At 41.1% G+C, this 57,671-nt stretch carries 49 protein-coding genes (1 of these 49 running past the window's edge); 24 read left to right on the top strand and 25 right to left on the bottom strand.

Annotation, left to right across the window (positions count from 1 at the left end):
- From QTN47_RS25830 to QTN47_RS25790, 9 genes are all read right to left on the bottom strand, one after another.
- Positions 1–1,378 carry the 5' portion of a GMC oxidoreductase gene (locus tag QTN47_RS25830; RefSeq protein ID WP_369332347.1) on the bottom strand. The gene continues 362 nt to the left of window position 1, outside the view, so only the first 1,378 of its 1,740 coding nucleotides appear in the window; it begins with the start codon at positions 1,376–1,378; the stop codon falls past the left edge of the window.
- 661 nt (positions 1,379–2,039) lie between these two features.
- Positions 2,040–3,788: a purple acid phosphatase family protein gene (locus QTN47_RS25825; RefSeq protein ID WP_369332346.1), complete on the bottom strand. Its 1,749-nt coding sequence runs from the start codon at positions 3,786–3,788 to the stop codon at positions 2,040–2,042.
- A gap of 151 nt (positions 3,789–3,939) precedes the next feature.
- Positions 3,940–6,177 carry a DUF7133 domain-containing protein gene (locus QTN47_RS25820; protein WP_369332345.1) on the bottom strand — a complete coding sequence of 746 codons (2,238 nt, stop codon included), beginning with the start codon at positions 6,175–6,177 and terminating at the stop codon, positions 3,940–3,942.
- A gap of 20 nt (positions 6,178–6,197) precedes the next feature.
- Positions 6,198–7,346, bottom strand: a complete 1,149-nt coding sequence (locus QTN47_RS25815) for an acyltransferase family protein (protein ID WP_369332344.1) — start codon at positions 7,344–7,346, stop codon at positions 6,198–6,200.
- Positions 7,347–7,510: 164 nt separating this feature from the next.
- Complete coding sequence (locus tag QTN47_RS25810) at positions 7,511–11,980, bottom strand: ligand-binding sensor domain-containing protein (protein WP_369332343.1); 4,470 nt, start codon at positions 11,978–11,980, stop codon at positions 7,511–7,513.
- A 111-nt stretch (positions 11,981–12,091) separates the two neighbouring features.
- Entirely contained in the window at positions 12,092–14,128 is a 2,037-nt protein-coding gene (locus QTN47_RS25805; protein WP_369332342.1) for a beta-N-acetylhexosaminidase, read from the bottom strand.
- Positions 14,129–14,148: 20 nt separating this feature from the next.
- Positions 14,149–15,924 carry a SusD/RagB family nutrient-binding outer membrane lipoprotein gene (locus QTN47_RS25800; RefSeq protein WP_369332341.1) on the bottom strand — a complete coding sequence of 592 codons (1,776 nt, stop codon included), beginning with the start codon at positions 15,922–15,924 and terminating at the stop codon, positions 14,149–14,151.
- A gap of 32 nt (positions 15,925–15,956) precedes the next feature.
- Positions 15,957–19,481, bottom strand: a complete 3,525-nt coding sequence (locus tag QTN47_RS25795) for a SusC/RagA family TonB-linked outer membrane protein (protein WP_369332340.1) — start codon at positions 19,479–19,481, stop codon at positions 15,957–15,959.
- A 415-nt stretch (positions 19,482–19,896) separates the two neighbouring features.
- Positions 19,897–20,649, bottom strand: coding sequence for a DeoR/GlpR family DNA-binding transcription regulator (locus QTN47_RS25790; protein WP_369332339.1), 753 nt, complete (start codon positions 20,647–20,649; stop codon positions 19,897–19,899).
- A gap of 96 nt (positions 20,650–20,745) precedes the next feature.
- On the opposite strand from QTN47_RS25790, the gene QTN47_RS25785 reads away from it, so the two are divergent.
- From QTN47_RS25785 to QTN47_RS25770, 4 genes are all read left to right on the top strand, one after another.
- Complete coding sequence (locus tag QTN47_RS25785) at positions 20,746–21,552, top strand: N-acetylmuramic acid 6-phosphate etherase (RefSeq protein WP_369332338.1); 807 nt, start codon at positions 20,746–20,748, stop codon at positions 21,550–21,552.
- A 287-nt stretch (positions 21,553–21,839) separates the two neighbouring features.
- Positions 21,840–23,099 carry a sugar MFS transporter gene (locus QTN47_RS25780; RefSeq protein WP_369332337.1) on the top strand — a complete coding sequence of 420 codons (1,260 nt, stop codon included), beginning with the start codon at positions 21,840–21,842 and terminating at the stop codon, positions 23,097–23,099.
- Positions 23,096–23,974: an N-acetylglucosamine kinase gene (locus QTN47_RS25775; protein WP_369332336.1), complete on the top strand. Its 879-nt coding sequence runs from the start codon at positions 23,096–23,098 to the stop codon at positions 23,972–23,974. The genes QTN47_RS25780 and QTN47_RS25775 overlap by 4 nt, the downstream gene beginning before the upstream one ends.
- Before the next feature lie 78 nt (positions 23,975–24,052).
- Positions 24,053–25,153 carry an alkaline phosphatase family protein gene (locus QTN47_RS25770; protein ID WP_369332335.1) on the top strand — a complete coding sequence of 367 codons (1,101 nt, stop codon included), beginning with the start codon at positions 24,053–24,055 and terminating at the stop codon, positions 25,151–25,153.
- 185 nt (positions 25,154–25,338) lie between these two features.
- Here QTN47_RS25770 and QTN47_RS25765 read toward each other — a convergent pair whose 3' ends face one another.
- The 7 genes from QTN47_RS25765 to QTN47_RS25735 form a co-directional block, all read right to left on the bottom strand.
- A complete protein-coding gene (locus tag QTN47_RS25765) occupies positions 25,339–26,058 on the bottom strand; it encodes a VIT1/CCC1 transporter family protein (protein WP_369332334.1) in 720 nt (239 codons plus the stop codon).
- 32 nt (positions 26,059–26,090) lie between these two features.
- Entirely contained in the window at positions 26,091–27,284 is a 1,194-nt protein-coding gene (locus tag QTN47_RS25760) for a DUF3570 domain-containing protein (protein ID WP_369332333.1), read from the bottom strand.
- 20 nt (positions 27,285–27,304) lie between these two features.
- Entirely contained in the window at positions 27,305–27,529 is a 225-nt protein-coding gene (locus QTN47_RS25755; protein ID WP_369332332.1) for a DUF4266 domain-containing protein, read from the bottom strand.
- Entirely contained in the window at positions 27,526–28,479 is a 954-nt protein-coding gene (locus QTN47_RS25750) for an FAD:protein FMN transferase (RefSeq protein WP_369332331.1), read from the bottom strand. Before QTN47_RS25750 ends, QTN47_RS25755 begins: the two co-directional genes overlap by 4 nt.
- Positions 28,460–28,903: a thioredoxin family protein gene (locus tag QTN47_RS25745; protein WP_369332330.1), complete on the bottom strand. Its 444-nt coding sequence runs from the start codon at positions 28,901–28,903 to the stop codon at positions 28,460–28,462. Before QTN47_RS25745 ends, QTN47_RS25750 begins: the two co-directional genes overlap by 20 nt.
- 18 nt (positions 28,904–28,921) lie before the next feature.
- Positions 28,922–29,368 carry a heme-binding domain-containing protein gene (locus QTN47_RS25740; protein ID WP_369332329.1) on the bottom strand — a complete coding sequence of 149 codons (447 nt, stop codon included), beginning with the start codon at positions 29,366–29,368 and terminating at the stop codon, positions 28,922–28,924.
- Between the two features lie 466 nt (positions 29,369–29,834).
- Positions 29,835–30,230, bottom strand: coding sequence for a hypothetical protein (locus tag QTN47_RS25735; RefSeq protein ID WP_369332328.1), 396 nt, complete (start codon positions 30,228–30,230; stop codon positions 29,835–29,837).
- A gap of 619 nt (positions 30,231–30,849) precedes the next feature.
- Between QTN47_RS25735 and QTN47_RS25730 the strand changes: the two genes are divergently transcribed.
- The 4 genes from QTN47_RS25730 to QTN47_RS25715 all read left to right on the top strand — a co-directional run bounded on the left by QTN47_RS25730 (position 30,850) and on the right by QTN47_RS25715 (position 34,193).
- Positions 30,850–31,686 carry a universal stress protein gene (locus tag QTN47_RS25730; RefSeq protein WP_369332327.1) on the top strand — a complete coding sequence of 279 codons (837 nt, stop codon included), beginning with the start codon at positions 30,850–30,852 and terminating at the stop codon, positions 31,684–31,686.
- A 52-nt stretch (positions 31,687–31,738) separates the two neighbouring features.
- Positions 31,739–32,566 carry a universal stress protein gene (locus tag QTN47_RS25725; RefSeq protein ID WP_369332326.1) on the top strand — a complete coding sequence of 276 codons (828 nt, stop codon included), beginning with the start codon at positions 31,739–31,741 and terminating at the stop codon, positions 32,564–32,566.
- Between the two features lie 80 nt (positions 32,567–32,646).
- Positions 32,647–32,907 carry a putative PEP-binding protein gene (locus QTN47_RS25720; RefSeq protein WP_369332325.1) on the top strand — a complete coding sequence of 87 codons (261 nt, stop codon included), beginning with the start codon at positions 32,647–32,649 and terminating at the stop codon, positions 32,905–32,907.
- Positions 32,908–33,134: 227 nt separating this feature from the next.
- Positions 33,135–34,193, top strand: a complete 1,059-nt coding sequence (locus QTN47_RS25715; RefSeq protein WP_369332324.1) for a response regulator — start codon at positions 33,135–33,137, stop codon at positions 34,191–34,193.
- Positions 34,194–34,218: 25 nt separating this feature from the next.
- On the opposite strand, the gene QTN47_RS25710 is transcribed toward QTN47_RS25715, so the two are convergent.
- The 5 genes from QTN47_RS25710 to QTN47_RS25690 all read right to left on the bottom strand — a co-directional run bounded on the left by QTN47_RS25710 (position 34,219) and on the right by QTN47_RS25690 (position 37,951).
- The gene (locus QTN47_RS25710) at positions 34,219–34,650 is read right to left on the bottom strand and encodes a hypothetical protein (protein ID WP_369332323.1); all 432 of its coding nucleotides are present in this window, start codon (positions 34,648–34,650) and stop codon (positions 34,219–34,221) included.
- Positions 34,651–34,778: 128 nt separating this feature from the next.
- Positions 34,779–35,222, bottom strand: a complete 444-nt coding sequence (locus tag QTN47_RS25705; protein WP_369332322.1) for an Hsp20/alpha crystallin family protein — start codon at positions 35,220–35,222, stop codon at positions 34,779–34,781.
- Positions 35,223–35,303: 81 nt separating this feature from the next.
- The gene (locus tag QTN47_RS25700; RefSeq protein WP_369332321.1) at positions 35,304–36,575 is read right to left on the bottom strand and encodes a phospholipase D-like domain-containing protein; all 1,272 of its coding nucleotides are present in this window, start codon (positions 36,573–36,575) and stop codon (positions 35,304–35,306) included.
- 82 nt (positions 36,576–36,657) lie between these two features.
- Positions 36,658–37,071: an Hsp20/alpha crystallin family protein gene (locus tag QTN47_RS25695; RefSeq protein ID WP_369332320.1), complete on the bottom strand. Its 414-nt coding sequence runs from the start codon at positions 37,069–37,071 to the stop codon at positions 36,658–36,660.
- 277 nt (positions 37,072–37,348) lie between these two features.
- Positions 37,349–37,951 carry a DedA family protein gene (locus QTN47_RS25690; protein WP_369332319.1) on the bottom strand — a complete coding sequence of 201 codons (603 nt, stop codon included), beginning with the start codon at positions 37,949–37,951 and terminating at the stop codon, positions 37,349–37,351.
- A gap of 376 nt (positions 37,952–38,327) precedes the next feature.
- Between QTN47_RS25690 and QTN47_RS25685 the strand changes: the two genes are divergently transcribed.
- Positions 38,328–39,395, top strand: coding sequence for a baeRF3 domain-containing protein (locus QTN47_RS25685; RefSeq protein WP_369332318.1), 1,068 nt, complete (start codon positions 38,328–38,330; stop codon positions 39,393–39,395).
- A gap of 138 nt (positions 39,396–39,533) precedes the next feature.
- Here the strand turns inward: QTN47_RS25685 and QTN47_RS25680 are convergent, their stop codons facing one another.
- Positions 39,534–40,079 (bottom strand): DUF4468 domain-containing protein, encoded by a 546-nt coding sequence (locus tag QTN47_RS25680; protein WP_369332317.1) that lies wholly within the window; start codon positions 40,077–40,079, stop codon positions 39,534–39,536.
- Positions 40,080–40,187: 108 nt separating this feature from the next.
- Between QTN47_RS25680 and QTN47_RS25675 the strand changes: the two genes are divergently transcribed.
- Positions 40,188–40,463 carry a hypothetical protein gene (locus QTN47_RS25675; RefSeq protein WP_369332316.1) on the top strand — a complete coding sequence of 92 codons (276 nt, stop codon included), beginning with the start codon at positions 40,188–40,190 and terminating at the stop codon, positions 40,461–40,463.
- A gap of 254 nt (positions 40,464–40,717) precedes the next feature.
- Here QTN47_RS25675 and QTN47_RS25670 read toward each other — a convergent pair whose 3' ends face one another.
- Positions 40,718–42,889 (bottom strand): TonB-dependent receptor family protein, encoded by a 2,172-nt coding sequence (locus QTN47_RS25670; protein WP_369332315.1) that lies wholly within the window; start codon positions 42,887–42,889, stop codon positions 40,718–40,720.
- A 1,140-nt stretch (positions 42,890–44,029) separates the two neighbouring features.
- Between QTN47_RS25670 and QTN47_RS25665 the strand changes: the two genes are divergently transcribed.
- The 13 genes from QTN47_RS25665 to QTN47_RS25605 all read left to right on the top strand — a co-directional run bounded on the left by QTN47_RS25665 (position 44,030) and on the right by QTN47_RS25605 (position 54,403).
- Complete coding sequence (locus QTN47_RS25665; RefSeq protein ID WP_369332314.1) at positions 44,030–44,404, top strand: hypothetical protein; 375 nt, start codon at positions 44,030–44,032, stop codon at positions 44,402–44,404.
- 489 nt (positions 44,405–44,893) lie between these two features.
- A complete protein-coding gene (locus tag QTN47_RS25660) occupies positions 44,894–45,112 on the top strand; it encodes a SymE family type I addiction module toxin (protein WP_369332313.1) in 219 nt (72 codons plus the stop codon).
- Between the two features lie 294 nt (positions 45,113–45,406).
- The gene (locus QTN47_RS25655) at positions 45,407–45,928 is read left to right on the top strand and encodes a hypothetical protein (protein ID WP_369332312.1); all 522 of its coding nucleotides are present in this window, start codon (positions 45,407–45,409) and stop codon (positions 45,926–45,928) included.
- A 249-nt stretch (positions 45,929–46,177) separates the two neighbouring features.
- Complete coding sequence (locus QTN47_RS25650; RefSeq protein WP_369332311.1) at positions 46,178–46,675, top strand: hypothetical protein; 498 nt, start codon at positions 46,178–46,180, stop codon at positions 46,673–46,675.
- Between the two features lie 253 nt (positions 46,676–46,928).
- A complete protein-coding gene (locus QTN47_RS25645) occupies positions 46,929–47,438 on the top strand; it encodes a hypothetical protein (RefSeq protein ID WP_369332310.1) in 510 nt (169 codons plus the stop codon).
- 246 nt (positions 47,439–47,684) lie between these two features.
- The gene (locus QTN47_RS25640) at positions 47,685–48,284 is read left to right on the top strand and encodes a Crp/Fnr family transcriptional regulator (RefSeq protein ID WP_369332309.1); all 600 of its coding nucleotides are present in this window, start codon (positions 47,685–47,687) and stop codon (positions 48,282–48,284) included.
- Between the two features lie 111 nt (positions 48,285–48,395).
- Positions 48,396–48,863, top strand: coding sequence for a cupin domain-containing protein (locus QTN47_RS25635; RefSeq protein ID WP_369332308.1), 468 nt, complete (start codon positions 48,396–48,398; stop codon positions 48,861–48,863).
- Positions 48,864–49,531: 668 nt separating this feature from the next.
- Entirely contained in the window at positions 49,532–49,816 is a 285-nt protein-coding gene (locus tag QTN47_RS25630) for a hypothetical protein (protein ID WP_369332307.1), read from the top strand.
- Between the two features lie 228 nt (positions 49,817–50,044).
- The gene (locus QTN47_RS25625; protein WP_369332306.1) at positions 50,045–50,557 is read left to right on the top strand and encodes a DUF5063 domain-containing protein; all 513 of its coding nucleotides are present in this window, start codon (positions 50,045–50,047) and stop codon (positions 50,555–50,557) included.
- A gap of 174 nt (positions 50,558–50,731) precedes the next feature.
- Positions 50,732–51,397, top strand: a complete 666-nt coding sequence (locus QTN47_RS25620) for a hypothetical protein (RefSeq protein ID WP_369332305.1) — start codon at positions 50,732–50,734, stop codon at positions 51,395–51,397.
- 102 nt (positions 51,398–51,499) lie between these two features.
- Complete coding sequence (locus QTN47_RS25615) at positions 51,500–52,870, top strand: leucine-rich repeat domain-containing protein (RefSeq protein ID WP_369332304.1); 1,371 nt, start codon at positions 51,500–51,502, stop codon at positions 52,868–52,870.
- Positions 52,871–53,064: 194 nt separating this feature from the next.
- Positions 53,065–53,592: a hypothetical protein gene (locus tag QTN47_RS25610; RefSeq protein ID WP_369332303.1), complete on the top strand. Its 528-nt coding sequence runs from the start codon at positions 53,065–53,067 to the stop codon at positions 53,590–53,592.
- A gap of 241 nt (positions 53,593–53,833) precedes the next feature.
- Positions 53,834–54,403 (top strand): hypothetical protein, encoded by a 570-nt coding sequence (locus QTN47_RS25605; RefSeq protein ID WP_369332302.1) that lies wholly within the window; start codon positions 53,834–53,836, stop codon positions 54,401–54,403.
- A gap of 312 nt (positions 54,404–54,715) precedes the next feature.
- Here the strand turns inward: QTN47_RS25605 and QTN47_RS25600 are convergent, their stop codons facing one another.
- Positions 54,716–55,606, bottom strand: a complete 891-nt coding sequence (locus tag QTN47_RS25600) for a winged helix-turn-helix domain-containing protein (RefSeq protein ID WP_369332301.1) — start codon at positions 55,604–55,606, stop codon at positions 54,716–54,718.
- A gap of 182 nt (positions 55,607–55,788) precedes the next feature.
- Here QTN47_RS25600 and QTN47_RS25595 point away from each other — a divergent pair, with 182 nt between their 5' ends.
- Positions 55,789–56,349, top strand: coding sequence for a hypothetical protein (locus QTN47_RS25595; RefSeq protein ID WP_369332300.1), 561 nt, complete (start codon positions 55,789–55,791; stop codon positions 56,347–56,349).
- A gap of 336 nt (positions 56,350–56,685) precedes the next feature.
- Here QTN47_RS25595 and QTN47_RS25590 read toward each other — a convergent pair whose 3' ends face one another.
- Positions 56,686–57,108 carry a helix-turn-helix domain-containing protein gene (locus QTN47_RS25590; RefSeq protein WP_369332299.1) on the bottom strand — a complete coding sequence of 141 codons (423 nt, stop codon included), beginning with the start codon at positions 57,106–57,108 and terminating at the stop codon, positions 56,686–56,688.
- Between the last annotated feature and the right edge of the window lie 563 nt (positions 57,109–57,671).

Below are 57,671 nucleotides of genomic sequence, written 5' to 3'. Positions count from 1 at the left end.
AACGAAGAACAGGAATACCGTATTTATCAACAACATTCGGATCTATCTCGCAATAGTTATCGTAGCGGGCCATACCCACACCACGACCAGCCATGCCAAATGTGGTACCGTAAAACCGGCGGTAATCATCTTTCAGAGATGCACCGTATCCCCCGGCAGGTTTCATTTTACCATCCCTGCCAGGCACTTGTCCATTCATGGTAGGCACACCGCCACCGAATCCGTAACCCGGCATCCCCATGCCACCACCAAATTCAATATGATAGCCACGGGGGAAATCAAGCTTCTTATTGTCAAGCACCCAGGGCGCGAGGATATGTACCGATCCAACACCATCTTCATTATAACGTTTACGGTCCATCAGTTGCGGAAGGAAACCGCCCTGGGATGCACCGGTTGAATCCTGGAGGTAACGTCCCAATACACCGCTGCTGTTACCTATTCCACCCGGATGTGCTGCCGATTTGGAATTCAGCATGATACGGGTCGATTCACAGGCACTGGCACCAAGGATCACGCGTTTTCCAAGAACCTGGTATTCACTCATGTCTTCTTTGCTCACATAAGATACGCCGGTTGCCAATCCATTTTTGTCGGTTAGCACTTCACGCACCATCGCATTGGAGATCAATTCAAGGTTACCTGTTTTCAAGGCAGGAATAACCAGGCAGGATGAGGCGGAAAAGTCTCCATAAACTTTACAGCTACGGCCACACTGTCCGCAGAAGAAACATTGGCCACGGTCGTTATTACCCGGAAGTTTCTCCGTTAAAACAGATCCACGGCCAGGAATAACTTTTACACCGGCTTTAGCAGCGCCTTTCATGATGAATAATTCGGGCAGCCTCGGTTTTGGCGGCGTAAGGAAAATTCCATCCGGATCATTCTCCAGTCCTTCCTTTGTGCCATAAATACCAATCATCCGGTCTACTTTATCGTAATATGGCTTTACTTCATCGTAAGTAATTGGCCAGCGTTCGCTGATGCCATCATCGGGCTGGAAATCTTTTGGTCCGAAACGGAGCGAGATCCTTCCCCAATGGTTTGTTCTACCCCCCAGCATACGCGAGCGGAACCACTTAAATTCAGTATCATCCTTTTTGGTATACGGCTCTCCATCAAGCTCCCATCCACCAAACGCAGCATCAAAATCCCCGAAATTCCGGGTTTTGGTGCTGGCTCCGCGACGCGGGGATTCATAATTGAATTTAAGTTGAGCAGAATGTTTTGCAGGGTCGAAAAAGGGGCCTGCTTCAAGCATCAGGACCTTAAAACCCGCATGAGACAAAACGTAGGCAGCCATACCGCCACCCGCACCGGAACCTACAACGATCGCATCGTAAACTTTTCCGGATTTTTTAATTTGAAAATCACCCATAAACAGAGAATAAATGGCTTCTATAAATTGTTTAACATCGTTAGCTTGTCAATATTATCGATTCTTATCGAAATTTAGTGTAGACGAGTGCACTTCTTTTTAAATTAGTCCGGCAGTTGTCACTTTTTTTTCGGCAAACACTCAAATGCACCTTACAAAAGCAGGTGTTCATAGATACCGCCCTTGTGCAATTGTTCAGACAATTACTGTAATCTTTCCCATTTCTCTTTCCTGGCGCGAGTGTTCCGCAGGATCACTCGTGTCTACCAGTTTCGAGCCGATTGTATCGGCGGATGTTAAAAATATTGATAATTAATTTGTCATTTGACAATCTGTATAATAGTATCAAACAATAATTTATTTTATTATTCCCGATGCAATCGGGTTGAAATTAATGGACACGAGTGATCCTGCGGAACACTTGCACAAGAACCGATAATAGTTTCTCCTTTCATGATGCACCGTCTCTAATACCGCCGATGCAATCGGCCTGGAATTAATAGACACGAGTGATCCTGCGGAACACTCGCGCCAGATATTGCCAACCCGACATACGCAACAACGGCGGACAGCCTAAGTGTGCAATAGCAGCGGCGGCATAATCCTGCCCATCTCACAAAGTCCTTTACTTAATCTCAATCCATTTGCCTATTGCAAAAAACTACTTTTTAATCACAAATGAATCAATCACCCTGTTATCTGAATTCACTGTTCTGAAACTCATTTTCTTTCCTTCAATCTTCACATACTGATAAATATCTCCATTAAAATTCCTCACAACAGTATAAGGTTCTTCAGGGTGTTTTTCCGGCGTTGTTGGAATGGCAACAGACTCAACATAAGCAGTGCCTTCGTTATAGGAACCGACAACTTTTCCTCCTTTCATTGGCTTGGTACGCATATAGTAATGAATATGTCCGTTCATCACCATATCCACATGATACTTGTCGAAAATGGGTACCCATGCTGCCTGGATGTCGGGATACGGCTCATCCCAATTGTATGGTGCAAAATGGAACATAACAAATTTCCAGGTGGCATCACTTTTAGCAAGCTGATCTTCTATCCACACTTTCTGCGAGTCGACGGAAGCGGTGGATTCAATCATCAGGAACAAGGCATTTTTATACCTGAATGAATATGTATGTTCTGGGTTAACGCCAACCGGTGCATTTTTCGGATAGCTGAACAATGCACGATACATCCATGCGCCCAATCCCTGCCGTGTGTCGTGATTGCCGATTACGGCCATTAATGGCTTCCGGTAAATCACATCTTTGGTAAAATGAAAAAGGTCATCCCATTGATCGCGATACAGACCTTCTGTTACCATATCACCTGCAATGGAATAAAATGCAGCATCAGGATGAGACTGATCTGCCAGGTTATATAACTTTGTTATCGTAGGTGAATGATGGGTATCGCCGGTCCAGACAAACGAGAATGAACTATCCGGCGCTGGTGTTGAAAACGTACATTTTTTGTTCCAGTCAGCTTGCGGCGCAATTTGGTATTCATAGGTTGTTCCCGGCTTTAAGTTTTTTAATTGGGCTGTAAAACGGTTGATATACCTGTCATTCATTAAATTGCGATCTTCCATTTTAAATTTTTCGGCAGCCATCGACATTATTTTGGATGATCCTTTTTCCCGGTAGTTCACCTTTCCTTCTTTAACAGTGGTGTCAGTCCGCCACTGGATATCGATACTTGTTGACGGATCAGCACTCCAGGTAAGCATCACCTGGTCAGGCGTGGAAGAAGACGGGTAAGCTGTTTTACGAAATGCTCCAACCAAATGCGATTCTGTTCCCCTTCCCCTGATAGTTGTCAGCAATTTTTCTCCTTTCATATCGGCCGGGACATTCATCAAAACCAGTTCGGTCCAGTCGTGATAGGTAAATGCGCTATCGTTAAGTGTTCCCACATACTGATTTGCAGGAAAGAAATTACTTAGTTCAAGCTGATCCTTTTTATTTTGTGGGGTAACTGAAACAAAATAATGCAGCATATAATCTTCAAAACCATTTACGCCTAATCCAACATGTCCTGCGTTAAAATTTTTCTGCCAAACCTCATAAGTCACCTGTTCATTTTTCATGGTTTTGCTGGTCTTTACAAATCCGGCAGAAGCCAACCAAAATGGTACCGTTTTTTGTGCCGTGCTTCTCATTACAGACACTACTACCGGCACATTCACATCAAACATCCAGTGCTTAGTTGCCAGTACCTTTTTTTCGTCGTCATTAAACAAAGCCATAACCTGCTCGTTGGTCAGTGAATCCAATTGTTTTTGACTCATGGTTTTGTAAAGCTTAGTAACCGTTTGATCCATCACGTCTTTTACTGTTTGTTCCCGGATACTTTTATCTGCACATGAATTGAATGTTGTTACCACTAACAACATCAGCATGATTGAAAGAGTTGAAAATTTACTTTCCAATTAATGTTATTTTTTAATGATTTACTCAAGATATTTTTAAAACTATCACAGCCATCATATTCCGTCCGGTGTTCTTGCAAGAACATTCTCACAAGCCGGCGGAATTCCCAGAAAGTCCGGTCTATAACCCTTTTGTCTCCACACTATTCTTTACCTTATTCAATTCATCAAGCGTCCACGAAGTATTCCTGTCGCCAACTTCTTTTCGCACTCTTCTTATGTCGTCGCGGTGCACAACGCTGGCTTTGTTGCCCATACTGTTCCGGATGTAGCTTAATACTTCAGCAATATAATCGTCTTCATTGGCGCCTTGCGCAGGCATTACATCAGGATATTTTTTATTATCAACCGGCCCTTGCAAGCCATTTAGCAATATTCGTATAACAACATCCATATTGCCATTCACTCTTGCTGAACCTGCTAAAGGTGGCGCCACTTTTGATGGGAGCCCCTTGCCCTCAGGGCCATGGCAGGTAGCGCAAAGCTGCCTGAAATTCAGCGCGCCGTCCATTACAAGTTTCCTGTCCCGCCAGGGCATGTAAGCGATATCGGCTCTTAATTTATTTAGTGCCTCATCCCCTTCTTCCAGGCTTTTTGTTGTAGCGTGTACCACAAATTTGTTTGCTTTGTTATTAGTTGCAAGCTCATTAAGCAAAGCCTTTGCCTGTGCAGTTTTGCTGAACCGTAACGATAAAGCGAGCTGTATTTTAACATCGGCGGTTGTGTCATTCTTCAGCGGCTCCAGTTGCGTTAAAAGCGTTGAATCGCCCTTAGCCAGTAAAGGCTCAGTTATTCTTATGGCAGCGCAACGCATTTCAGGCGCCTTATCTGTAAACATTTTCTGCAAGAGCTGCGGGCTAAGCGCATGCAGGCCATCGAGCGTCCATAACGCGTGCAGCCTTGTATACAATGCTGCATCATTGCTCAACACAAGACTTTCAAGCTGCGGGGTCACAGATTTATCACCACGAATTACCAGCAGCCTTTGTGCGTTATCCCTCCACCAGCCGTTTGCGTTGCTAAGTGTTTTCACCAGCTCATCGCTGCCAGCCTTAAGCAGGTTTGGTTTGGGGCCGGGCTTGTAGCCATCATGCACCAGGCGGTATATGCGGCCGCGGCCAATATTTTTATCCAGGTTTTTACGCTGGATCTGTGGGCGCAGATAACTGCCTTCTTTTGTCCATGCACTTTCCTGTATAATGCCATGATACATATCAACTATATACATGCAGCCATCAGGACCGGTGGATGTATTTACCGGCCTGAAATTCATATCGGATGAGGTAAGAAATTCTGCTTTGTCGTAAGCGTTCTTCACAAATGTTTCTCCGTCCTTGTTAATCACTTTGGCTCTGCGGATCAGTCTGCCGACAGGCTCGCAAATAAACAGGTCGCCACGCATGGTTGCCGGCAGTTTATCGCCCCTGTAAACGGTTTGTCCGCATGATGCTGTAAAATGGTTCAGTGTGCTGTCTTTGCGCAACCGGTCTGCGCCACCCTGCACGTCGGGCGTAATGATGATCGGATAAACTGAATCAAAATCAGCTATGCGCTGGTCATCAAAATCAAGTCTGCCATATTTCGGGTTTTGCTGAAAGTTAACAGCAGGTTCTTCTCCGCCTGCTGATGAATAAAACAAGCGGCCGTAATCGTCACTGGTAAGTCCCCATTGCCCGCCGGGTGAATCATTGAGTGAATCTGCTACCAGCATGCCATTATCATACCTGTAACGTACGGGATTGTATGTTACATAAATATAGTTGTCTATATTCCAGATAAGGCCGCTTTTCTGGTGTTCAAGGTTGGCATTATCCGGTGCATCATTATGAAACACCATTGTTTTTTCATCTGCAACGCCATCTCCATTGGAATCGCGGTAGCTGTACAGGTTATAAGTATAGGTTTCACTAACCACCAGCTTGTCATCCAGCGGCAGCATCATGCGCGGTAAAACAAGGCTGTCGATAAACACCGAATGTTTATCCATTTTGCCGTCGCCGTTTGTATCTTCTAACAGCGAGATCCGGCAAACAGGCAAATGTTCACCGGTGCCGTTAATGTCCTGCATATAACTGCGCATTTCAGCCACATACATTTTACCGTTAGCATCCCACACAACGGCAACAGGCTCCTGCACCATTGGTTCACTTGCCACAAGTTCAAGATGGTAACCTTCCGGCAAGTGCATTGTCTTCATGCTTTCTTCCGGCGTAAGGAAGGCGAATGATGGGTTAGTGTCGGGCTTATCAGGTCTATAAGGAGGGGCTTCGCCCGGTTGTTTACAGGATGCTGCAACCAGCAACATACATGCAGCAATAATTTTGGTAAAGGCAAGCGTGGTTTGTGGCTTGTGTAACATAGCCCTTTCTGTTTAGTTGATTAAAGTTTTATAAATATTTTTTTACGGTAGAGCCACCATGCAGGTATGAAGTTGATACATACAAAAAGCAGTGCATACAAAAGACTTGCAAACCTTGCATCTGCACCGACGCTGGTTAACCCTTCCATAAATTTTTCATTAAGCGAAGTGCCTCCAAATTTAAATTCGTAAAATATCAGTGCCCACACATCTGCCAAAAAATAAATAGCAATAGCATTGGCCCCGAAAATTATACCGGGCTTTGTGCCCTTTGTTTTACCTTTTATATCAACCAAAAAATAAAAAGCGCCAAACAACAGGGCTGCAAAACCAGAAGTGACCAACACGAATGAACTTGTCCAAAGATTTTCGTTAACCGGAAAAGCAAGCCCCCAAAAATAACCGGCAATAGCTGAAAAAACACCAGCCGTCATAAGATAATTTACTTTTTCTTCCGGGCTTTTTTGACTCAACATGAGCTTGCCCGCAAGCATACCGGTTATACAGGTAGCCACTGATGTTACTGTGCTTAATATACTTTCAGGATCCCAGGTGCCACGCCACATGGTGCCGGGTAAAAACTTGCTGTCGAACCAGGCTACAATATTAACGCCGGGCTCCAGCATTACCTTACCAGCGCCTGGAGTGGGTATGCAGGTCAGGGCCAGCCAATATGAAATAAGCAGCGCGGCTGCAATCCATGCCTGTTGTTTCCAGTTGGTGTTGAGGTATAAAATGGCGCATATAAAAAACACAACTGCTATTCTTTGCAATGTGCCCGTCCAACGAATGGCATGAAAGTTAAAATCAGGCATCAGGTTTAAGATCATGCCAACGGCATATATTTTGAGCGAACGGAAAAAGATCTTTTTGTATAGCGTTGACCGTGAAATGCCTTCATCAAGTCTTTTAGCATAAGCAAATGCAATGGATGCCCCGACAAAAAACAGAAAATACGGTGCTACCTGATCGGTAAATGATAATCCGTTCCATATTGTATGCCGCAGTGTGAAATACACATGATCCTCACTACCTGGATAGTTTACTACGATCATTGCCGCAATAGTAAAACCCCTTAACGCATCAAGCGATACCAGGCGTTTAGTTTGTTGTTGCAATACGCCCTTAGTTTGCTGTTGCGATCCGGGGCGCTTAGTTTGTTGTAGCATTACATGTTTAATTTTCAATGACATTCATTAAGTGAAAAGTGAATAGTCAATAGTGAAAGGTGCCAGAGCGTCTCTATTTTGCAGCCACACATTTGCACATTCGCATATTTACACATTCGCACATTTACACATTCGCACATTTGCACATTCACACATTCGCACATTCACTCATTTACCGGTGCGCTTATTTTGCCGAAATAACGGCCCATCCAATAAGGCAATAAGTAAACATCACCTCCCCCTAATTCGGACTGACCATTGCCCTCGGCATCCAGTTTAAACAGGTTTCTGTTGTGTTTATTTTCAGGCCTTTCATCAGGCGGCAATACATCTTTAACAGGCCATTCCATTTTAGTGTTCTCTTCATATGTCAGATCCTGCCGGCTGCTGTTGTGTATGCGCCAGGTAGACAGGTCAAGCGGCATTCGTTGTAATTCCCAAATGGCCTCGGTCAGGTCAAAGTTTTTGGCACCTGTTATAGCACCATAGCAAAGGTTCCATAGTGCTTCCTTTTCAGGCCGGATGATATTCCAGTGGTCATGTATGGCTTCCCTGTATTTGCTTTTAAGTGTGTCGTTAAGTGCGTACGGATACAAACCCCAGTAAGCAAGAAAATACATTTCATCGTCTGAGGCATTCCATCCGCCTGACAACATCTGGCTCCATTTATCTGCTGTCGGCGGCGCGGGACCAATATCAGCAACAGGCCTTGCGAGGTTATCAAGATAATGATGCTTATACAGTAATTCTTCGGCCATAGCCTTGTATTGTTGCTTACCCGTAAAATGCCATGCTGTTTGCAAAAAGCTGATGATGTTGGATGAATACAGTTTCTTATCACCTACCATATCGGGAAACCTGTTTATGTGTTCCGGATTCCAGCGACCCCACAGTGAAGGTTTGCCGTTAAAATCAACCAGCGTTAAATTATTGATTACAATATAATGAGTGAGTTTATCAATAAGGTTAATGGCCCTCTTCTTCAAAATGGCATCATCCATATATTGTGCTACCATGGTAAGTGCGAAGTATTGTCCAACTGCCTGATCACTGCTGGCAGAGCCTCTCCAATCCCATTCACCGCCATCGGTATGCCGCCAGCTACTCGGCACATGATCATAACCAGGGTACCAGTAGTTTTTTACTTCTTCACGGATCTCATCATGAAAAGAGACGACGCCTGTACGCTCAATACAGCGGCCAAACAAACCCTCAATACCGCTTAGTGCAAAAAGCCTTTCCATGGCTGCGATTGATTCAATGCAATTTTGTTTAGCCTCATCGTCATGTGTAACAAGATAGCGAAACAGCTGGGATGCAAGGTACATGGATGTCCATAGATTATCGCTATCATGCGGCCCCATGATAACAGCAGCCGTATCGCCCTTTCTTACATTGGTATAATCACAGTAAAACCCATAACGTATATGCCTTTTACGAACTATATTTTCATAGTATGCGGCTTTTTCATCAAGGGTCATTTTATCAGCGCATATTTTTGCCAGTCCCTTCGTGGTTAATACAAGTACGATGTTGTTATCGCCTTTAGCAATGCTTGTTACAATATCCGATGGCAGCCATCTTTGCGAAGCATAGTAATCATACGTACTGTCTTTTTTTAGCATAAAGGCTCCTTTTGATGAGCCAAACCAAATACAGCTATCAATTTCTTCAATGACTGATATGTCTGCACAAGGCAATTTATGATTGATAACGCCTGCTTTATAAGATGGTGCTTCTATCTGCATAAAACCATCGTGTGTACCTATCAGCAGCCTGCCATCCAGGGCTTTAAAGCAGGTTAAACCTTCACCGTTAAAAACATTTACCAACTGTTTCTTTACTGGCGAAAAAGAAAAAATGCCCCTTGCTGATAGCACCCAAAAAAGGTTTTCATTATCCCTGAACTGGATAGCCACAACACTATCCGGTATTTCACCGGACCAGGCAATTTTACCGTTCTGTAGCAGGGATAAGCGCTTATCACCGGCAACAAGAAAACAACCATCTTTACCGGCGGCAACTACATTAGCTGCCGGCAAGAGATGAGGTGTGTACAACGTACCTGCCCAGGCATTGCTGAATACGGCCTTGTCATCAGTGTATACAAATTCATTTTTAGAAGTTGTAAGTGTTGCGATCTTTTTTTTAATAATGGACAGGTAAGCAACATCTTTAACAAGTGTGCCACTTTCTAATAATTCACCGCCACGTGGCTTTAATAAACCATTTGATGACAACACCTGTATATTACCGTTATGGTCTTGTGCAACACGGGTCAACTTAGCATCAGTATCATTCAAATAGTATTTAACGCTGTAGCGTTGTGTGAAAGGAACGTCTCTATGCGATGCCTTTGCGGCTGCCACGGGCTTTTCGGCTGCTTTGTTATTAACTGGTTCGCTTATCACTTTTAAATAACGGCCCATCCAATAAGGCAGCAGCCATATATCGCCGGCGCTTAGTTCTTCGCGCCCATGCTCATCCCCGCCGTCGAGATCAAACCTGTTTGCATTATGCCTGCTGATACGCAATTCATCCGGTGGCAGCACTTCTTTAGTGGTCTGGTTTCTAAAATTGGCAGGGATGGGATCAATATCTTTACGCTGACTGTTGCGTACTTTCCAGTTGATCATATCCATCGGGTATTTTTGCAAATACCATATTGCATTGTTAAGATCAAAATCATGCACATCTGTAAGAGCCGTAAATATGTTCCAGGCGCCTTCTTTCTCGGGTCTTTCAATCTGCCAGTGATCAATAATAGCCTCTTTATATTTAGCTTTCAGGGTGTCGTTAAATGCGTAACGGTAAAGTCCCCAATAGCCTACAAAATACATTTCATCATCAGAGTGGTTCCATCCGTCAGACAGCTCCTTACTTAATTCGTCTGCATCAGCAGGTGCATAGCCAATGTCTTTCATCGGCCGCATAAGGTTCTCCAGGAACCCATGTCTATTCATCAGCTCAAAAGCCTTGTCTTTATAAATACTTTTACCGGTAAAATGCCAGGCTGTCTGCAACATGGCGATAATGTTAGAGGAGGTGATCTTTCTGTCACCTACTATTTTTGGTCTTGCATTTACATACTCAGGATTCCACCTGCCCCAACGGGTTGGTTTGCCATCCCAGTCTATCATGTACAGGTCATGGTCCACAATATGCTGCATAAGCGCATCTATCAGCTTTATGGCTTTATTTTTCATGGCTGTGTCATCAACCAGCTCTGCAATGGCACCAAAAACAAATATGTGCCCAATAGCTTCATCACTGCTGGTGGTTGACTTCCAATCCCATTCCGGATGTTCTGCGCGCTTCCACACCTGCGTATCAGCAATAGCATATCCCCTTCTTTCGTAGGACCTTGCAGGAAAGCCTTTCAATGAAGTTACCGTATACAAACGCTCCATCGCATCGAGCGATTCTCTACAATTTTCAAGCGCCTCAGGCGATTTTGTTGCTGCATATCTAAATACTTCCGCACCCAGGTACATAGATGTCCATAGGCCGTCATTATCAGAATCCTCCAATGAGCCGGTGCTTACATCTCCGTCCTTCATTCTTGAGATGGTTGCATTAAAGCCCAGGCGGATATGTCTTGATCGCACCTGCTTTTCATAATACATTGCCTTGTCATGCAAGGTCATTTGTGTAAAACGAATTTCACTCAACCCTCCGGTGGTAAGCACCAACACAGTTCCGTTACTGCCAGTCGAGATATCAGTTACCATATTCGATGGCAGCCAGCGTTTAGAAGCGTAATATTTATATTTTCCGTCATCCTGCAGCATAAAGGCTCCATCCGTTGAGCCAAACCATAGTTTGCCATTGATCTCTTTAACAACGGTTAGGCTGGTAGCCGGAATACGACGCTGCATATTCCCAATGGGCCTTCCGTTACTGGCATCAAGCATGATGTAGCCATTATGTGTACCAACTACAAGCCTTGTGTTATTATTTGTCAGTGAAAAACAGGTTAAACTATCGCCTTTATATTTTGTTATGATCGAATTGTTTGCAGGTGAAAATACAGATACCGTATGCTCACCCAGCAGCCAAAACTGGTTGCGCTTTTTGTCGAATACAATATCGACTAGTTTATCATTGGTGTTTCCCTTCCACAATACTTTGGAATCTTTAATATATTGCAAGGATGTACCATCTGACAATAAAAAGTCAAAATCTTTGCCTCCACTAAATAAGCTTGCTGCAGACATGGTGTGGCGGCTGTAAAGGCTGCCTGCCCAGGCGTTGCTTAATACCGCTTTATCATCCAGGTACACAAACTGGTTTTGATAGATACCTATGTTGCTAATCTTTTTGTTTAGCATAGCCTGGTAGCTAACATCCTGCATCAATTGGCCGGGGTATAAAAACTGCCCGCCTGATACGGTTAAAAGTCCTTGCGAAGAATGTATTTGTATAACACCATTCCTGTCGCTGCATACTCTTTTAAGTACTACGCCGTTGTTATGGCTGAGCAAGTATTTTATACTGTAGGGTTGCCGGTAAGCAGTGTCTTTGTAAACAGGCTGTCCCTTGGAGTTAACTCCCGGTCCGGGCGAAGCCTGTAATCCACTCCATAAACAACACAGCAGTAACGGCAATTGTATGCGGTTTAATAATTTCATCATCAAAGTTTGTGTATAGATTACAGTTAAGTCAAAAATCAAAGGCCCGTTGGAACTTTGTTTATAAAGCATCCAACACGGGCGTTATGTATTCTTCTTATTAAAACTTGTTTATTATTCAGCAGCTTGTTTTATTAATTTTTCTATCGGGTCAACAACCTGCAATTCACACCGACCGCCTTGCTGTCTTGCCGCTGCAACTATCGTAAGGCTTTGCTTCAACCAATCAGCATTTACCTTTTGTTTGTCATGTATATGTTGCAATGCATCCAGGCCCGCAGAAGCCAGCAGCGAAAGATTTTCAGACAACCCGGCTCCCTCCCGCAAAACAGGTGCATTGCGAAGCACTATTTTAAATTGTACATCATTATTCTTCCAAACCGTTAACCACTCCCATATATTTTTTTCAAGCTCAGGAGAGGGCTTTGCTAAAAAGCTATCAACCTGCTTGTTAAATACGCGGGGCAGTTCCTGATCGGGTGTAGCCACATCCGCCAATTTTGTAAATGGTGAAAACACGGTGTACATAGTGTCACCCTGATTACGTTCGTATATTTTTAGTGGTTCGATCACATTTACCAAAACTTCCAGCGCCTTTGTATCGTAGCTATTAGCCAGTTGCCGCATCATTGGCTGTTTATAGGCTATATGTTGCAAACCCAGCGCCTCAAGGTTTAGGCTGGTAATATTGAGGCGTCGGTACATGTCATCAATATTATTTACTGTTGCGGGTGACCATAATCTTTCTGCTATGGCTGCAGTTCGCGGCCAGATCCTGCTGTCAACAGTTTCAGCAGTTACCATCTCGCTCCACATAGTAGCTTCTCCCCCTAAAATAAGTTTCTTTTGTTCGCCGGTTAGGCGGGCACTATCGGGTGTGGGATCATTTACGTAGTGATATGATGCAGGTTGAATTAAGTCGATATAATAACCGTAGGAAAGTATGGCTTTATATCCCTGCTTCACAGAATTATAAAATGCTTCATTACCGCGCCAAGACTGTATAACAATATCCTTCGGCACACCGGGTTGAAATATTTCATCCCAGCCCATCATTATCTTACCCGTCTTACGTATAATTGGAAGAAGACGCTGGTTGAAATAAGTTTGCAGTGCCATATAATTTTTCATACCGTGGGCCTGCATAAAACTTTTAATATGCGGCGTACTCTCCCAGTCTTTGCCGGTATTTTCATCACCGCCAATATGTACATACGCGTCAGGGAAAAGCGATGCCATTTCAGTGTACAGCTTTTCAAGAAAAGGGTAAAGCTTTTCGTTGGTAGGGTCCATTACAGGATTAAACACGCCAAAGTAACGCTGTAATGTATAATCTCTTTTAACGCTTGCAAATTCAGGATACGCAGTAAGTATAGCAGTGGTATGAGCAGGCACCACAAATTCAGGCACCACTCTTATACCCCGCTGACCTGCATATGCAACAATCTCTTTTATATCTTCCTGTGTATAGTATTGTCCATCCGATGCAACCTTTTGCAAACGAGGAAACACTTTCGATTCAACTCTAAAACCCTGGTCATTGCAAAGATGCATGTGCAGCACATTCATTTTAACAGCGGCCATCCCATCCAGGTTTCTTTTCACCACATCCACCGGCATAAAATGCAAGGCAACATCGAGCAGCAGCCCGCGCCAGGCAAACCGTGGTTCATCAAATATTGTAACTCCGGGAAAATAATAACCATTTTCATCGCTGCTTACCAGTTGCAATAAAGTTTCCAGGCCATGTATAGCGCCAATATCGGTATTGGCTGTTATTACAACCTGGTTTTCATTGGTCGCAAGGTTATAGCTTTCATCCTCTCCCAGCTTTAGGTTGCCCTGCCGCTGAACGTTGATAAGTACAAGGGCATGCTCATTACTATCGCTTGCTGCTACGAATCCCTGCTTATCAAGAAAAATGCCTGTCTTGTTGCTTAAACGCCTTACAAAACGGCTTGCTTCGGCAAATAAACGGGCATCAGGGTGGCCTTTTACAGCCACCCTGGTACCTTCGTTTATTCTACATTTTTTTGAATTGGTTTCCAATTGTGATGGAACGGGCATTAAGCTAAATGCATTATTTACCTGTGCATCCCCCATTACAACCAACACCATCAACCCAAAAAGCAGTATACTTTTTCGAATCATTGTTACTTATAAATATTTACTTACCAGGGCTTGCCAGTACCCTGTAATAACCAAAACTTAGACCAGCAGCTGTTTGCCCCGTCAGGACCTACATAAGGAGTTGTCTCCAGCTTAGAAATGGCTTTGTTAGCGTTGTCTGTGTTATTTTGAATTTCTGTATTGTGATATGCAAAGCGCAAAGGTATTTGTTGACGGTAGGATGCCCAGCCAATTGTTAACGCGGGATAACCTGTTCTTCTCCAATCCATAAAGGCCTCGTTACATGCCTGCCATGAAGCAATCCATTTTTGCTCAATGATTCTTTGCAGCGTATTGTTAAATGCAACAGATGGCTGTGCTATATAGCTGCTATAGCTTTTTACGCAGCCGGAGTAGCCATCCACATCTGATTGATACTTTGCAAACACCTGCCAGTCATCGAATGAAGCCTGTATGCCCCTGTTATACCAATCTTCGGCAGTTCCGCCTTTTACGTTCCAGCCCTTTAATGCAGCCTCAGCAAGGTCAAAACAAATTTCAGTGTAAGAAGCCAGCTTTTGCACCAGTAACGGGCCACTTGGGTTGTCATAAATATCTTTCCTCAGATAAGATACATAGTTATTGATAGAAGTAGACTGTGTACCAGTACCATTGATGTTGTAGGAAAAATCGTTATTGCTGTAGCTGATAGGTACGCCTACATATCTTGAAGATGTATCATACAGACCCCATACAGAAGACAACACAGCACCATAAGGTCTGTCTGTTGAATAAGTAGCCGGGTTAAACTGCTTAAAATGTGAAGCTGCTGCTGCCGCAGGATTAATATAACGAATGCCATTCTCCAGGTTAACAAGCGTTGTGTTATCGCCAGCCGCAAACTTGCTTGCGTCTACCACTGATGGCGTTTGTATAGGCTCGGCCATTATTACAATGCGTGGGTCTTGTAAATCTTTCAGCCTCATGGTAAGTGTGCCGCTCATTTTATTTCTGTCATAGCCTGAACGGCTCTGGAATTTGCTGGCAAACTGGTAAGATGTGCCTGCGTCTATACCAGGCAAAGGCATAGAAAAATCGTCCCCATTATCCTGGAAAACCTCTCCCGAAATAGCTTCAACATCTGCCTTTACATCTATTTTTGACGATTGACGCATGTAGTATCTTAATAGCAATGAGTAGGCAAGTCTTTTCCATTTCGCAGGGTCGCCACCGTAGAACACATCAGATGATCTTGTTGCACTGGTTATTTCTTTGTAATCATCTGCGTTTCCTTCAAAAAAAGGTATCGCAGCCTTTAGATCCCTGATCACGCGTGCATAGATCGCATCCTGCGCATCAAACACAGGGAACTGATTTTCGCTGCCATCCAGGTCGCCGTTCAAAGCCAACGAATCTGGTGCATCTCCCCAAAAATCAGCAATATTGCCATAGTTAAAGGCACGCATAACCATTGCAACACCCTGGTGAAACTTCCAACCATTTTGCTGCGCTTTTACCAATAAAAATTTATTATCTCTTAATATAGAATAATTGGTACTCCAGTCCATTGGACTCCAGGCATATTGAGAAAATGTATTTCCCCAGGCATCCTGGGCCGTTTGCTGCATAGCGCCGGATAGTTGACCGGAACCTAAATTACCATACCACATAGCCGATTGTGTAAGCACGCCTGCCATAAGATAGTCTGCAGACGCCTTATCAACAGTTATATTATTTGGGTCGCTGTTAAGAACTGTAAACTTTTTACACGAAGCGCCCAGCAGCAATATGGTCAGGAAAACGCATATGGCTGTACCAAAGTTTATTGCGCCTTTCATCTTGTATTTTTTATTTTTTTTAGAATAGCGGTTTAGAAACGAACATTTAGTTTTATACCAATTGGCAATGTCCATGGGGTTATATTATACCTTTCAATACCCTGTCTGAACTGTGAGCCATTGCCCTGTGCACCGGTTTGGAACTGGAAGGCCATTTCCGGATCTATACCCGCCTTGGCTTTTGTCCAAAGTAAAATGTTGCTTGAATAAACACCTACTGAAATGCCTTGCAGTTTTAGCCTGTCAGAAAAACTCTTAGGCAATTGAGCAGTTAACGTAACCTCTCTTAGTTTAAGATAAGATGCATCGAACATGCTCATACGTGCATAAGACCAGCTTCCTGTAACAGCATCCTCATAGTTATCAAACTTTGTTGTAGCTGGGTCGCCCAGGTTTTCGACGTAACCACCGTTACCATCGCTGTACACACCGGGATAAAACGCACCATCGTTAATGGTAATGTTACCATTGGTTGTATACGGGAAGCCACCTGTTTCAGTAGTCGGGCCGCCCACCAGGTTAAACATTGCCAGGTTGCCATTGATTTTTATGTATTTGTCCGGGTTCGATTTAAGGAAGGCTGGGATATTATCTTTAGCGCTGGCTGGAATAGGTATACCCATATTTGTTTGCCTTGCCATAGCTGCATCAGACTGCAGGTAGCGGTATGTTTGAGAGAAGAAGGTGCCACCTAAACGCATATCAACGCTGGCGGAAAGGGTAAACATCTTCCATTTAACAGCTGTTTGCATACCCATACGTAGTTTAGGGTTGAAATTGCCCACCACTTCTTTATGCTGAAAATCTCCGTTACCATCTTTCTGCAAAGAGCCGCCGGTACTCAGTAAAGGCCAGCCATAATAAGGCGATGTTTTATCTGTTACTGTAGCAACCTTGTTATCCCAGATCTGACCCAACTTTCCATTGCTTATAACCTGGTTACCATTTTTATCAAACATATTAGGAATTGGTTGACCTTTTGCATATGTCCATGAGCCGCTGTTGCCATCCTGCCAGAAAGAGAAGTAAGGTACACCGGTAGCAAGCGACATAATGTAAGCGTCATTTTTGGTATAGTTAATACTTACATCCCATGTCCAGTCTTTGCTTGATATTACAGTGCCGCCCAATTGAAGCTCAAGACCCTGGCTGCGTACAAGGCCGGCGTTAATTTGCCTGCCGGAATATCCTGAGGAAGCCGGTGTGTTGATAGATAAGATTTGGTTCTTGTTATCAGACCTGTAAACGGTACCCTCAAAACGCAGGCGGTTATTAAAGAAGCCAAGATCAACACCTAATTCAGTAGAAATAGCCTGCTCTGGTTTCAATGTAGGATTTTTAAGTTTTGGTGAAGTTGATTGTGTAACAATTCCGCCAAAGCTGGTTATACCGGCGGTGCCGTACAAGTTATACGGGTCGGTATCCTTACCCACGCTGGCCCAGCCACCACGAATCTTGAACAGGCTTACAGTCCTGCCCATATGAAGCATCTTGTTCACCAGCAGGCTTAATGAAGCAGATGGATAAAAATATGAGTTATTGTTTTCAGGCAGCGTGCTCGACCAATCGTTTCGGCCTGTTAAATCAAGGTAAGCAAGGTCTCTAAAACCTAAAGAAGCTGTTGCGTACAAGCTGTATACAGCCTTTTGAGAATAATAGGATGAACTACGCAGGTTTGCCTGGGCAATGTTAGACACGTTAAAAAACTCAGGAGCAATGATGCCTGCCTTTGAAGCAGAATATACCTGGTTAACGGATCCATAAACATACTGCAGGTTGCCGCCGGCAGATGCTGAAAAATCAAAGTCGCTGGCAAAAGTATTATGATAGGTAGTTAAAAAATCTGTATTGCTTTCCGTATTCATAATATTGGTTAGGCCATAGTAACCGTTCTTTTCATCATTATAGCTCTTTGATATTTTTGTTTCGCGGTTTTCATATGCAAGATCCTGCGAGTAACGTACAAATGCGCTAAAGTGCGGGTTAAACTGGTAGCTTGCCTTAAGGTTACCAAACAGGTGGTTGCGCAAAAAGCTGTTTTTAACCTGGTTAAGCGTAAACCAGGGGTTATTATCCCCGTTCTTTGCAGGGTCCAGCACGTCCGGGTTTTCATCAACGCCTACAGGGGGCAATGCTTTCATTTGCTGTACGCCTGGTGACAACCAGTAATTTTTTAATTGCCTTACATCAACACTCGGGGACAGGTAAGCTACATCTTTTAATACACCGTTATTACCTGCTACCACATTATCAGCCGATGAACGGGTGTAGTTAATGGAAGAAGATAACACCAAACCGCTGTTTAACTTATGCTCAAAATTCAAAGCAAGGTTGTTTCTTGATACACCGGTTGTAGGTACAATACCTTTATTGGTCAAATTGGTAAAAGAAAACCTGTAGTTGTCTTTATCCGTTGAGTTTTCAATAGAAATACCGTTGGTAGCAGTAAGGCCGGTTTGCACAAAGTTTTTAAGATTGTTATGACTAACCATAGGCAATGCTTCATAATTTCCGTTTGCGTCTTTAGGGCTGTTCCATTGTATAGCGTTAATGCCCTGGTTTAAAGGTGTGCCAAAACGGTAAGTATCTGTGCCTGCTAAATCCACTATTGTGCCCTTCCAGCTGTTAAAGCCGTTAGGGGTTGTATAAGGGTCAGTTCCTACTGTATAAGACTGGTTTGTTGGCAGATAATGATAAGGCACGTCAAACTGAGTGGTTGAGTTGATCGTTACGCCAAGGCCTTTCGATTTTTTGCCTGATTTGGTAGTAATGATTATAACACCGTTACCCGCGCGCGAGCCGTATAATGCTGCTGCACTCGGGCCTTTAAGAATTGATACACTTTCAACGTCGTTGGGATTAAGGTCACTCATCGCGTTACCATAATCAACATCATTATTACTACCGTTGTTTACGCCTATATTGCTAAGTGTATTTTTAATAGGAACCCCATCAATTACAAATAATGGTTGGTTATCGCTGTTTAAAGAGCGGATACCACGTATAACCACACTTACCGATGCTGTTGGCGAAGCGCCCGTAGCACTTACGGCAACACCGGATACTTTACCGGCCATAGAGTTAAGCGCGTTTGTTTGAGCCACGCGGTTCATATCGTCCCCTTTGATCTGACCCACGTCATAACCAAGCGACTTTTTGGCCCTGGTGATACCAAGCGCTGTAACCACAACACCGGAAAGGTTGTTGTTTTTACCAGCCTGCATGGCTGCGTTGATAGTTGTTTGCCCGTTTACTGGTATTTCCAGTGTGTCATAGCCAACATAGGTAAATACAAGCACAGCTTGCGGGTTTGATACGTGAAGCTCAAAGGCTCCCGCTCCGTCAGTGGTGGTTGCGTTTTTCTTGCCTTTCTCAAGTACAGTCACGGCAGGCAGCGGCGCATTGCCATCTGTGACCTTGCCTTTAATACTTTGGCCTTCCTTCCTGTTACCTGCTGAGCCATCTTGGGCAATAGCCAGGCTACAGGCAAAAAAAGTGAAGCCTGACAGCAGCAACAGCCATTTCAGAAATGACTGATGCGTGAACTTTTTAGTCATTTGATTTAAAATTTGCAGTTAGTGAATCATAGTCACAGCAAACATTATTGCCGTGCAACTATGGGGATACGAAAATTTATTGAACAGTGTTTACATAAGTTTTACAGCATAGCAACCGTCTCCATTATAAAATATTCAGCCAGGTTTGTCAGCCCGTTAAAATCAATATTTCACGCTTCATCATAGGGTAATTATTGTTGGTACGAATCTTTTCTTTTCGTTTATGATGTTTTGGCTAATCGTTTGTTCGGGATAAATTTAGACCGTTCTCATAAGCGTCCATTCCAGAAAGCTTTCCATGTTTTGTACAAAATTATCCTGTCGGTAGAACTATGAATTTGCTATCGTCATGAGTGAATAGTCAATAGTGAAAGTTTTCTTACAATGCACTATTTAAATATTATCACTTGGTTATTTATAACAGCACAGGCTTTTCAGCACCGTTATACTGTGCCAGCATAGGGCTATTGGGTGACAGTTCAGTTACCAGGTAATCAATATCTTTTATATCGGCTATCTTAATACGCTTTACCGAATTAAATTTTTCTGCAATGGTTACAACGGCTACTTTTTTTGCAGCTCTTATCATTGCCTTTATCACCTGTACCACTTCCCAATCAGAATCAGTCAATCCGTGTTCCTGCGATATGCCATTTGTACCTATTATGCACAGGTCGGGTTTAATATTTCCAATCTCATATATTACGCTTGCTCCTGTGTGTATGTTAGCGCTTTTGGCAAGCCTGCCACCTATTGATATCACTTCTATATTTTCATGTTCAGCCAAAGCCAGGGCAACCTGGGGACTCACTGTTAAAAAAGTTGCCTGCAAATCGGCTGGTATTTTTTTGGCAATTTCCATAATAGTGGTTCCACCTTCCACCAATATCATCATGCCTTTTTTAAAAAGCCCTATCACCTTATCAGCAATAACATGCTTGGCCTCAAGTGCGTAAACCGGGTTTTGACTGTTAAACGGGTAATGAAAAGTTTTACTCATTGCGCCGCCATGCACTTTTAAAATCAATCCCAGGTCAGACATTTCATTCAAATCTCTCCTTATCGTGTCTTCAGAAACCTGCAGCTTTTCGCTCAAATCTGTCGAATACACTTTGTTATGAAGGTTTATTTCCTTTAAAATGATCTGATGTCTTTCTTCCTTAAGCATGCTTGTTTGTCCGATTGTATACTAAATATATAACTTTTGCGTTTATTTGCATGTTTTTTATATAAATTACAGAAAAAAACTGCAAAATCTTTTTTTATGATAAAGATTACTGAACAGGCATCCATCCATAGGAGCCTGGAAACCAAAACAATAGAGGAAATAACGCTACTTATTAACCAGGAAGACGCAACGGTTGCATACGCGATTAAAAATGCATTAACGCAGATTAATGCACTTATAAGTAATATAGTGGAACATTTAAAGAATGGAGGAAGGTTATTTTACCTGGGAGCAGGTAGCGGGGGAAGACTATCAGTATTAGATGTTATTGAACTGCCAACGACTTTCGGGATTGAAAAGGGCATTGTGAATACTATTCTTGCAGGCGGCGTAGAACATTTGGTGGAAGCCCGTGAAGAAATGGAAGATAATTATATGGAAGGCTGGGACAGGCTACAAGCAGAAAAAGTATCATCAAAAGATATTGTAATTGGTATTTCGGCCAGTGGAACAACGCCCTTTGTGCTTGGTGCGCTTGAAGTATGCCGCGAATACAAAATAACTACAGGCTGTATTGTAAGCAACCCCAACAGCCCCATAGCAGCTGTTGCAAATTTTCCGGTTGAAGTGATAACCGGCCCCGAGTTTATTACTGGCAGCACCAGGATGAAATGCGGTACCGCACAAAAAATGCTGTTTGACATGATCAGCACCACTACCATGATACAACTTGGCCGTGTAGAAGACAATCAAATGGTAAATGTATTGCTGATAAACGATAAGATAACCGACCGTGCAGTTAAAATGCTGATGAATAAAACCGGACTTACCGATTATAATGAAGCAAAAAAAATATTACTTGAGCACGGCAGTGTTAAACTGGCAGCAGATTACCTGCGATAAACAAAGTAGGATTTACGAAGCCTGCCCGTATAAATACATTCAGGCGGGTACGAAGTGCCCAGTTTTAAACTTGATCGGCTTTGCTCAGCAGGCTGGTGTTCGACAAACAATCTCTGGCCTCCTCCGGCTGTTTCTCCGTGTAACAAAAAAAGGTTACACAGAGCGCACTGAGTAGACACAGAGCTGCACAGAGCTTTGCGAAGAGTATTATCAGCAAATGTTTCATCAACGTACAATAATTAGACAACATCGAACTCCCTTTATACAACCATAACGACGCGATACATATGAAATTATTCAACAAACCCATTTTTATTATAGGCATGCTTTTTTTTGTATTTGGCTTTGTAACGTGGCTTGGTGCTGTATTAATACCCTACTTAAGAATAGCCTGCCAGCTTAATGACATCGCTGGTTACCTGGTGGCTTTTTCATTTTATATTTCTTATGCAGTTATGGCAATACCTGCGGCGAGTGTTTTGCGGTTAACAGGATACAAAAAAGGCATGAGCATAGGATTGCTTATCATGGCTGCCGGCGCGGCGTTGTTTATTCCCGCAGCTTTTATACGCTCCTATCCCCTTTTTTTAACCGGCCTTTTTGTGCAGGGCACCGGCCTCGCCATTTTACAAACCGCATCAAACCCATATATAACAATATTAGGTCCGCACGAAAGCGCCGCGCGACGTATCAGCGTTATGGGTATTTGCAGTGGCATAGCAAGTGTTATTGGGCCATTGTTAATTGGCGCTGTTATTCTACAGGATGCTGATGGCGTTAAGGCGCGTATAGCTACAATGTCTGCCGCGGAAAAAACAATTGTTCTTAGCGACCTTGCACACCGGGTAATAGTACCCTACTTAATTATTGTAGTGGTACTTGTTTTTTTAGCCATGCTGGTATTTTTCTCAGGCCTGCCCGAAGTTGATGCAGATGCTGAAAATGAAACAGTAGCATCAGCCAATAATAGCAAAACCAGCATTTTCCAGTTTCCACACCTGCTCCTTGGCGTATGTACTTTGTTTCTTTATGTGGGAGTTGAAGTAATTGCAGGCGACACCATTGTTAACTATGCCTCATCACAAGGCATCTCCCTTTCTGTTGCAAGGTTCTTTGCCAGTTGCACGCAGGTATGTATGCTGGCTGGTTATATCATTGGCATTATCGCTATTCCGAAATACATATCACAGGTAAGGGCATTAAAAATATCTCCGGTGGCAGGCCTTTTGTTTGCAGGCATCGCACTCTTCACCAACGGACTGGTATCTGTTACTTTTATTGCGTTGCTGGGGCTTGCAAATTCGCTTATCTGGCCTTCTATATGGCCCCTTGCTATTAATGGTCTGGGCAGGTTCACAAAAATTGGTTCATCATTATTGATCATAGCCATTGGGGGTGGTGCTATTTTACCGCTTGTGTATGGTTGGCTCGCGCATATTGCCAGGCCACAACAGGCATACTGGCTGGTAATACCCTGCTACCTGAGTATTTGGTTATATGCTAAGACTGGACACAAAGTTGGTTTATCTTTAAAACACAGTGCATGATACTTGTAGCTGACAGCGGCTCTACCAAAACAAACTGGTGTCTTATTTCCGCAGAACATAAAAAATATTATTTTGATACCGAAGGCTATAACCCCTATTTTGTAAACCCGCAGTATATTACCGGTTCTCTATTGCCATGCTTACCGCAAAGCCTCGACCCGCAAAAAGTAACCAGCATTTACTTTTATGGTGCTGGCTGTTTTGATGAAAAGCTGCATATAATTAACACTGCGCTTAGCGGCATTTTCACCAATGCTTCCATACACGCAGGATTGGATTTATTGGGTTCGGCAAAGGCGCTTCTGGGCGATAAACAAGGGTTCATTGCCATATTAGGAACCGGCACCAATAGCTGCCTGTATGATGGAACCAAAATAACGGCAAACATAGATTCACTTGGTTACCTGCTGGGTGACGAAGGAAGCGGTTTTTATATTGGAAGGAAAATACTTAGCGATTATGTAAGGGAGTATATGCCATTGCCCGTGCGGGAAGAGTTTTTTACAACCTATGTATTAACCCGCGAAACAATCATGGAATTGGTGTATTCAGAAAAATTGCCCAACCGTTTTTGCGCCCAGTTTACCAAATTTATTTCAACAAGCATTGCGGATAAAACTTATACCCATGACCTTATAAAAAGTGCGTTTACTGATTTTTTTGCCAACCTTGTCGCCAGGTATGAAAATTATCAACACTATACCTTTAACTGTACCGGGTCTATTGGTTATACATTTAAGGATATATTGACAGAAACCGCTGAAGCGTTCGGTATGCAGGCAGGAACGATAATTAAACGACCGATAGAAGGGCTTGCTGATTATCATGCACAACAGCTTTTTTCAGCCATACCGGTTTGCCCGCAAGCTTCATGACGGTAACATTCAAAACAGCGGCAAGTTACCGCGAAGATTTATGTACTTTTTTATGCATTAACTTTAAAACCATCTCGATTGAAACAGATTTTATCCAACAAAATATTCCGCATTTTTTTAGTAGCCGGGTTATTCACCATAGCCAATTGTCCGGCAAAAGCACAATCTCACAAAACAGAAAACGTGGTTATTGTAACACTTGACGGAATGCGATGGCAGGAGGTATTTGGCGGAATAGATGCTGCCCTGCTCAATAATCCAAAGTACACAAGAGATAAAGATAATTTGGAGGAGCATTTCGGTGCTGACGTTTCATTAGATAAAAGAAAAAAGCTATTCCCTTTTTTCTGGAGCATAATAGAGCAAAATGGCCAGCTATATGGCAACCGGAATGTTGGCAGCAACGTAAATGTAGCCAATCCATATAAAATATCTTACCCCGGTTATAACGAAATGCTTACTGGTTGTGTGGACACAGGAATCAGTAAAAACGATAAAATTCCCAACCCCAACGTTACCATTCTTGAGTACATCAACAAGCAAAACAAATTTGCGGACAAAGTAGCAGCATTTGCTACATGGGACAGATTCCCTTACATACTTAACGAAGACAGAAGTGGTATATATATAAATGCTGACGATGATACACTTTCACTGTCTTCTTCTACTGCAGCGATGTATAACTCAATTAATAAAATAACACCAAGGCCGCTGGGATGCAGGCCTGATCTTATTACCTATCTGTATGCAAAGGAATACATGAAACAAAAGAAGCCGAAAGTTTTGCTTATTTCCTTTTTGGAAACAGACTATGCGGCACATAATGGTATGTACGATTTGTATATTACAAGTGCACACGCAGAAGATGCAATGATTGCTGACCTGTGGAACACCTTACAGCAAATGCGTGAGTATAAAGATAAAACCACATTGATCATAACCTGCGACCATGGAAGAGGCGATAAAATCAAAGAACAATGGACTTCTCATGGTGGCCTGATAGATTCCGGAGGAACATGGATTGCGGTTATGGGGCCCGACACCCAGGCTCGGGGCGAAGTACATACTGAAAGCCAGTTATACCAGAAACAAATTGCACCAACAATCGGGAAACTGCTAGGTCTCGATTTTATGCCCAAAGATTCAACTTCATTGCCAATAAAGACAATCGTTCAATAAATAAATTCAACAAGAAATCTACCAGCAAGATTTTGACCAATAAGCTCGTAAATTATTCATTTACGAGCTTTAAAATTCGCTGGATCTGGTTATTTTGCTGATCTCCGGAAAGAGGTTTTACGGGGTACAGACTTTTCTGTTTAGTTCACCACACTTCAAAATCATAGATAAATCCTCTACTGCAGTTACACTGAAACCCCAAACAAGTAACCCACCCCGGCTGTTATCACCATCGCCAGTGTTCCCCAAAGCGTTATTCTGATAACCGCCTTCCTGATATCTGAACCACCGGTTTTCGCAGCAACAGCGCCCAATATCATCAGAAAAAAGATCGAGCATACATACAACGAGTAGTGCATGTTACCAAGCGGAAAAAAGATAGTGATCAGGAGGGGCAGAATGCCACCAGAAGTAAAAGCAGCGCCTGATGCAAGCGCCGCCTGAATCGGATTGGCCTGGGTAATCTCGTTTATACCCAATTCGTCCCGCAAATGTGCTTCCAGTGCGTTTTTTTCGGTTAGCTCACGTGCTACAATTGCTGCCGTTTCCTTTTTTAGCCCTCGTTGCTGATAGATCTCGGTTAATCGCTGCAGTTCGATTTCCGGCATTTCTTCGAGCTCTTTTTTCTCCCGTTCAATATCGGCCTTTTCCAAATCAGTCTGCGAGCTAACAGATACATATTCGCCGGCGGCCATGGAAAGCGCCCCGGCAACCAATCCGGCCAGCGCCGCCAGCACAACAGGTTGTCTTGCGCCGCCGGCACTGGCTACACCGATCGCAATACTGGCGACAGATAAAATACCGTCATTAGCACCCAACACTGCGGCGCGCAGCCAGTTGCTTTTATGGATATAGTGATTATCTAAATAACTGTCCAGACCTTTATTTTCAGTGTCACTTTGCATAGTCATAGTATTAGGCGTTTAAAATATTACTACTACTTAATCTTTAAATTTAATGAAATGATATTGGCATTCATTCCTGTAGTTTTAAAATAATGCCCATACCGCAATTCAAGCATGGACAGCGATTGAATACCTAAAATACCATTCGCCGGCGTTAGCCTGATACCTGCACCCACAAATTGGCTATTGAATTTGGACAGATCATAATTGCTGGTATAGTATCCATCTGCCGCTGTATGTGCGTGGTAGCCCGCAAAATATTTTACAGCTGTCTGTGTGTAGTAACGGTAGAATGGACTAACAGACACAAAAGGCGAGATTTTTACCGGCACCTCAAGATCGATGGTATTTGCATGCAGCTCCCAGCTGTCGGTATAATACCTGTAATAGGCCCTTACAATTATCCTGGAGGATACAAAATAACTGGCCCGGAAACCCAATGGTAACTTTAACCTGTTATCAGGCATCTTTTCCTGATGCACGGTACTATCGGCAAAGTACACCCGATGGAACGGAAGTCCCAAATAGCCGTTCTGCCGGACCAGATCTGCCAAAAACATTACCTGAAGCCGGGAGTTGATAATTTGCGCATAAGACAAAGATGCCGCAAAAGTATTTCTTGGTGTTACAGGATAATCTTCGTGATAGTGACTGTTACTTTCTGTCCTTAATTCAACTGGCGTTACCAAACTTACCTGGTCAAGATAAACCTGTGCTTTGGCCGCAAATTCACCCATTTTATTTTTAGTTTTTTTAGCAAACATAAGATTTGCACCAAAGGAAGAATAATCAAATTCTTTAGACAAAGATACCCCGGCGCCAATCGTCTTGCCGTTGGTTTCATCCTCTTCATTCCAGGTAAAAGATGGATAAACCCTTGTATCTGCATGCGAAGCAGAACTGTTTGCTTTCAGATCAATCCTGTCGGAAGATGCTGAAGTGTAATGATCTACACCCAGATCCAGGAGAAAACTATGCTTGCGCTTTTTTTTATCATACCGGATCAGTTTCACATCGATAAAGTTAGACAGATCGGATAGCTTTTCCGTGCCTATACCACCTGTAACCGCTGAATGATCGCCGTTTTGCTGATAATAACTTGATACAAAGTTTATTTCTTCGAGCTTCAACTTTCGCGAAACAAAGCCAGTGTCTGTATTACTGCTCTGACTAAATGATTGCATCCATGCAAATAATGCCGCTGCTGTAAAATATATTCTCTTCATCGTTTCATTTTTATGGGTAATTAATTACAGCCGCAACCTCCGCCACTTTTGCCCGCATTGGCACCCGAAGCGCCCTCGCGGTAAGATTGAAAATTCAGTTCTGTCTTTTCGACCTTGCGGTTTCCTAATACCATTTCTGCATCGTTAAGTTTATTTTTCTGGTATTCTTTTACTACGGTACACGAAGCAAATGAGAAACCGAATAATACTATTAATACTGATGTAAGTTGTGCATACAGTTTCATCTGATTTGAATATTTTTAGATGAATAAATGTTGTTATAGTCATCGATAATGATGCAGGCTATGCCATGCATCTGATTGATCAGGCCGAGCCCCGCTTTCACTCCCATTACACTTACAGGTGTTGCCATTGCATCCGCTATTTCTGCATTGGGACAGATGATAGTGACGCTTTTAATACCTGAGACAGGAAGACCAGTTTTTGGATTGATGGTATGAGAATAACGCTTCCCGCCTATCACAGCGAACTTCTCATAATTGCCGGAAGTTGCAATTGCCATGTTGCTGATATTGAGGTATGAAAAGGGAAGCGAAGCATTGTCCGGGTCAGCAATGCCAATGGTCCAGGGTTTGCCATTGGCCTGCATTCCCCAGGTGCTGATATCACCGGACGCGTTGATCACGCCGGCAACAATGCCCTTTCGTTGCAACAGCTGCCTGGCCATTTCTGCGGCATACCCTTTACCAATACCGCCAAACCCAATCCGCATGCCTTTTTCTTTTAACAGCACACTGCAGTTTTCTTTGTTGAGTACAATGTTGCGAAAATTAATGAGCCGCACCATCGATTTTGCCAACTTCGGATCGGGTAGCTTTGTCATGGTTTGATCAAAATTCCACAGGCTTTTATCTATCGAGCCAAACGTAATATCGAATGCGCCATCTGTCAACACGCTAATGCGGATACTTCTTTCTATAAGCTCATAAACCTCCCTGTCCACTACCGTTGCCTCAACGCCTGCGTTCCTGTTGATGAGATTAGTTTGACTGTCGTTGTCAAACGTCGTGAATAATCTTTCGATTCTCCTGATTTCTTCAATCGCAAGTAGGATTGCTTCATTTGCTACCTCCTTCTCTTCGCAGACGACTGTTATCTCGAAAGCATTCCCCATCAACCGTTCTGATCTTCTAAATTCCTTTAGCACGCTCAATTCATTTATAGTAGGCTGCATAATTGTTTACAATTTCCCTGGTAAATTCAGCAGGAGTACATGCAGGCAATCCGTTCCATGATTTTAACACCTTACCATCTCCATCCAGTAAGATTGTATATGGAAAGGCACCGTTTTGATTGTACTTGTCTGCCAGCCACTCATTTTCCTTTTGAGTCGCTTCATCCGGCTGATGTTTTTTTAGCCTCGGAAAGTCGGCATTTAAAAACACCAGTAAGCTGTCTCCTGCCTTTTTAAAGTCGTCATTCTCAAAAAACTCTTTATGCATTTTTATGCATGGAATACACCAGTCTGAACCGGAAAAGTTCAGAAGAATTAGCTTATGCATTTCCTTTGCTTCTTTTTGAGCACGCTCAAGCAGCGACTGACCATTAGCCAGCGTAAAGGTTAATGCGCAGCAGGCCATCAATATGATTTTTTTCATTATAATTATTTTAAAACCTTATCTGATTTCGTTTTCCAGTGAGGTTGCCCATTCAGTTATTTCATCCTGTTGCTGTTTTGATAGCTTTGCGTTGGTATGAATAAGTGTGTACGATGATAACGGCATTTCTCCCTCTTTAATGGATTTAGTTATCTCGTGAAGTTTTTTCTTTTTCTTGTCTACTGTATAAAGATTAAACTCATCAAAATTCAGCTCCTCTTTACCTTCATTTACATGACCTGATAACCACCATGCGATTGGCTGGATATTGTTGTACCAGGGATAGCTGGTATTGTTGGAATGACAGTTATAGCATGCCGTTTTTAAAAGCGTACTCACATTCTGAGGAACGGCATAGTGCTGTTCTATAGCATTAGCCTGCACCTGAGATGAAATGTTTTTTTGCGGACGAAAAAACTGAATAATAATAAATACCGCTGCAATTAGCATAATCACCTTTTTCATTATGATCATTTTTTATTCTTTCTTTACTGCATTATTTATTCAGCAGCCAGCAAGCGTTATGCGCCTCAGGCGACATAGTCCGTGAAGTTTATCTTATCGCGCCGGCTACCACATTCTAAGAGCAAATATCTTATCAGTTTTTTTGCACAATTTTCTTCCATTTGTTTCATGCCTGTAAAACCTGCACGGTTCGCCTATAAACACCCGTTACACGTTTCATCTGCAGGCTCGGAAATAAGACCGGTAAGGTGTCCAAAGCTTTGGAATGCGCCATAAAATGCCAGCGGCTCAGGTAAGCAGAACATCCCGCTATGTCAGAGATAACCGCTACACCAGCGCCGGCATGCTCAACTGTTGCTGAGATAGCGACCTGTTAACAGTATGTATATACCATAAACGCTAAACCTGTGTCGGCATAACACATTAAAGACAAAATGAAATGGGCAAAAAGCTAATTTTCCTTTTTTTATAGTATGGATTGGCTGATATCCGGGGGTTGCCAGATAGAAGAAAGGTGTTCGTAGGAATATCGGGAAGAAATTTTAGGGTAATCGATCCTGGTTTCTCCGATAGCTATTTCAGGAGTAACTGCAAGTGGTACAGGCAAGGTGTAGGACACAGATGCTAATACCGGATGGACCGGCAACTTAAAGGGCAACTGCATGTCTCTATCATAATCCGCATCCCGTGGGCAGCCATGCATATAATGTTCATCAAGGAACTGCAGGATAGTGATAGACTTATTTTCCTTTTGATGTTCCTGGAAATGTTCAACCAGTACCGGAATCTTCAACAACTCAACTAGTTGGCTGGTGGAGACGAGATACAAGATAAAAAACAATATGCTTGCTGCCTTTCGCATTATTTCAAAGATATTTATAAAATGGCATCATGCCGCATTCCTGTAGAAGGATTTTTCGGGTATTCGGATAATTATTATGATAATGCACACAACCCAAAACATAGAAATAGACTATTATTTATCCCTTTCTGGTTTCTGTTTTCGTACGTCTCATTCCCCTGCCGTTCTGTTAAAAAAATGAACAGGCTATTGCATCCAACAGATTTTGATCTGAATGCAGTGAAGCTGCAATGCCAGGGATCAAAAAATACAGGTCGTCATTTATGATAATTGGCAAGAGGGAAAAGAGTATATCAGGTATGCATCGCAACATATTTGCTGCCTTTGGTTATGCAAAACCGAATAATCAATTCCTTCTCCGGAACAGGTATGTTTCGCATCTCAAATTGTTGTCTTTTATACTTTTATATTCAATAACATTATGAAATTTATTTTTTCCAAAACCTCCGGGCTAAATTCGTTATACAACCCTCGCCAGGCCAGGGCATACGCACACGTCGAATATATTTTCCAACCGGTTTGTTGACGGGCGAATATGATTGATAACAATCACTATTGCCACTAACGCACATCATTAAAAAAAGCTTCTCTGTTGAATAGTTTTATTAAAAATTTTCTTATGCAGAAGATTTCAGTTGCGGTTGATGCTGTTGATCCGGACAGAAACCAGCTGGCTTTTGCATGCTATCTTGCCAAACTTACAAAATCAAAAATAACGGGCGTTTTTCTTGAAAATATTGTGGCGGAGGAAAAGCCGGTAATTAAAACAACTTCCGGGCGGGCCTACCTGGATTGGGCTGTTAATGAAAGATCCGGGAAACATCAGGCTAAGATGTTGGCCATTGATAATAATATTCAATTATTTATGCAACACTGCGCAAATGAAGGTGTGTTGTGCAATGTGCAAAGAAAAGAAGGTGTACCTTATAGGGAAATGAAGGACGAAAGCCGCTTTGCGGATGTAATTGTTGTTAGCTCAGAAACCTCATTCAAAAAGCATTACGAAGGCGCTCCAACCGCTTTTGCGCGTGATGTGCTGGCACATGTAGAGTGTCCCGTTTTTGTTGCTCCCACAAGTTTCCATGGCATAAAAGAATTATTCTTTGCATTTGATGGTTCAGCGGCAGCTATGCATGCAATAAAACAATTTTCTTACATATTGCCTGAATATGCCAATCACAGGATTACAGTATTACATGCGGATGACGACGCAGAATGGATGATGACTGGCTATGATGGCTTTGTAGACTGGTTGGACCACCACTATAATCATATTGAATTTGTTACATTAAAAGGGCAGGCAACTTTTGCACTCTTTGATTTCCTTATCGATAAAGAAGATTTTTTACTACTAATGGGTGCTTATGGAAGAAGCAGCCTTTCCCGTTTTTTCCTGCACAGTAAAGCGACAACATTATTGAATACACTTGCCCAGGCAATGTTTATAGCTCATTAACTCATATTGATTGTTCATTAATTCATTCTGCTTACCTGTTAAATGAATATTTATGAAAACGATTATTGCTCTTACCGATTTTTCTGAGAACTCATTAAACGCCGTGAATTATGCTGCTGACATGGCATGCCTCATTCGTGCGCGCCTTACAATAATGAACGTAGTGCCGCTTCCAATGAGTGGCGCTGAAGTTCCCGTTCCTGCATATAATTTCCAGGACCTTGATGATGATGCCCAGGAGGAACTAAAATTGCTCAAACAAAAAATTGAGGAGAGAACAAACGGACACATTATAGTGCATGCTGAAATCAGGCCTGGCAACCTGCTTCCCATGCTAAAAGACTATTGCGAAATGGTTAAACCTTTTGCAGTTGTTATGGGCGAAGAAAGTGCGGGAGCCCTTGAACGCACGTTACTTGGAGGTGCTGCAGTTTCAGCATTGAGGGACATCTACTGGCCGGTAATTTTTGTACCGTTTAATGCGACGTTCGAAGGCATCAAAAAAATCGGGCTGGCCTGCGATCTCAAAAAAGTGCATGAAACAGTGCATGTTGAACCCATAAAAGCCTTTGTTAAGGAATTTGATGCAGAATTGCATGTGGTAAACATTTCGGATAATGGCCAAAATGCGTTCGATGACAAAGCCGTATTGGAATCTATGATCCTGCAGGAAATGCTTGGCGAGCTGAATCCAAAATACCACTTCATCAGCAGCAAAGACACCGACACAGCCATCCAAAAATTTGTTGTGGAAAAAGATATGGACATGCTCATGTTAATTCCCAAAAAACATCTTTTTCCAGGCACAATGTTTAAAGCGCGGCATTCAAAAGAACTGCTTCTCGAAGCTGAAGTACCCATTCTTTCAATTCATGCTTAGCTCAAACTGTTATCCATGCAACCTTATATTAAAACATTCTCTGAGATTGGCATAACCGACACTGGATCCGTAGGAGGTCCATGTATGTGCTGTCTGATGTGGCGAACAACGGAGCTGTAATGAAAATGATAAGCATGATGATCCATACAGCCAAAAAGTCCGGCTCAAGGATCGGGCTTTGCGGCCAGGCGCCGAACGATTTTCCGGAGTTCGCGCGCTTCCTGGTTGAGCAGGGTATTGATAGCATTTCATTTAATTCGGACGCTCTTTTAACGGCAATTAAAAATATCGTTAAGGCGGAAGAGGACTTTGCGGGAAATAATATTCAACTGGTGTTGTAGGCATAGCACGTTTCCTGTTATTATGCGGCAGAAAAATTTCTGCCGCTTTCTTTATGTACAAACGACGAAAAAGTATTTATTGCGGCCCTAATTAACCCGGCCTAAAATTTGTGCAAACGTGCATTTTTTTTTATATTAGTGACTAACGATTGAAGCAACATTACCCGCGTCAGCGATGTTTCCATGGGCACTCAAATTGTTATAACCTTCCATAAAAACTGAATGCTATGAAAAAGATCCTGGTGATTGAGGACAACGATGACATAAGGAGCAACACGGCCGAAATACTTGAATTGTCAAATTACGAAGTAATTACAGCAGAAAACGGTAAAATCGGCCTGGTTAAAGCTTTGGAAATAAAACCGGATCTGATCATTTGCGATATCACTATGCCAGAGTTAGATGGATACGGCGTAATACATGCGGTTCAGAAAAATGAATCAATAATGAACACCCCCTTTATTTTTCTCACGGCACGGACAGAACGAAGTGATTTCAGAAAGGCAATGGATCTTGGTGCTGACGATTATTTAACCAAACCATTTAGCGGAACAGAGTTGCTCAATGCAGTAAACGGCAGGTTAAGGAAAATGGAGGATCTGAAGCGAAACCTGGCTCCCGGCCTGCAGAACATTCAGGACCTTCTTGAAATGACCGGAAGCAAAGATGCGATGGATTCGTTTACCGAGGGGAGAAACGTGAACAAATACAAAAAGAAGCAAACCATTTACACAGAAGGAAATCATCCTAACAGCTTATACTTTATTGTAAAAGGAAAGGCTAAGGCGTATAAAACCAATGATGATGGAAAAGAGCTTGTAACAGAGCTGTACGACGAAGGCGATTTTCTTGGGTATGTTGCGTTGCTGGAAGGCACAATATACAAAGACACTGCAACGGCGATGGAGGATTCAGAAATTGCCATTATACCCCGCCACGACTTTGATGAACTAATAAATCACCATCCACAGATAGCAAGAAAATTTATCCAGCTGCTGGCCCGCAACGTATCTGAAAAAGAAAAACATCTCGTGAGGATTGCCTATAACTCGTTGCGTAAGAAGGTAGCCGATGCCCTGCTGATAATAATAGACAAATACGATGCAAAGATGGAGAATAAACAAGTGATAGATATAAGTAGAGAAAATCTTGCAACAATTGCAGGTACTGCCACCGAATCACTTATCCGCACCCTTACAGATTTTAAATCCGAACGCATCATTGATATAAATGATGGCCACATTATTGTTTTGGACAAGGCAAAATTGCAGAAAATATATAGCTAACCCAATGGCTTCGTAATGCAAGTTTTTAGCTGTAAACGTTGTTAAGTAAATATCTGTTGAATTCTATTTTCAGCTGTGAAAATTCTTTTTCAAGCAAGCTGATATGTTTGCGGATATTTTCCAGTTTATTGTGAATGTTGGTGTTTGCTGTATTATCGAAATCGATGTCAGCAAATATTAATTTATCAATTTCTGCGAGATCATTTCGCAATACGTTGATCGTTTCGTCTTTCTTTACAAAGCAGTTCTGAAAATCTTCAATATTTGATATGTTTACGTTATTGAAGCTGCCTTTGAGTATTTCAATCAGCCTGTTTTTAAGAAAGATGTTTTCATCCATCATAAATGCAAGCAATCTCTTCCACATATCGATTTCATACTTTAGTTGGTTGATTTTGATCTGTGGCATCAAGAGCGATCCGGGTTGTTCATCGTTTTCAACTGTTCTATTGTTCATGCTGCACTGATTTTAGTGTTATTAAAATTGCCATCAAAAAAAGACCGTTTGGAAAGTGCAACGCCTGCCGTTTTATAAGGCCCCCGCTAGCATGAGAAGTAAACGGGGGCCATTGTGTTTTAAGGGATTTATTTGACTACTATTTGCTTTGAAGAAGCTTTCTTTTGCTGATCGTTTCGTGGAAGGCTTATCTTTAAAACGCCGTCCGTATAGCTCGCATCTATTTTGTCTGTCTGAATTTCGTCCGGCAGATTAAACCTCCTGGTGAAAGAAGAATAATTATATTCTTTCCTTGTGTAATTTTTATCTGCCTCCTCTCTGGAGTCTTCCTTTTCGGAACTAATAGTCAGCATATTTCCATCGACACTGATATTGAAATCTTCCTTTTTCATTCCTGGCACGGCTACTGAAACAAGATATTCATTTGCTTCTTCTGTTATGTTAACCGCAGGAGCCTGCAATGTCCGTCCTGTAACGTTGCCATTGTCAAACCAGTCGCTCCAGGATTTGAAAAAGTCATCGAATAAGAAGGGTCTCCTTTCGGTGAACCCTGACAGTGCTCGAGTTGCCATAAGAACCTCCTTTTTTTGTGTTTTAGATGAGTGATGTGATACAAATTTATTTTCTGTTTAACCCATGTACGAAGATGTTCATCAGTACATGCGCTGAGTGTGGTCATCAAGAATTATGTTATCAGCAAAAAGTGTATGTGCTTTTGGAGGATAATTGTGTCGCTTGAAATAAAACGTAAAAACCCTGAAGACAATTCTAAAAATCCTGTATGAAATCCAGCGTATCAATTGTTCAAAAATATTGGTGGTGTAGTTGTAACCCGGAGCTGTAATTTTTATGCAGTCTTTCTGTATAATGTTATCCAGCTCGAGCCGTGTTTGCCTGGAAAACGCAGGCTGATGTACATCCAGGTTCAGTTCAATGCTTGCATAGGTACTGATATCATTTATATTATATGACCCAATTGTCATCCACTTGTCGTCACAAACAGCAAGCTTACCATGCAACACACTTTTCTGGTATTCAAATATCTCAACACCTTTGCGTAAAAGCCAGCCATAAAGCCATCGTTCGGCATGTTTAACAAGATGTACATCGGAAATACCTGTTGTAATTACTCTTATATTAACACCTTTTTTTATTGCAAAAGCAATATTTTTTCGAATGGCTTTCCCTGGTAGAAAATAACTGCTTAGAATGGTAACGTTGCTTTCTGCGTGCCGAAGCATGTTAATGTAAGTTCGCGAAATCTGGTTTTTCCCATGCACCCAATCGTTAACCCTCATAATGATGCTGAGGCCGTCGCATACAGATGTAAGATCTCCTGTTTTTACGCTTGCCGGTACGGATGTAATTGTTGTAAAATCTGAAGGGTTAATTTCCCACATATCCCGGCAATACGTCGCTAATTGAGCAGCGATATCTCCTTTAACCAATAAGGCAAAATCCAGCCATGCGGAGTGCGTGGGCAAATCGTTGTAACGGTCGGAAATATTAATTCCACCTACCAGCGCAATATTTCTGTCCGCCACAAATATCTTGTGATGCATCCGCCTTCCAAAATAGAAATACCGGCTTTTGAGCACAGGTTCAAAAAAACGGAAATAAATACCCGCATCAATCAGGGACTGCACAGATTTCTTCGACATAACCTGTGATGCATAGCCATCCGCGAGCACGTATACGATAACATTTCTCTTTACGGCTTTTTTTAAAGCAGCTGCTACCATGTTTCCTGTGTCATCATCATCAAAAATGTACGTCTGCAGATGGATGATATGCGTAGCCTCATTGATCAATTTTATTAACAGGGCAAAATACTCTTTTCCCCCATGAACGAGTTTCACACCGCACTTTCCGATGATGCCGGGTTCGGCCTTTTGATCATTATGGTTAGCTATTCCGGCGTCCATGTCCATCGTCTTTCGTTACTAACTACGACAATAGTACCCATTCCCTAATTGGGGTGGGAAACCTGCACTTCACAGGGCTTGTCTAATACACAATCAGTCGTTCAATGTCCTGGCAGACATGATCAACATTCTTAGGGACTAATATGACCAGTATTCCATCCTTGAGCTCAGCTGTCATAAATTGACTGTCAGCATCGACAGGAAGCACAACCTTTGTAAACAGATTGCCTTTTTCGAAGTCTTGCAAAAGTATTTTGGTACGTTGACGATCGCCCCGGACGGGTGGGATCTGAATTGACAGTATGTTGTTGTAGCAATAAATCTTTATATCCTCTTTTTTTACTCCCGGAACAGCCAATTCAATTTCAAAACAACAGTCCTTTTCGATAAGATTGATCGGAGCTTTACCCGGTGCTTTTATAGCTTCGTTTTCCGCAAGCATTCCTGATGCGTTTAATGGAACATATTCACCCGGATATATAAAAGTGTCTTTCATAACCGGTTCTTTTAAGATTGAGAAAACAAATCGACAATATAAAAATACAATTTCGTAAAGCAACAGTTAATGATGATGGTAAGCATCATTAATGATTGCCATCATACCTTCATATCCTTGCTAAATAGGCCTTGTTACTTCATGTTTTTGCAAATGTCTGACACCGCGCTGGGCAATCTGACCCGCAAGCCCTCGCTCTGAGGACTGAAGTTCGCTAAAGAGGCTTTCTACCGGTATACATGAAAAATCATTTTCGTTTACCATAGACACACTATTTCTATCCGTCTTTTTTATTTGCCACCCATTTTTTTATCACAATGAAAACAATAACAGTAATACATGCCATCGATGCTACAAATGTTATGTGCTGCGTTAAATGTAACTTCTGTAAACTTTTTGCAAGCTGTTTTTGAAACAACATACCAACAACAATGTAAAACGCAACATATAGCCCTGTAGCAATAGAATTTACAATAAAGAAGAGCTTCCATGAAATACCCACTGTAGCTGATACAACAGGGCTTAAAAATCTAAGCTTAGGCAAAAGAGCCAGTACAAACAAGGTGCTTTTTGCATTTTTTTTAAGGTTTGTTCTGAGCCTTTTCAATACACCACTGCTCACTTTGCCAATTGTTTTTTTTACGACTTTGCTGCCTTTTAAAGAGAGGTAAAAAAATACGTTATCGGTTGTTAGAAGTGCTACAACAGAAACGGCGCCAGCAAGCAGCGGATTCAATGAAGAATGTGTGCATATATATCCCAGGCTTATGAGTGATACTTCTTCCGGTATGGGTGTTAACTGTTCCAGCAGGGCGAACCAAAAGAAGATGCCGAGATATGAAAAGCTGTAGATGTATGCAGATAAATCGCTGTGCTCCATAATCGCGGTACAATGTAACTAAAATTAACCAGCAACGGAATTTTGCATGTAAGAATGCACTCTGTTGCCCGCTGAGTTGCTCTGTGAAACTCTGTGTCTCCTCTGGCTGTTTCTCCGTGTAACAAAAAAAGGTTACACAGAGAGCACTGAGTCGACACAGAGCTGCACAGAGTTTATGCCTTTATGCAAATCCGTCATTGGCATGACAGAAGACATTTCCCAAAGTTGACGATGCCTGACTATTCGACCATTTCTATTGAGCTTAATTCCCTGCTAAAATCTAATTGTTTGTGACGACAATCAATACTCTGTTTGACAGCCATCATTTAAATAGCCAGATACAGCAATTAGTTTTAAGCTACTAAAACGGAACGTCATGAATGAGTCTATTCCGGCAGGTGTTGCGGATCTGCTTGCGGTAACCAATTATGGCCCCGCAATCTCACTGATTATCCCATTCAATCCCAAAATGAGCAATAAGGGTGATATTGCCCACCAGCTTAAATGCGCTACTGATGAGATTGAAAAAAAGCTCTGGAGAGATCATCCACACCAGGTTGCCATGCTTGTTGGCGGTAAACTGAAAAAATTGCTCTCCGACCTGAACTACAGTACACACAAAAAAAGTGTTGCGGTGTATGTTTCCCCGGTATTTGACAAAGTGTTCTACCTGGATATGGAGGTAGAACCCACTGTAAATGTGGGTGACGAATTTGCTATTCTCGATTTACTGCGTAGCCGTAAGATATTGCAGCAATACCTTGTACTTGTTCTTGGCGGAAAGCACAGTTGCATCTTTGCCGGCAATGAAGGCAGGCTTAGAAAATTGGTGACTGATGCTCCGGAAACTGTTTATGCATATGTAAATGAACTGCCGGAAAAAATATCCAACTTTTCTGATCCGCACAAACGAAAAGAAGAAGTGATGGAAAAGTTTCTGCGACATATGGACAACTCCCTGGAACTAATTTTACATACTGATCCCCAGCCCGTTTTTGTATTAGGAAATGAGCGAATGGCCGGCCATTTTAAAACTTTGACAAAAAACAAGTCTGCCATCATAGATTATATTTTTGGTAATTATGAGCACGCTTCCGCAGAAAGCATTCTTACTGCGATCACACCTTACCTGGCCAGTTGGGAAAAGGTTCGTCAGACTTCAGTCCTTCGTCGCGTAGAACAGGCCGCAGATAGTATGCATTTATCATCGGGAATGGGTGAAGTATGGAAACAGGCGCGCCTGCACAGGGGTAAGCTGCTGATCCTTGAAAAAGATTTTGATTATTCGGGAGCTGGCGGTGGTCTCTATTATGGCTTTCCACTCATAAAAAACACATTTGATGATACCGTTCAAAAAGTTTTAGAGAGCGGCGGAGAAATTGACTTCGTTGAACCGGAGGCGTTAAAAAAATACGATCACATTGCAATGATTCAGCACTATTAAATGATAGTGATAGAACTGCCATTAGGTATCCTACACTTGAAAGTGCAGGATACCTAATCGAATCTCACCCCAGCGCAAGTATGAAGCAATAGCCTTGCGCAATACGGACTGTGCGGCAAGACCAAACCATTCAAGGTATTAAAAGCCGTCTGACTTGGTTTTCATTGTATTTTTCAACAATTCAATTTTGCGTAAAAACAATGCATCCATCGCTTTAAGTACACGCTTCCTTTCCCCTGTCCCCAAAATGCCACCCCCTTTTCCTTTGTCAACATCGTACAGAGGATGATCTACACTCTTATTATCCTCTTCATAATTGATCATGATGTTGTCAAAAGTATACCGGTAACGGCCGTTTTTCATTTCTATTTTTATATTGTATTTCAATTTCATTGGTATGCTGCCAATGCCGGTTTGTGTTTTATAAGTCGCCGGCTCTTCCACAGATACGGCTACAGTAGCTCCCGTGGCATCATCGGTAGTTGTTTGAATATTTGGCAAAGCCAGTTTAACAATAAACAATTTGCTATTCTTATACAGGTCGCCAGTGGTTAGGGATGTGTCAACCTGAACAACTTCTCCATAATACAAGTATCTATCTTCAACTTTATAATTCAATCCGCCTGATTGAGCATTTGAAACAAGGGGTAATAAACATATGGCTATTGAGAGTAAATGTTTCATAAAACACGAATATTTATACAGATTCAAACAAATAATTGAGTTTACAGTTAGTAACAACAAATCAACTCCCGAATTGTTGTAACAAGGCCACCCCAACCTGGCGCAAGTATGCAGCACGGCCTTGTGCAATGCATACTTGTGCGGCAGGCTAAACAGGAACTATATATCTCCCAGGAAGGGACTGCGCGGGATAAAGAAGCACAAAGCCGCTCTCACAACCGGGCGGCTTTGTTTTATACATTTTGCTGTCTCTACAAACCGGATGCTCCTACGGAGCAACACCTGCGAACCTTCCTTAATCAAATAAGATGTCCTACACTTGCAAGTGTAGGACATCTTATGTCGAATCACTTTCCATTCAACAACCCTTCGTCGGCAAAATAACAAAGCCGATCTCCCAATCAAGCGGCTTTGCTATTATAAACTTTTATTGACTTTCCTATCTTGCAAAGTCCAGCGCTTCACTAGAGGCGTGGCAGGATGAAAATCCCTTTTTATTTGCAGGTCGATATGCGCTGCGCTGACATGCCGGCCAGTATGAGTCTTCCTCTGGTCTCATATCCCCGGGCACCTCACAAGGCGAACAAGGCTTGTGAAGAAGTTCTCGTTATAGATAGAGCCAATGCTGGTAACGAACCTTATAATTTTGCGCTTATACCCAGGTAAAAGCTTCTGCCAACTGCCGGAAGGATGCCCGGACCTGGATATTCGTCCGTACGGCGGGTAAAGTAGGCTTTGTCTGCAATATTATTCACGCCTGCTTTTACGGCAAATTTGTTTAGTTTATATGTAGCGCTTAAGTCAAAGATGGTATAAGCAGGAATATATCCAGCCACCGGATCATCACTAAGCTTCACATTAGAAGCATCACCATAAGCGTCGCCGGTATTGCTCATCTGGAATGTTGTTGAGAACTTACGGTCGTTATAAATAAGCCCTGCCCGATTGATATATTTTGCGGAAGCCTCCACCCTGTTGCCTTTATATTCACCCGAAGTATAACGGGCATCAGTATAACCAAACGAGTTAAAAATGCTTAATCCTTTTTTAGATTCGGGATTGAGAAACTTCAATATGTTGAACTCAATATAACTTTCGATTCCTTTATGCACACTGTTGGCTATATTGGTGCGGTAAGTATATTGTTTTCCATTTTCATCAGTCATTAAAACCGTACCGATCCGGTTATTATAGGCCATATAAAACAGGCCAAGATCAAAGTTGAGATAGTTTTTGATTGTGCCTCTGAAACCAAGATCGGCATTATAACCTGAGGCATCTTTCATGTTGGGATCTATTTTAGACGTTACCCCGATTGGCGTTAGCTGTCCGTATTCAATTGGCCGGTATGCCTGGCTAATGTTGGCATACACATTCGTGAAGCGGCCGGTTTTGTATTCTGTACCAATCCCCAGTAATGGGAAGGTACGTGTTCTGTAATCATTGGAATAGAGTTTCATGCTATCAGTAACATACCCGTTTACCGAACTTTTAAGATATTCAAAACGGAACCCCGGAGTAATGGTCAGGCGCCTGTTGATCCTGAAAATATTTTCAATAAAAGGAGCAATGTTGGTCGTAGAATAATCAAGCGCATATTCAAAATCGCCTGTAGTACTCAAATCAAAATCGCTGCCGGTTGTGCCTTCTCCCCCGCCCCGTCTTTTAAACCAGGCATAACTGTAACGCAAACCTCCGGCAAGTGTATTGTTCATTTTACCAAGGCTATACTGATGTAACATACGCACTTCCGTGGTACTGTTGTTCATAAATTCTTTTTCAACCTCACGAGGTGCATATTGCCCGGTTGCAGCATCAATTGTGTCAATGGCTCCAGCGCCGCCATCTTCATTGCGCCAAACCAACTGGCGGTTGCTGACCAGGTAGGCAGATTTTATACTTAAAGATGTAGCCGGCGAAATATTATAGTTAAGGTAAGCAGCAACTACATTCCAGGGGCTTTTTATCCAATTGCGCGACCTGTATGATGCCCGCGGATCAACATTAAATAAGCTGTCTGTTAAACCACCCGGCATCCTTACCCTGTTACGCAATAAGGTATATTCAACACCTATACTGAGTTTTGAAGATGCATTATACTGAATACGTCCGAAACCGGAAAACTGCTGCTGCTCACTATTGGCACGCCATCCCTGCATGGTGCGGTATTGTACAAACCCATAATAATTCCATTTACCAATAGTTCCGCCAACTGAGTTAAAAGAATTAAACAGGCCATAGCTACCTCCTGTTTGTGAAGTCTTAAACTGAATTTTTTTGTTTAGCGGAGCATCCTCAATGACGTAGTTTACCAGGCCGCCAAATTGTGAACCGAATTGAAGGGAAGAAGCACCGCGAACCATTTCAATGCGGCTTACCGCCTCCATAGGTGGCAGGTAATAAGCTTCATTGTATCCGTAGATATCTCCACTGATGTTATAGCCGTTCTGTCTTGTGTTCATCTCAATACTTTGAGACGGATTTAATCCGCGCGTAGCAATACCATTTGCAGTAAAACCGGCGCTCTCTGTTTCTACAATATTTAATCCCGGAATACGGCCCAATATCTGCCGGGTATTATTAACCGCCTTATTAGCATCCAGACTGTCTACAACAATAACTTCATTTTTCTTACCAGCATATATAACACATTCTTTCATCTCAGGCATGTGACCAGTTCCACGAACTGTTCTAATAGTTGAAATGTTAACTTCCTTTAATACATGAAATTTGAGACTATCATTTGATTGTTGTGCGTGAACAACAAGGGGTACGGCTGCAAGGGCAAACCGGAAAAGTGATCTAAGCATTTGTATTCTCCAAGATTAGCGATGCAAAGATCCTTGTTCACAGGAAAATGATTTGTAAAATCGGGAAAAGTGCTTTCGAAATGCGAAATAAAGAAGCGCCCTTACTAATGCTAGTACGCCAGCGTTTTTCTGTGTCGTGTAACGTATATAAATTAAAATATTGCGTTGACGAGCGATTTGTCAGCTTCTATGTCCCAGGTACCAGAACAGTTAAACTGACAGCCAGAATAAGCTTCCAGGCATTGCAAGCTCAGACGTATTATATGCTTAGGCATGATGGTTTATAGCTATACGATAAAAAGTTTCATTTTCAGTTAAGTCTTGAAATAAACATATGTCAAGAGGCCTTCGCAACGCTCGCAATCGAACGGATTTATTATCATAAATTTTACTGTCATTTCCTATTTCGTAAAGCCCTGCACACAATTGGCGCGGTGGGATTAAAATCCTGTTTTATCTGTAGGTAAACATCCACTGCGCTGACATGTCGACCAGCAAGGGATACAAATAAAAACAAACCCGGGAGATATCCGGATGATCAAGTTATCCTCGTTGTGATGCCACATAAGCAAATAGCTGCCGAGAGGCGGTCTTTGCGTTTAGGGTGGGCAATACCATATTTGAAAATTTATATTGACCAATAATTTTTGGTTTTATCACGGCTTGTGTAAAGAATTTAATTTGGTCAGATCATTTTTTTTGCCATTTTTAGAAATAATATTCAATCCTTGCCTGCATACCCTGTGAGTGAGATGGCGGAGCATTGAAAATTCATGTCGTTAGCCCTTAAGATAAACATCATGGAGGCTTAGATATTATACCTGGGAAGTCTATTTCAAAGCGAAATTTATAATAACCCGTCGCGACGCCTTCCGAAGAAAAAAAATACATTCTAAAAATGATTGGCGCAATAACAATACAAAAAGTATAATTATAAGTTATTGAGTACTAATGTATTTTTTAAAGCCGATATTGCGTATAATAGCAGAAATTTACGTGTTAGTGGCAATGCAAATGAGACACTTCCAACTTACAATGTCATCGTTGATAATTTCGCCTTTGACACTTCTTGTAAGCTGTAACACTCGACAACAACCAATACAAAAGCACAAGGACACTTTAATTTCAAAAACAAAGACAGTGGACTTTAAATTGACACAACCCTTACAAGTCGGTGACAAAATAGAATTATCAGGGGGTTATGACTATGACCCATTATTTTTAAAAAATCCGCCAGATTCAAAGCGTAGTGGGACAGTTATACAATTCATTAAAGGACAAAATGAATCACCAGCGGCTGTTGTAAAACTTGACCGAAGGTTTTCTGGCGAAAAAATTACAGGAGACATTGTCGTTCTTGAACTTCGACACGTTGGACAAACATGGCAAGAGCCGACGCCAGTTCATATTGAGTTGTGCGACTTTATGCCCGAAGACAAACCGTGGAAAGACAGAAAACAAGGAGAATGGGTTGAAGCTGCTGCGACAGTAACACCTGTAACACTTAAAAAATGACGAGGCACATGCCACTAACATTGGTTTTTATGCAAGTTGGGCTTGACATTGTAACATCAGCCATTTGCCAATCCCAGCTTCAGTTCGGTCGGACGAATAACTATCAGCTTTTGTACATAACTTCAACAATGTATTTTTAATCAGCAGTAGTCATCGGCAGACGGAATGCTAATCCCAAACTGCATAAAGCCCTCGACGTTATAGGCAATGCGTAACCAACAGTCTTCTAAAAATAAAACCAACGTGACTGACTCTAAACTATTGAACTGTTCACATAGTGACAACCACTGAAGTAAAATCCAATTGGACATTTGGCTGCATAAGAAAATTCTTATATTTGTCCCGCGAACACCTCAAAAGACAATTCAATGACAACATTTTTATTTGACAATATGCCTGGCAGAGAGCAGGTGAAAGTCCTGTACTTCTCAAGTCTTCTTGGGTGTTCGCAGCACTGCTGGGCTACTTTTTTAAAATCTTCTAAAAGTTATGCGAACACCCAAGAAGAAAAAAGTAAGCAAACGACCAGAGGTCAGAAGCTTAAAAATCCAACCAGACATCAGGTTCAACGAATGTAGCCAAACTACTGTTCCTGTAATCAGACTAAGTGGCGTTTGGCTTGACAAGTTAGGATTTGCTCCCGAGAAACGGGTGACAGTCACTACAATGAACAAATTACTCATTATTCGGCTGGACGAACAACAGTAACTAAGACTTAAAGCCGTCAGTTCAAAACGAATTGACGGCTTTACTCACCTCGACATAGTACGAAAACTCTCAAATGCCCTGCCTATAACAGGTGCATTTGTGTTATGTCGGCGGACAGATAACTCCACTTCAGCTTCGCCGTTATATCATCTGTAGTTCCGGGCTGGACGTCATAAATTGAGCTGTAGAATTAACTATGAACTATTATATCTAAAATCAGCACTTGTACCCAGCGGGACGTTTTCCAAATTCCGCCACAAACACAAATGCTTAACCGTTGCAAGCAATTTTAAAATGACACCACGTTCTTATACAAACATCTTGACAATTGCGTTTTGTTTGACAATTACTTTAAGTTCTTGTGGACAATCTCAAGCGAAAAAGATTAACCATGTAGCCAATAATATAACTGTTCAAATTGACACTTCAAAAACTGCAATAATAGCACTTGACAAAAAAGGAAACTATCCTTTTGACAATACTTTTAATCCAACAAGTTTGACACAGAACGATATTTATGACATTGACAGTTTACTGATAGCTTGTGTGACTAATTACAATAACTCGTTAGACAAAGACCATAAAGAATGGAGCATTGACCTAAATAAAAATAATTACCGAAAACAGCTAATTGCTGTGACAAATAAAAAAGGCGAAAAAGAAGTTTGGGTAAATTGCTTCTGCTACACTTGGGACAATAAGAATTGGAAGACTAATATTTTACTTGTTGCCGACGGAGGAAATTGTTATTTTAATTTCAAGATTAATTTGGCGACAAAGAAGTTCTACGACTTGGGTGTAAACGGTGTAGCATAATTCAGTTTGTAAATTTAGTTTTCGTCACAGTGGACGAAAAAACTGCTTGCAACATGGTGTTTTATGCAAGTTGGGCTGGACATTGTAACATCAGCTAATTGTAAATCCCGGCTTCAGGTCGGTCAGACGAATAACTATCAACTTTTGTTCTTAAATTCATCATTATATTTTCAATCAGCAGTGGCTATCGGCAGACGGAATGCTAATTCCCAACCTGCATAAAACCCTGGCTGTTGTGCATCACTTTTTATGCAGCTTCTTAAAAAATATAACGACAATTTTTCTTTGGATGTTGACAGACCAAAGGGAAAAATACTTTTGGCATTCCAGGCTTGTGCTGACAAATCAAAAAGAAACAATTTTGTTGACAATCTTTTTCATGCAGAAAAATATAGCTTAACAAATGACACTTTTAAAATAACAAGAAAGCAAGCATTCTTTGACCCTTTTAGAGGTATTGGACAAATCAATATAAGATTGCTTTCTATAAATGAAGATGACAAGACAAAACTAGTATTTGAGACAACACCTTTTAAAAACGACGACAAGTATGACTTTCTCTTTCTTTTGTTTTTCCTTGTAGTTTGGACAATTGCAAGTTTTTTCATTTCCACAAATTTTTATACAATAATCATTGTTCTGTTGGGGTGGGCAGTTATTCCTTTGATACTTCATTTTTGGCTTAAATTAAATAAAACGAAGCTTAGAAATTATTCATATTCATTTATTCAAAAACTGTTTGACTAAGCGAACGCACAACAAAGGGGTTTGGCAAAAAACTGGCTTGACGAAATGCAGTATCAACTTTTGTTTGGCTATTCAGCAGCAGTTATCGGCTGGACTGTATAAATTTGGCGACATCAATAACAATGAACTTTAAATTATAAATATAGCAGTGGTTCGGGTTGGACAGATTTCAAATACCAGTTCTTCGCAAAGCCTGAGCCGTTGTGTGCAACCAAATTGGACACTTAACGCAATCTCCTAGCGACATTTAAAAATGCTTATCCCAAAGACACTCTCCGTAACTGACGACTCTGGCTTTTTAGCAATTGTTAATGCCGACAAATACAAATCTTTTGTTGACGAAAATTGGGAGTACGAACAATTGATAAAACACTTTGTTGACCAGATGAACAATAACAGTTTAGTCATTTGGGCGACTGGTTCAGAAGGGGAATGGACAATGCGTTTTACTGACAAACAATCAGACAAACAATCGTTCAAGGAATTTTCAAAATCTATTAATATTACAAATGGAAAACTTTGGTTGATAAATTACGAGGATTTGACAATGGTGGCTCAATTTGAAGACGAAAAAATTCCATTAAATCATAACAAAGACCTTTTCATTCAACTTGACAATGGGATATATAATATCACAATTAGACAACTATTCGACCCCTGTCGTGGGGAACAATTCAACGATATAAATTTTGAAGTGATTTTACAACAAGCTGACAATGTAAGCGACAACCAAATTGACAAAATATTTTGGCAGACGGAATAAGGCAGCACACAACAAAGAGGTTTGGCAAAAAAACTGGCTGACAGAACGCAGCATCGACTATTATTTGGCTATTCAGCAACAGTTTTCAGCACGACATTATAAATTCGGCGACATCAATAACAATGAACTTTTAATTATAAATTTAGCAGCGGTACGGCCCGACGATTTTAAATACCACCACATCACCAGGCCGCGTCCGTTGTGTGCAATGCTAAAATCGCCCCCGGGACTTTTAACTCACAGGATATGGAAATAAATCGTTCAGATATTTCGCAAACGTTTATTGACCTTTTTATCGGGACATTGAAATTCACTGATGATGAGTTTGAATTGTTGCTTTCCCACATGAAACTTGAATTAATACCAAGGAAAGGCTTTTACCTCAAAGCAGGAAATATAAGCAAGCAGAAGGCATATATCAATAAAGGTTGCACCCGGACTTTTACAGTTGATGAAAAAGAACGTGAGCATATTATGTCTTTTTCGTTTGAAGATTGGTGGATCGCCGATTTTGAAAGTTACTATACACAACAACCCGCCAGGCAATACATCCAGGCAATGGAGGATTGTGAATTGCTTTGTATTTCGAAATGCGATTTGGATAAATTGGAGGAGCAAATTCCTACACTAAGATTTTTCTTCCAGGAGAAGAAACAAAAAATGATTTTTGCGACATTGAATAATTTGAGGGAAGTAAAATCGCTTACTCCTGAAGAGCGGTATTTAAATCTTATCAAAAAACATCCACAGATTTTTCAAAGGATTCCTCAACAGTACATCGCTGCTTATCTGGATATTGAGCCTCAATCTTTAAGCCGCCTGAGAAGCCGGTTATCAAAAAAATGAATTCTTAACCAGGGTTAACCTGCTTTTTAACCAGGGTTATTTGATAAACAAGCAATACCAATCATCTTTACAGAGTTAATTCCTTTTGTCACTTCATAATTAACTCAAAAAATGGAAACACATTACATAGCACTGGAAGAAGGGAACGGCTTGAAACTCAATTCGGGCCCTGGCCGGGATCTCATATTCAAAGTCACTGGAGACGACACCGGCGGAGCATTTGATTATTTCATTGTACAGGTGGCACCAAAAAGCGGCCCACCATTGCATGTGCATCACTTCCAGGAAGAAACGATCCATGTTCTGAAAGGCCATTTCAAGATCAGGATTGGAGAAGAATTTTTTTTCTTAACCGAAGGTGGGTTTGCTTACTTGCCGTCAAAGGTGCCTCACGCTTTTCTAAATCTAACCGATGAACCGGGAGAGGTCGTTGTGGTCTATACGCCCGGCGGCGGACATCACTTTTATGAAGAGCTTGGGCCACTTACACGAAATGGTCACCCGGACCGAGCCCTTGTTGCCCAGGTCTTTGAGAAATATGGAATGACGTTACTTGGTCCCCCGTTAAGCCAGGATTGAGTTTTGGATTAATTCACCAGGTTATCATATAGTAATTGTCCTGAACTGATTTTTTTGTTTTAGTATCTTTTTACGCTGTTACAAAGCACAGCACGCAGGTAGTTTTGCGCAAGCGTGGTAGGACCGAATAATCAGCAGCAGTTGTAGTTGCATCGGCTGTAGTTCGGGCAGACGAATACGCATCAGCATTTGTACTTATCTTCGATTAAATATTTTTAATCACAGCGGGCTGGGCGGAAGGAATTCTATTTCCACGCTTGTACAAAGCCCTAAACGTTGCCTGCAAGGCCATTGCGAATCGCTAAAATTTTCATGAATACAGACGACCTATCGACAGAAACGGATAAAGCAATATTTTATACAGCAGAGAGCTATCATCACAGTTTAACTTTACAATTTGGCTTATTAGCAAGTCGTTGTAAAAATGACAATGATTATTTGGAGAAAGCAAATAAGCTTATTCAAGTTTGAAAAATGGATTTGAAGAGTAGTTTAGGTGAAATGTTTATTAACACATCGAAGCCAAGTGTTTCGAGCCTGTTAACAATACTCAACGATATTGAAAATAAAATAAGCATTACAAAGGCAATCTCTATGGAGAAACGTACTTTTGAATTTTAATGTATGCTATGCACTATACGGAATTATATTCAGAGTTGACCTTAAAAATGAAAGCAGAGCTTCCAATCACAGCTTATCCTATAAGAGAGTTAGTGCAAATTTTTAGGGAAAAAGGTAATTCAATAACACTAAAAACAAAATTGACAATCACAAGTGTTTTTAATAGCGGAGACATATCTGGAATTATTTGTGCAGTTCAGGAAGACACGGAAAATGTTATAGCTTGTAGTTTGACGCATTTGATTTTTGACAAAAGCTTTAAATTGTATAGGGATATTTTGCATTATCAGGAAAAAAGACTCAAACGAATTCAGCAGTTGAATAAACGCTAAGGATCAGCAGGCAACATGGGTTTTGTGCAAACGTGGCAAGACGGAACAATCATCAGCAACTGCATGTAGTTTCGGCTTCTGTGCGGGCTGACGGATATGCATCGGCTTTAGTACCTATCTTCAACTAAATATTTTTAATCAACAGCAGGCCGGGCAGACAGAATTCTATTTCCACGCCTACACAAAGCCCTAACCGTTGCACACCACACAATGACACAACCTACGATCTTGACAATAGACAAATTAATTGAGGCAGACAGTTTCGTTGATTTTTTAAAATCGGTAAGAGACTTCTGTGACTTTGTTGAAAATGGAAAAAATGACAACAATGTTGCTTTTCTTCGGTTGACACAATCTCATTTGCAATCACTATACTTTGGAGGACAAAAACTTCAATTTGTCGATCTGAATTACAATTTAGACTTCGAAGAAATAATGACTAAAACTCAACTTGACAATATTTTAAACAGGTTGGCTGACCGACTTTTCAATAGATTTTATTGGGTCATTTTTGAACCGTCAAAGGACAGCGGCATTGAGCCTGTTTGTGGAGACTTACTTGACGATTTAGGCGACATTTACAAAGACTTAAAAAATTCTTTGCTTCTGTTCGACAAAGGGACTCCTGCCGAAATTGAAAGTGCGGTCTGGACATTCAAATGGGGCTTTGACAATCATTGGGGCAACCATTGCATAAATGCAACATATGCCCTACATTATTTTATTCAAGGTGCGGCTTGACAATACGGTGTGCAACATCGTTTTTGCGTCATGACGGCTGACGAACAAAACTCATCACTTGAAATTCTAATAAACTTTTTTACTAACCTGGGCTGAGGGAATATTATTTCCGCCGGGAACTCAAAGCCCTAAACGTTGCCGGCAAGCGCATAGCGACACCCAGCAAATTCAAACATGACGTACGAATTAGAAAAGAAAATTTGGACAGACTCTGACTTTGACAAAATGGGCTGGCACGACAACCAAATCTATAAAATGCGTTTGACGGACGATTTAGAGATGGACATAGACTATATCGTTAAGTGGAATCAACCAGATCTGGAGGGATTGCCATTCACTTTTTGGGTTGCACCGGCGACATTGGTTTTTAAAAATATAAGAAATTTAAGGTTTGAGTTCTCTATTGGATTTGAAAACAGCTTTGAAATTGAGGACATCATAAGAGCTAATAAAAATCAATGGACAGTAATTACTCGCCAGGGTGATATACAATTTGCTTCGGAAGGTTTTGTACAATTCATTCGCCAAGACCCTTCTTTTCAATTTGGGCAGACAATCTCATACGTAGAACGTTATGGCTATTCACTCGACAGAGTAACCAATCAAGAAAACCCTAACCTTTTCCGTGACGATATTATTGAAAAGCGTAAGAAAGATTTGAAAGATTATGAGAATGTCAAAAGACGACATCTTAAGAAGCAGGAATTAGAAGAACTTATCAAGTCTCGTGACAATAACACGATAGATACGAAAAAATACCTTTTAAAAAAGAAAGAAATCAATGAATTGCTATTCTCTTATGACTTTTTTCTTAAAGGGACACAATTCGAAAGTTGGTAGGTTGACGACCGCCAGCAGGCAACATCGGTTTTGCGTCATGTCGCCTGACGAACAAAACTCATCATTTGAAATTCTATTAAACTTTAGTAATAAATTTGGCTGATGAAATGCTATTTCCGCCACGAACGCAAAGCCCTAAACGTTGTGTGCAATTTTTTTATGCGACCCATACTTCCAATTATTCTCGTTTTGACTTTTTGTATTAGAGCGCATGCTCAAAGCAAGGACGGCTATACTACAACAACGACAATAATTAAAAACGCCGACTTAGTTGGTGATAATGAAATTGACACTGGAAAGTTTACAATCTTGAAATACAGGCGGAGTTATGACATTTCTGGAGTTGCTGATGAAGAACATGAGCGATACATATTCATAAAAATCAATTCACTTAATAATCTACTTTTAAATCAGCTTTATAAACTTCCTGATACATCAATTTTTATTTCAACTTATTTCTGGAGTCCTTGGTTTTATAGCCACTCGAGAAAAATTTCTGGGACGATTACGAAGACAAAGAATCTTGATAGTGCTCAAGAATTCAATTTATATCTTGATTATACCGACAATAAAGGAAAGACTGACACACTATTAAATGGTAGTTTTTTATTTAAGAATGATACAAACTATTTTATAGAAAATTATGTTGACTACAACGGCGACTATGACAATTTAAGACTTGCTTTGAAAGAACCACTCAAAGTAAGAAAACTTGATTTATCGTATCAAGGTGTATGGAAATACCAGAGAAACTCAACAGGAAAGCAAGAACTTCCTTCCGATATAGGAAAGTTTAAAAATCTTGAAGAATTTGATTTGCATTTGCAGAACTTAAAAAAATTGCCAGCAGAATTTTCTGAACTTACCAATTTGAAGATTTTAGATATTAGCTACAATGATTTTGATTCATTTCCCACTGAAATATTTGCATGTAAAAAACTTGATTCATTAGATTTGAAATTATCAAAAATCAGTTACATACCAAACGAAATCAATCAACTTCAAAACTTAAAAAAAATAGCGCTTGACGATAACAGACTAAGCAGTTTTCCAATCACTGTTACAAATTTACCCGAGCTTATAGACTTATCAATTACCAATGGCAACATAAAGGCAATACCAAAAGAAATTGGGAGATTGACAAAACTTGAAAAATTGAACTTAGGAAATTTTTGGAACTATAGCAGAAAAAATGTTTGTGACAGCCTTGAAAATTTATCGCAGTTATCAAACTTGAAAGAGCTTAATCTTGAATGGACAAAAATTAAATCTTTGCCACCAGAATTTTCTGAGCTTAAAAACCTTGAAGTATTAAACATTAAATACAATGACTTTAAAGAATTTCCGACAGTAATTGATAAAATACCAAACTTAAAATTATTAATTATCTGTTACGAAGAGTTTGACAAGAAAACAATGATAGAATTAAAAAAGCAAAACAGAAAATATAAAGTTCAAGTTGACACAAATTAAAACTGCACACAATAATTGCATTGCTAAAAGCATGGGTGGACGGAAGTAATTTGGGCAGCAGTAATTCTATCTGCCAATATCAGGCTGACATCACGCTATTAAACTATTATTTTATCTTTAACTTTTGTATTTCAATTTTGGCTTCAGTTGTTGGCTGACAGGATGCTAATATCACGCCTTCAGCAAAATTGAACATGTTTAACTTCAAACCGACATATATTTTGACATTCACGTTTCTTTTGACACTTCTTTCGTGTGATAGAGTAAAAAAAGAAAGCCGTAGCGTTGCTGACAAAGTCAAACATCAAGTTGCAGAGAAGAAATCAGATTTAAATGACAAAATAATTGCCCATTACGACTCTTATCATCCAGACACAAAGTTTAATAAAAAACGTTTTTCGGAATTCTTCATGTTCGACCCGACACCGGACGTGAAAAACATCTATTGTTATGCTGATGAAATGGGAATTGACCACGACTATCAATTTTCATTTAACTGCGACACAACGACAATAAACAAAATCGTATCTAATCTTAATTTAAAAGCAGGTATTGTTGACGACAATAACGGTAGCGGTTTGTGGCATGACTTTCCCTGGTGGGACAGTTCTAAAATTGAAAGCCTAATACCATTTTCCAAAAAAGGAGAACATGAAACTTATTGGTATTTATGGTACGACAGACCAACACAAAAGGCATATTATTTTTCATTTGACATGTAAAAAAACGACCGCACAACAGCAGGTTTGGCAAAAAAACTGGCTCGACGGAGCGCAGTATTAGCTTTTGGCTCGCTACTCAGTTGTGGTTACCGGCTGGACTCTATAAATTTGCGGCATCAATAACAATGAACATTTAATTATAAATATTGCTTCTGTTCGGGCTGACGGGAATTCAAATACCAGTTCTTCGCCAAGCCGTGAATGTTGCCTGCAACCCGGATAAAAATTTCAAACTTTTAAATTGACGAGAGCAAAGTCTTTAAAATATTTAGCGGTCGGACTTGCTATGACAAGTGTATGCATTTGGAGCATTAAAGATGACTTTTGGTTTGGTTGGGTAGGGCTTATATTCTTTGGTGTTATAAATCTTATGTTTTTAATCAAGATTATTAATCCAAAGTTCAAATGGGTTAATGACACAGACATAAACAGTCAAGCTTTTACCGACATAACTAAAACTGATTTTAATAAACTCTATAATGACAATGGAATTTTTACATATTTTGATAATGGCTTTGCCGTAAAAACTAAAAAAGGAGATAAAACAATTGAATGGACACAAATCAGTAAACTTACTGGCTACAAAAGAGATTACTTTACGACAGATTGTATTTGTTTAGTAGTTGAGTATGGCGACAATCAAAATTTTGAAATAACAGAAGAACATTCTGGATGGTTTCAATTCTTAGAACATTTAAAACAAGCTTTTCCATCTATTGACAAGTCTTGGGAAATTGAAATTTCAACGCCAGCCTTTGCAACTAACTTGACTGTTTTGTATGACAGAGCAAATAGAAATGATATACAATAATAACAGGGACGTGCAGCCAACAAACCGGTTTGGCAAAAAACTGGCTGACGAAGTGCAATCTCAACTTTTGTTGATTATTGTGCAGTAGTTATTAGCTGACATTATAAATTTGGCGATATCAAGAACAATGAACTTTTGATTACAAACTTAGCAGCAGTTTAGGCTGGATGAATTTCAAATACCAGTTCTTCGCCAAACCCTCACCGTTGTACCCCACTCTAAAAGACGATCCGTCTCTTACCAGCTCACTATAGCGTTTTACAAATGCCAAATTGAACGCTAATAACATCAGTTCGAATCGGGAAGATTTTCTTAAGCGCTGACTTCAAGCTTATATCCTTTGCCCCGTATAACAACAATCCTGATGTTCGGATCAATTTCCAGTTTTTTTCTAAGTTTTGAAATGAACATATCCAGACTGCGGCCTACTATAACACCTTCATCTTCCCATATCTCTTTTTGTAGCCGGCTTCGCTCTATAACTTCGTTAGGAGACAACGCGAAAATGCGTAGTACCCGGGTTTCAGTTTTGGTCAGATCTATGGTCTTTCCATTTATCATGAGCTTACCAATCTCCGCGTCGAATGATATTGACCCTAAAGCGAATAGACCAGTAGGCTGACTGTCAGGCAAGGCCTTCCGCGGCTTAACAGATCTTAAAAAAATAAATCCAACAAATGCTAAAACTGTCAGGCTGCCCAGGAGATATCCATTCTTTGCTGTAATTATTCCTGTTGGTTTGAATTTAATGTTAATCAAGTAACTCGCTATGGGTTGCTTTCTTCCTATACAGGCAACAATATCATCTTTCTTATTTTTTGATATAGCATATCCATAGGCTACACTGGCATTGGCAGCGTTAACCACGTTAACAACATAATCACCTGCGAGCGGGTCTTTGGCTAACAAACGCTGCGTAGTATTCACCAGGGATTCGGGCTGAAAAGTAAATGCATGCTCAAAACTGATCTGGTATTCATTTTTGGCGATCTTTTTTACCGGTAGTACCCGTGATACACTGTCGCCCGACTGAAGGAGTATTTCATGTCCGATCCGGCGAAGCAAAATTTCCCTTCTGGCAAAGTCAAAGTCATCATTGCCGGTCATGCTGAAAGCCACGCAGATTATCGAGATAAACGTGAGTAATAATAATCCGCCCAGGTGTTTTCGTTTGACTGGCAAGAGATTTCTTCCAGGAAGCATAATGTCAAGATATTATTTACAAAGTTTACACTATTTATTTACAATCCAGGTGCCTCCGTCTCAACACTATCCAAGTATTTTTGTTGCATCAACTTTAAAAGGATCCGAAAAATAAAAGAAATGCCTTAAACGGATCCGATTTATCAGGAGATAGATCTATGTTAATTAAAACTACAAAAAATATGAAAAAACTTATTTATGCGCTGATCTTATCGCTGGTTGTGGTAAGCGGACTAGTATTTGCTAATCGCGAAACCAAAAATGAAATTGCTAAAAAATCACCTCCAAAGCCGCTCTCTGCTGCTGAAAGGGAAGCCGCAATGAAACAATGGGAGGCTACCCCTGGTGGTATAGCGTACAAAAAATGGGAAGCGTCTCCCGAAGGTAAAAATGTGCTTGCCAGTGCCGCTAAAATAAGTAACCAGGTAAGTGCTTTTACCAACATGGAGGCTGTTGTAACCTCTCTTTCTCTTCCGCCAGGCTCACGATTAGGTTTTGGAGTGATGGCCAGGATTAATGGTGAGGATTATATTCTTAGTTTCGGGACGGAAAACAAGCGTTTTTTTAACTTTAACAATGAATTCCGGCAATTGCATAGCCTGAAAGTTAACGACAAAATAATTATAAGAAGCCATGTTGTATCGCACGCGCCCAAGTATTCATATCCAATAGTACGAGGCGACTATGTAGAGCAAGATGGTAAAATAATTTATAAGCGTGCTCCCAGCAAAGGCGGTTGCTGAGTAAAGTAATGATGGAAAGACCTTTACGGAATTTAAAGGTAAAGAGTTTATCCTAACTCCAACCTTCATCATCCTTCTTCAACGCTCGAAACACGTAACTAAAAGCCCGGAATTTCATGTTAAAGCCTGGATATTGAAGCTAAAAGTCTGAAATTTCTATCTCAATCCCTGGACGTTTTAGCTAAACGCATGAATGCTTAAGCTAAAAGCAAGAAGTTTCAAACTAAAGTCAGGAATTGGTTTCGACAGTTCAAGAATATTCTTATCTAAAAACAAAATCCCGGGCATTTGGTCCGGGATTTCGTCAGCTACGGTTTACCGTAAGCCTAAACCATTTTACGATTTCTTCATCAGGCTTTCCAGCTTCGCAATCATTTCATCTTTGTCTTTCAACATTCTCTCAAATAACACTTCCTTTTCTTTATAAATTTCTAACATTTTTTCAAGTGGATTAATGTTAAACTGAGTGCCAATTTCATTTACTTGCGGCGAGGAATTGTCGTTGAATGTATATGTACTTGAAAAAAAATTAATTGCATTCTGTCTATCATAGTTCTCGATCATTTCTTTCGGCACCTTTAATGCAGCCGCAACTTTCTCCAATAAAGCCGGATCTATTTCTGCCTTTGCTTCTAACATAGACACTTTTTTCTGATTCCAGTCATCGCCCAGTTCAATGGCAAGCGCATCCTGTTTTATGCCGAGCATTTCCCGAACACCTTTAATTTTTTCTCCGAGATGGGTTGTATGTTGTGCCATAGCTATAAAAATATATGAGTGAACAAATATAACATTTACTGGTTTTCCACAGCCGGCAAGTTTTGTGGCTCCATTAATTACAAACTTTTTTAATTGGGTGATTGTATTTTTTTTGCGTTTTTTATTCAATAATCCTTGCCCTGTATCTGTGGCCGAGGTGGCGGAGCTTTGTTACAGGCAGATTTGCAAAATTAAATTGAACTATATGCCGATACAACTGCCTTGCGCGAGTGTCCCGCAGAATCACTCGTGTCTGTTAATTATCCCCCAATTGCATCGGGGCACATAAGATGATTTTTATTTAATACTATAGTTCATCCTGGCACCGGTACTTAAAAAGCGATTTGAAAATAAACTACATAAGAGTCTAATTTGGCCAAAGATATATTGTATTCGTTCTCCTTTTGGGAGGGTTTCAAATTATAAGACAAGAAATTTACAATTGATGTTTTTAACTATGCGCCGATGCAATCGGCTTGAAACTGGTAGACACGAGTGATCCTGCGGAACACTCGCGCCAGAAAGATGTGTTCGCTCTCCTTTTGGGAGGGTTTCAAATTATA

Source organism: Danxiaibacter flavus, assembly GCF_041060425.1.
Classification (GTDB): domain Bacteria; phylum Bacteroidota; class Bacteroidia; order Chitinophagales; family Chitinophagaceae; genus Danxiaibacter; species Danxiaibacter flavus.
The sequence above is the reverse complement of the archived record's forward strand: the minus strand, read 5'-3'. Positions and strand labels throughout refer to the sequence as shown.

What these genes read in the sequence shown, in the direction of transcription:
- QTN47_RS25825 (WP_369332346.1), bottom strand. Translation starts at nt 3,788, where the DNA reads ATGCTGATGTTGTTAGTGGTAACAACATTCAATTCATGTGCAGATAAA.
- QTN47_RS25820 (WP_369332345.1), bottom strand. Translation starts at nt 6,177, where the DNA reads ATGTTACACAAGCCACAAACCACGCTTGCCTTTACCAAAATTATTGCT.
- QTN47_RS25815 (WP_369332344.1), bottom strand. Translation starts at nt 7,346, where the DNA reads ATGCTACAACAAACTAAGCGCCCCGGATCGCAACAGCAAACTAAGGGC.
- QTN47_RS25810 (WP_369332343.1), bottom strand. Translation starts at nt 11,980, where the DNA reads ATGATGAAATTATTAAACCGCATACAATTGCCGTTACTGCTGTGTTGT.
- QTN47_RS25805 (WP_369332342.1), bottom strand. Translation starts at nt 14,128, where the DNA reads ATGATTCGAAAAAGTATACTGCTTTTTGGGTTGATGGTGTTGGTTGTA.
- QTN47_RS25800 (WP_369332341.1), bottom strand. Translation starts at nt 15,924, where the DNA reads ATGAAAGGCGCAATAAACTTTGGTACAGCCATATGCGTTTTCCTGACC.
- QTN47_RS25795 (WP_369332340.1), bottom strand. Translation starts at nt 19,481, where the DNA reads ATGACTAAAAAGTTCACGCATCAGTCATTTCTGAAATGGCTGTTGCTG.
- QTN47_RS25790 (WP_369332339.1), bottom strand. Translation starts at nt 20,649, where the DNA reads ATGCTTAAGGAAGAAAGACATCAGATCATTTTAAAGGAAATAAACCTT.
- QTN47_RS25785 (WP_369332338.1), top strand. Translation starts at nt 20,746, where the DNA reads ATGATAAAGATTACTGAACAGGCATCCATCCATAGGAGCCTGGAAACC.
- QTN47_RS25780 (WP_369332337.1), top strand. Translation starts at nt 21,840, where the DNA reads ATGAAATTATTCAACAAACCCATTTTTATTATAGGCATGCTTTTTTTT.
- QTN47_RS25775 (WP_369332336.1), top strand. Translation starts at nt 23,096, where the DNA reads ATGATACTTGTAGCTGACAGCGGCTCTACCAAAACAAACTGGTGTCTT.
- QTN47_RS25765 (WP_369332334.1), bottom strand. Translation starts at nt 26,058, where the DNA reads ATGCAAAGTGACACTGAAAATAAAGGTCTGGACAGTTATTTAGATAAT.
- QTN47_RS25760 (WP_369332333.1), bottom strand. Translation starts at nt 27,284, where the DNA reads ATGAAGAGAATATATTTTACAGCAGCGGCATTATTTGCATGGATGCAA.
- QTN47_RS25755 (WP_369332332.1), bottom strand. Translation starts at nt 27,529, where the DNA reads ATGAAACTGTATGCACAACTTACATCAGTATTAATAGTATTATTCGGT.
- QTN47_RS25750 (WP_369332331.1), bottom strand. Translation starts at nt 28,479, where the DNA reads ATGCAGCCTACTATAAATGAATTGAGCGTGCTAAAGGAATTTAGAAGA.
- QTN47_RS25745 (WP_369332330.1), bottom strand. Translation starts at nt 28,903, where the DNA reads ATGAAAAAAATCATATTGATGGCCTGCTGCGCATTAACCTTTACGCTG.
- QTN47_RS25740 (WP_369332329.1), bottom strand. Translation starts at nt 29,368, where the DNA reads ATGAAAAAGGTGATTATGCTAATTGCAGCGGTATTTATTATTATTCAG.
- QTN47_RS25735 (WP_369332328.1), bottom strand. Translation starts at nt 30,230, where the DNA reads ATGCGAAAGGCAGCAAGCATATTGTTTTTTATCTTGTATCTCGTCTCC.
- QTN47_RS25730 (WP_369332327.1), top strand. Translation starts at nt 30,850, where the DNA reads ATGCAGAAGATTTCAGTTGCGGTTGATGCTGTTGATCCGGACAGAAAC.
- QTN47_RS25725 (WP_369332326.1), top strand. Translation starts at nt 31,739, where the DNA reads ATGAAAACGATTATTGCTCTTACCGATTTTTCTGAGAACTCATTAAAC.
- QTN47_RS25720 (WP_369332325.1), top strand. Translation starts at nt 32,647, where the DNA reads ATGTATGTGCTGTCTGATGTGGCGAACAACGGAGCTGTAATGAAAATG.
- QTN47_RS25715 (WP_369332324.1), top strand. Translation starts at nt 33,135, where the DNA reads ATGAAAAAGATCCTGGTGATTGAGGACAACGATGACATAAGGAGCAAC.
- QTN47_RS25710 (WP_369332323.1), bottom strand. Translation starts at nt 34,650, where the DNA reads ATGAACAATAGAACAGTTGAAAACGATGAACAACCCGGATCGCTCTTG.
- QTN47_RS25705 (WP_369332322.1), bottom strand. Translation starts at nt 35,222, where the DNA reads ATGGCAACTCGAGCACTGTCAGGGTTCACCGAAAGGAGACCCTTCTTA.
- QTN47_RS25700 (WP_369332321.1), bottom strand. Translation starts at nt 36,575, where the DNA reads ATGGACGCCGGAATAGCTAACCATAATGATCAAAAGGCCGAACCCGGC.
- QTN47_RS25695 (WP_369332320.1), bottom strand. Translation starts at nt 37,071, where the DNA reads ATGAAAGACACTTTTATATATCCGGGTGAATATGTTCCATTAAACGCA.
- QTN47_RS25690 (WP_369332319.1), bottom strand. Translation starts at nt 37,951, where the DNA reads ATGGAGCACAGCGATTTATCTGCATACATCTACAGCTTTTCATATCTC.
- QTN47_RS25685 (WP_369332318.1), top strand. Translation starts at nt 38,328, where the DNA reads ATGAATGAGTCTATTCCGGCAGGTGTTGCGGATCTGCTTGCGGTAACC.
- QTN47_RS25680 (WP_369332317.1), bottom strand. Translation starts at nt 40,079, where the DNA reads ATGAAACATTTACTCTCAATAGCCATATGTTTATTACCCCTTGTTTCA.
- QTN47_RS25675 (WP_369332316.1), top strand. Translation starts at nt 40,188, where the DNA reads ATGCAGCACGGCCTTGTGCAATGCATACTTGTGCGGCAGGCTAAACAG.
- QTN47_RS25670 (WP_369332315.1), bottom strand. Translation starts at nt 42,889, where the DNA reads ATGCTTAGATCACTTTTCCGGTTTGCCCTTGCAGCCGTACCCCTTGTT.
- QTN47_RS25660 (WP_369332313.1), top strand. Translation starts at nt 44,894, where the DNA reads ATGCGAACACCCAAGAAGAAAAAAGTAAGCAAACGACCAGAGGTCAGA.
- QTN47_RS25655 (WP_369332312.1), top strand. Translation starts at nt 45,407, where the DNA reads ATGACACCACGTTCTTATACAAACATCTTGACAATTGCGTTTTGTTTG.
- QTN47_RS25650 (WP_369332311.1), top strand. Translation starts at nt 46,178, where the DNA reads ATGCAGCTTCTTAAAAAATATAACGACAATTTTTCTTTGGATGTTGAC.
- QTN47_RS25645 (WP_369332310.1), top strand. Translation starts at nt 46,929, where the DNA reads ATGCTTATCCCAAAGACACTCTCCGTAACTGACGACTCTGGCTTTTTA.
- QTN47_RS25640 (WP_369332309.1), top strand. Translation starts at nt 47,685, where the DNA reads ATGGAAATAAATCGTTCAGATATTTCGCAAACGTTTATTGACCTTTTT.
- QTN47_RS25635 (WP_369332308.1), top strand. Translation starts at nt 48,396, where the DNA reads ATGGAAACACATTACATAGCACTGGAAGAAGGGAACGGCTTGAAACTC.
- QTN47_RS25630 (WP_369332307.1), top strand. Translation starts at nt 49,532, where the DNA reads ATGAAAGCAGAGCTTCCAATCACAGCTTATCCTATAAGAGAGTTAGTG.
- QTN47_RS25620 (WP_369332305.1), top strand. Translation starts at nt 50,732, where the DNA reads ATGACGTACGAATTAGAAAAGAAAATTTGGACAGACTCTGACTTTGAC.
- QTN47_RS25615 (WP_369332304.1), top strand. Translation starts at nt 51,500, where the DNA reads ATGAAATGCTATTTCCGCCACGAACGCAAAGCCCTAAACGTTGTGTGC.
- QTN47_RS25610 (WP_369332303.1), top strand. Translation starts at nt 53,065, where the DNA reads ATGTTTAACTTCAAACCGACATATATTTTGACATTCACGTTTCTTTTG.
- QTN47_RS25600 (WP_369332301.1), bottom strand. Translation starts at nt 55,606, where the DNA reads ATGCTTCCTGGAAGAAATCTCTTGCCAGTCAAACGAAAACACCTGGGC.
- QTN47_RS25595 (WP_369332300.1), top strand. Translation starts at nt 55,789, where the DNA reads ATGAAAAAACTTATTTATGCGCTGATCTTATCGCTGGTTGTGGTAAGC.
- QTN47_RS25590 (WP_369332299.1), bottom strand. Translation starts at nt 57,108, where the DNA reads ATGGCACAACATACAACCCATCTCGGAGAAAAAATTAAAGGTGTTCGG.